The sequence below is a fragment of the Actinomyces sp. W5033 genome (assembly GCF_051303165.1).
In genome coordinates this window covers 1-57,671 of sequence record NZ_JBPPGD010000002.1, presented here as the reverse complement: position 1 = coordinate 57,671, position 57,671 = coordinate 1, and the positions used below count along the sequence as shown (strand labels likewise).

Here is a 57,671-nt window from a genome sequence, read left to right as displayed (position 1 = left end):
GCACCTCCTTGCGAGGCGCCAGCAGGACGAGGACCGCCACGAGCGCGACGCACAGGAGCACGTTGAGGACTCGCATGAGGACGGCAGAGAGCTCGACGTCGTGGCCGACGAGGAAGTGGTGCAGCCGGTAGTACCCCACCGGGTAGTCGCCGTCATCGAAGCGGGTCGACCACACGGTGTCGTCGTCGTCATAGCCGACGACGCAGCCGGCGGACTGCGCCGAGAAGACGAAGCAGTGCATGGACGTGTCGGACACGGCCCTCGGGACCCGGATCACCGGCACGCCGTTCAACTGTGAGGTCTCACAGGAACTCTGCGCGGGGCGCGGACACCAGATGCTGCCCAGGTGGTAGTCGTCGTCCGGGGAGGAGGACAACGGGGATGACAGCGACCAGCCGATGCCGACGAGAAGCGTCAGGACGATGACCAGGACAGGAACGGCGGCACGTCGAACCCGCTGAAGTCCAGGCGCACTCGCCGCGCTCACCGAACCAGGTCCGGGACGTTGGCTGGTCCGAGCCTCCATACCCATCGTCTCCTCTCTCTCACAGCGCGCCGGCGCTCGTCACTGTCCGTGGCTGCCGCCCAACGGCGCCACGCCCCTTAGTCCAGCACCGTGACGGTGACCTCGTGGCGCGGACGGCACTGCTGGACCTCGCGCTCAACGGACTCACGGTTGCGCTCAGAGGTGACCACGATGGCGTCCTTGTCCCACGCATCGATCAGGGGGCACAGGATCGTGTCGTAGTACTTCCCATCCCAGTTGGCGTAGGCGTTGATGCGCACGTCATAACTGGTCGGAGCGGAGAACTGGATGAGGAAACGGTTGCGGTCAGCGTCGATGCTCACGCGCTCGCTGTCGCGAATGAAGACGACGGCCCCGCCCTTGTGCTCGTCGAAGACCCGCACGAGGTCCGCGTAGGCCTCGTGGTCGATCTGCGAGGCGGCGGCGATCCACTCGTCGGGCTCGTGGAGGGGCGCGAGAACGTGCCGCCATCCCGCGTAGGCACCCGGTGCGATAACGGAGACGGCGAGCGAGGCAACCGCGAGCGCGTAGGACGCCCCCCGCAGAGCAGCGGCTCGCGGCCCGTAGGCGACAGCGGCCCCCATCGCCTCGATGGCGAGTAGCAGGCCGATGACCGCGACGGAGATCACGATGAGCTTCATCGGGTAGTAGCCCCAGCGATAGTCGCCCGGCGCACGCAGCAGCAGGAGGTACACCACTGCCGCCCACGCGCCGACCGCCAAGAGCGCCAGCCCTCCAACCGGCGCCATGTCGGCCCCGAATCTCGAGAGGGCTCCGTACAGCCCGATGAGAAGCAGGAGCGCGGTCGCGGCGAAGACCAGGCTGTCGGTGACGACGGGGATGAAGGCACCGGGCCCGGCCGACAGGTAGTCGCCGTCCCGTCGCAGTGCGGGCAGGGCGATCCCGAAGGTGTAGCCGCCAGCGGCCAGCCAGGTCGCACCCATGGCGATGACCTCAGCGCGTGTGGGCAGGACCTTCGGCGTGGCGCCCCGCAGACCGACGGCTGCCCTGACAACACGTGCGAGAAGCAGGAGTGCGGGGAGGAGAGCGGCTGGAGACCAGGCCGCGAGACTCACCACGACAACCAGCGGGAGCCAGACCATCGCCTGCCACGGAGTGAGGTACCGGTAGAGGATCCACGCGATAACCACGATGAGCACGATGACCGGGATGTTCATGTAGCCAGCCTGGGAGACCTGCCCCAGGACCAGGCCGGTGTACGGTACCCAACCGACCGCCAGCACGCCAACGACCCTGACCGGCCGGGCCGCAGCGCGCAGCAAGGAGTATGCGAAGGCCCCGACGAACACGCTGATGAGCGCGCACACCACCGTCATCGCAGCGACGTTGCCGACCAGCATCGTTCGCAGCGACGGGTACTCGGTGCCCGGGCCGTAGAACACGGAGGCGATCGCGGCCGTGAGGAAGACCGGCTTGACCTCGGCACCACTTCCCAGCGACCCGTTGTTGTGGATCGTCATGGCCTCGATGGTGTTCATCACCATGTCGTTGCGCATGAAGGGCAGGACGACGCCCCGGTAGAGGACGACGATCCGCGCGACGTCGATCGTCCCGATGACGACCGGGACCAGAACCAGGGCGGCGGCCGACCACCGGGGCCATGCCTGGCGCTCGCGCACCCTCAGCATCAGCCACGCCACGCCGAGCGCGGCCGCGAGGACGCTGAGCCAGAAGACGTAGGCGTGCGTACCCGGCAGGATGACCCCGAGCAGCGGCGCGGCAACGATGACGGTGAGAACGGCCGTCATCGCCTTCGCAGAGTCAGTGAGCATGGTGGGACGCATTCGTCATCCTTCAGGCAGCCGGGACCTACGGGAGCTGTCATCGCCGTGAGCCCGGCCGACTATACCTGCCCCTGTGGCGTCACCCTCGGCAGGCTGCGCCACAGAGTGGCACACCTCATGACACCCATTCGTTCATCTGACGGTCACCTTGAGATACATTTGAACACACATTACCCGGACACGAGATGAACGAGCCTCCATGCCACTGACTTTGACCGAGCCCCAGTTCCAGGTCCTCAACGCCCTGCGCACCGCGACCGGGCCGCTCACCCAGCGCGGCCTCGCCCACACGACCGGATTGTCCCTGGGCACGGTCAACACCCACGTGCGCAAGCTCGAGGCCCTCGGGCTCGTCACGGGCCGATCGCTCACCCCCGCCGGGCTCGAGGCGCTGGCCCCGTACAAGGTTGACAACGCGGTCATCATGGCTGCCGGCCTGTCCAGCCGCTTCGCCCCCATCTCCTACGAGCGCCCTAAGGGGACCCTGCGTGTGCGCGGCGAGGTCCTCATCGAGCGGCAGATCTCACAGCTGCATGCCGCCGGCATCACCGACATCACCGTCGTCGTCGGCTACAAGAAGGAGTACTTCCTCTACCTCTGCGACGCCTACGGGGTGGACCTCGTCGTCAACCGTGAGTACGCGTCCCGCAACAACAACGGCTCCCTGTGGCTCGTGCGCGACCGGCTCGCGAACACCTACGTGTGCTCCTCGGACGACTACTTCACCACCAACCCCTTCGAGCCCTACGTGTACCAGGCCTACTACTCGGCGCAGCACGTGGACGGCCCCACCGAGGAGTGGTGCATCCAGACCGGGCCCGGAGGCCGCATCACCGGTGCCACCGTCGGCGGCGCGGACGCCTGGGTCATGCTGGGGCACGTCTACTTCGACCGCACCTTCTCCTCGCGCTTCCGCAACGTCCTCGAGAAGGTGTACCACCGCCCCGAGACCGCTCCCCTGCTGTGGGAGTCGATCTACCTCGACCACGTCAAGGAGCTCGACATGGTGGTGCGCCCCTACCCCGAGGGCATCATCAACGAGTTCGACTCGCTCGACGAGCTCCGGGCCTTCGACCCTGGGTTCATGGAGAACCTCGACTCCGAGGTCTTCACGCACATCGCCACGACCCTCGGCTGCGAGCCGGGCGAGGTCACCGACTTCTACCCGCTCAAGCAGGGCATCACCAACCTGTCCTGCCACTTCAGCGTCGGCGACGACGAGTACGTCTACCGGCACCCGGGAGCCGGGACGGAGAAGATGGTGGACCGCCGTGCCGAGCTCGAGGCGCTGACCCTGGCCCGCCAGGCCGGCGTGGACCAGACCTTTGTCGCCGGCGACGTCGACAAGGGGTGGAAGATCTCCCGTTTCGTGCCGGGTGCGCGCAACCTCGACGTCACCAACCCCGACGAGCTGCGCAAGGCGATGAGCCTGAGCCGGCACCTGCACGACGCGGGCGCGCGCATGAGCCGGTCCTTCGACTTCGTTGAGGAGGGGCTGCGCTACGAGGCCCTGCTCGCCGCCCACGGCCCGATCCAGGTGCCCGGCTACCACGAGCTGCGGGACAAGGTCCTGCGTCTCAAGGCTCACGCCGACGCCGACGGGTTCCCCCAGGTGCCGAGCCACAACGACTTCTTCCCCCCGAACTTCCTCGTCGCCGAGGACGGTCATATCGACCTCATCGACTGGGAGTACGCCGGCATGTCCGACGTGGCCGCCGACTTCGGCACGATGGTCGTGTGCACCGAGCAGATGGACGAGGAGCTCGCCGGGACCGCGCTCGCCTACTACTTCAAGCGGCCCCCCACCGCTGCCGAGCAGCGTCACTTCTGGGCCTACGTCGTCCTCGCCGGCTGGTGCTGGTACGTGTGGGCCCTGCTCAAGGAGGCCGAGGGCGACGACGTCGGCGAGTGGCTGCTCATCTACTACCGCTACGCCGTCAACTACGTCGATGACCTGCTGACCCAGTACGAGAGCGAGAACTGACCCATGCGCTACGGCATCTTCTCCGGGGCCCTGTGGGGCCTGGACACCGTTATCCTCGGCATCGCCGTCCTCCTGGCGCCCTTCCTGGGGGCCGCACAGGCCCCGCTGGCCTCCGCCCTCCTCCACGACCTCGGGTGCGCACTCATCCTGCTCGTGTACATGGCTGCCCGCCGCCGCCTGGGCGACACGCTGGCGGCGCTGCGCACCCGCTCGGGCCGGGCGGTCATGGGGGCGGCGCTCCTCGGCGGCCCCGTGGGGATGACCGGCTACCTCATCGCCATCAACAACATCGGCCCGGGCTACACGGCGATCATCTCCACCTTCTACCCGGCGGTCGGCACGCTCCTGGCCTTCCTGCTCCTGGGCGAGCGCATGCGCCCGCGCCAGGTCCTGGCTCTGCTCGTGGCGCTGGGGGCCATCATCATGATCGGCTGGGGCTCAACCGGTGCCGTCGAGGGCGGCTCCGCGGTGGTCGGCGTCCTCGCAGCACTGGCCTGCGTCGTCGGATGGGGCTCGGAGGCAGTCATCCTCGCCTGGGGCATGCGCGAGGACACGGTGGACAACGAGACCGCCCTGCAGATCAGGCAGACGACCTCCGCGCTGACCTACCTGCTCGTCGTCGCGCCACTGGCCGGGGTCCTCGGTTTCACCACACGGGCAGCGCTGACACCCGCCACCGGGCTCGTGGTGCTGGCCGCCCTGGCGGGCACCGCCTCCTACCTCTTTTACTACAAGGCGATCAGCACCATCGGCGCCTCTCGCGGCATGGCGCTCAACATCTCCTACTCGGCCTGGGCAGTGCTCTTCGCCCTCCTGCTGCAGGGAACGGTCCCCACCCCCATGCAGGTGGTGTGCTGCCTCGTGGTCCTTATCGGCACCGTACTGGCGGCGACCGCCGACTGGAGCGACCTCGGACTGCGTCGCACGGTGGCGCACTGACCGGGGCGCGAGGCCGAGGACGCCGCGTATATTGCTCAGCAGACCACCCCCTTGAGAAGGATCCTGAGATGCCTGCAGACGCCGTTGACGACCCCGAGCTCCTCGCTCGTGTTCACGTGCTGCTGCTCAAGATGCTCAAGGACCTCGACAGCACCTGCCGCACCCTGGGTATCTCGTACTCCGTGTACGGGGGGACGATGATCGGGGCCGTGCGGCACCAGGGCTTCATCCCGTGGGACGACGACGTCGACGTCCTCATGACCCGTAGCGACTACGAGCGCTTCCTGAACGAGGCCCCTGCGGTCATGGGTGATGAGTACCGGTTCGACAACACCCGGTCCCTCGCCGAGTACCCCTACATGTTCACCAAGCTCGGGCTGGCCGGCACCCTGTTCGTCCCGGAGTTCGCCAAGGACGCGGCGTACCGGATGCCGATCTGCCTGGACGTCCTGCCTCTGGACACGGTCCCTGACGACGAGCGCGCCTTCCGCGCGCAGAGCCGCGCGACCTGGCTGTGGGGCAGGCTGCTGTACCTCACCGGCACGCCCACGCCGATGCTCATCAACACGCACGGGCTCAAGCGCCTCATGATCCACACCGCGACCGGTCTGGCCTACTGGACCCTCAGGCTCCTGCGGGTAACGCCCAGGCGCCTGCAGGAGCGCTTCGACGCTGCGGCGCGACGGCATGAGGGCACCCCGACCGACCGGTTCACCGACTTCTCGATGCGTGACCCGCAGCGCTGGGTCGTCACCATGTCAGAGATCCAGCCGACGATCGACACCAGTTTCGAGGACGCGGTGGTCCAGATGGCGCCCGGTTATGACGCGATGATGCGTCGCACCTACGGCGACTACATGCAGCTGCCTCCCAAGGACGAGCGCCGTAACCACAAACCTCTTGAGATCGACTTCGGATCCTATGACGTCTGACACCCGCGCCCCTGCCGACGGGCACCGGGCAGGCAGAGACTACCTGTGGAACACCGCCTCCTCCCTCATGGTGTCGCTGTCAACCGTCATCCTGCTCCTCGTCGTCACACGCCTGGCGGGCCTGGAGGCGGCGGGCACCTTCTCCCTCGCCTTCGCCGTCGGCCAGCAGTTCCAGACGCTGGGGATGTACGAGGTCCGCACCTACCACGTCACTGATGTCAGGCACGACATCGCGTTCGGCTCGTACCTGTCCACGCGCGTCGTGACGGTGGCACTCATGCTCCTGGGCATCGCCGGCTACGCAGTGGCCACCGCCACGGTCGGTGCCACGGCCCTGGCCGTCTTCCTCGTCGCCGCGCTGCGGGCGCTGGACGCCTTTGAGGACGTCTTCGTCTGCGAGTTCCAGCGCAACGGCCGTCTCGACCTGGGGGCCCGGGCCTGCTTCGTCAGGTCGCTGGGCACGACGGTCGTCTTCAGTGTCGCGCTCGCGCTCACCGGCGGTCTGGCCGTCTCGGCCGCCTCGGCCCTCATGTGCTCCGTCCTCGCCACGGTGGTGCTCTACCTGCCGCCGGCGCGCGGCCTGTTCAGCGTGCGCCCGAAGTGGTCGGCCCGGGGCATCGGCCGTCTCCTGGTGTCGTGCTTGCCGCTCTTCCTGTCCGCGTTCATCTCGATGTACCTCGCCAACGCCCCGCGTTTTGCCATCGACCACTACCTTGACGCGACGGCGCAGGGCTACTTCGCGATCATCTTCATGCCCGCGATGGTCATCAACCTGCTCTCGCTCATGGTCTTCCGCCCGCTGCTGACGACGATGGCCACGAGCTGGGCCTCCGGTGACCGGCACGGGTTCCGCGCGATCATCCGGCGGGGAGTGGTGGTCTGCGGGCTCGCCTTCATCGTCGTCGCGATCGTCTCGGCCGTCGCGGGACCGCAAGTCCTCCAGCTCGTCTACGGCAAGGATGTCTCCCACCTCCTGACCGAGCTGCTGGTGCTCGTCGCAGGCGGCGCGATGAACGCCATGTCGGTCATCCTGTACTACGCCATGACGACGATGCGTCGCCAGGGCCTCGTCCTCGTCGGGTACGTCGGCGCAGCCGTCGTCATGTCCGTGTGCGTCGTCATCCTCGTGCCCCACTGGGGACTGCTGGGGGCCTCGTGGTCCTACCTCATCGCGATGAGCGCGGCCACGGCGCTGTTCCTGGTCTTCCTCGTGCTGACCGGGCGTCAGCGGGTGAGCGGGAAGAGGATCGCGTAGGTCACGCTCGCCACCGCCAGCAGCACGAGTGTCCTCCTCGCGGCCACGCCCTGGCAGCGCTCCACGGTGGGGATGAGCATCATGGGGATGAGCACCATGATGTAGCGGGGAAGCACGATGACGGCGGCGTTGAAGACGACCGCGAACATGATCTGCATCGCCGGGCCGATGCAGACGAAGGACACGAGCACAGCCCACGCCTGGCAGCGGCGAAGCGTCGTCGTGGTGACGTCGAACATCGCCGTCGCGATGATGGCGGCGAGCACGCCCCACAGGAGGAACGAGGGGAACACCGACCACGGCGCGGCCGCCCCGGTACCACCGTCGATCCCTGCGAACACTCCCAACAAGGCGTCGTCCAAGGAGTACAGGTACTGCGTGAGCGAGCCCGTGGGCTCCGGGTCGAGGGTCGGGCGTGAGGGGTCGTCATGGCCGAGGTAAGGCCGTGCCGCCAGCCAGGCGACGGAGAAGACCAGGGGGACGATGAGGACGCTGACGAGCCGCAGCACGGCCGCAGGCCCGGAGCGTCCCGCCAGATCGGGCACGCCTCGCAGCCCGGGTCCTGCTGGCGAACGGGTGGCGACAACGTGGTAAAGGGCGAGGAACAGTGCCGCTGCGGCAACAGCGAAGACGTTCTGGAGCTTGACCGTGCCCAGGACACTGCCGAGGATGACCAAGGGCAGCGGCCCGACCTCGCCACGGGCGTACAGGTACGCCGCCAGGGCGATGAGGGAGCCTCCCAGGAGGTTGAGGGCATCGGGGGTGATGTACGCGTTCGTCCCTCGGAACACGGGCATGGCGGCCACTAGGCAGGGCAGCGCCGCAACCAGGGACCACTGCGCCCCCACGCGACGCACAAGCACTCCGCAGGCGACCATCCCGGCCCACAGCCACAGCAGGCTGGTGAGCCTGCCCGATGTGAGGAGCTCAACGCCGAGCGCCTTCTCAATCGGCCACGACATCCACGAGGTGAGGAAGTAATAGACCGGTGAGTGCACATCACCAGGGGTGAAGCCGTTGACGAAGGTCTGCGCGTCGGAGATGTGCGTGCCGCAGGTCCCTTGGAAGATAACCGTCTCGGGCGCCGTCCCGACGCCTCGGCAGGCGGCGAGCTGGCGCGCGTACTGGTCGGTCTTGAGCCCGTTGACGACGATGACGCCCCGACGTGCCTTGTCAACGGCGTCTACGTAAGTGAACTCGTCGATGGGCGACAGGGCGGAGTGAACGGCCATAAACCGGATCGTCAGCCACGAGGCGACGAACGCGTAAAGCACCGCCAAGGCACCCCAGCGCGCCCGTGCCCCGCTGCGCAGCGCACCCGGTGCTCGAGCACCGACGACTCTCGTTGCAGCTCCCACCGTCACTTACCCATCCCTTCCGAAGCAGCGGCCTGTCCGTCCCGGTCGAGACGTCGTGGCCACACCACCGGCCAGGACGGGCCGTGACCAGTGCTGCCACCCGCGCCGTGCATGATCCTCACGGGATCCTACCGGGGCGATCCCCCGGTCCTGGCGTGGAGCGCCTCACGGCGCTCAGGACCGGCGTGCAGCCAGGGCAGCCTCATACGCCTCGACGTGCGAGCGGGCCGAGGCCCGCCAGGTGAACTGCTCGCTCACGGCACGCGCCTGGGCCGCGTCGCCGAGGGCCGCGCGGCGGGCCGGGTCGGCGTCGAGCTCGACGAGGGCGCGAGCAATGGCCTGGGCGTCCAGCCCGCAGTAGGCGACCGCATCACCGCCGACCTCGGGCAGGCTCGTCTCACGGGTGGTTAGCACCGCCGCGCCGCAGGCCATCGCCTCCAGCACGGGCAGGCCGAAGCCCTCCGCGACCGAGGGGTAGGCCAGGACCTCGCAGCCGGACAGGAAGCCCGGCAGGTCCTCCAGGGGCAGGTAACCGGGGCGAAGCACCGTCATGTGGGACGGCACCGCCGCCAGCGCGGGCTCGATGCCCTCGTCCCAGCCCTTGCCCCCGGCAAGGACGAGAGCAGGTGGCTCGTCATCGTCATGGAAGGCCCGCACCCAGCCCTCGATGAGGTTCGGGACGTTCTTGCGCGGCTCCAGGGTGCCCAGGAAACCGATGTAGCGCCGTCCCGCCAGTCCCAGGCTGGCGGCGACGCGCTCGCGCTCGGCGTCGTCCACGGGGTGGAAGACCCGCGTGTCAACCCCGTGGTAGGCGACGTGGAACCTCGAGGCGTCACCACCAACGAAGCGAAGGGTCTCGTCCCGGGTGGCGGCCGAGGGTACGACGAGGGCGTCCGCGCCGCGCACCGCACGCCGGATCGCCGTCGTGAAGAAGACCCGCTTGAGGCGGGTGTGCGCCTGGGGGTGGGAGAAGAAGGTGGCGTCGTGCAGCGTGACGACGACGGGCACCCGGTGCGCCGCAGGGTAGGTGTAGTGCGGTGAGTGCAGGACGTCCGGACGGATCCGGTCGATGAGCGCCGGCAGGCCGGTCTGCTCCCACACCAGGCGCGCGCCGCGGTTGGTCAGGCGAGGCGGTACCGGCAGGAGCAGAGCACGGGGGACCTTGGCCTGGAAGTGCTCGACGTCGCGCTCCTGGACGGCCATGGCCAGCCTCACCCCGGCGTCGATCAGCTCGGGCACGAGGTCGTCAACGTAGCGGCCCACACCGCCCAGGTTGGCGGGGATGGCGGTGGCGTCGAGCAGGACCTTCATGCTTCTCAGGTTACCGGCAGCGCGGCACACCCGCGGTCTCGGCCGGCCCCGTATCCTCGCCCCATGACCAGTGACACGAGGACGGCGCACGGCCCGAGGGTCGCCATGGTCGTCGAGCAGCTGTGGCAGCCGGTTCCAGGCGGGTCAGGCACCTACGTCATCGAGCTCGCCCGTGCCCTGCGTGAGCGCGGGTGCCGTGTGGCCGGTCTGACGGCCGCCCACGCCTCGTCCCCGTCCCCCGCTGAGGTCGGGCTACCGACGTCCGTGCGGGTGCGCGGCGCGCGCCTGCCACGCACGGCCCTGTACGAGTCATGGAACCGTCTGCGCCTGCCGCGGGCGGAGTCCGTCCTCCCGGGCGCAGAGGTCGTCCACGCCACCACCTGGGCGATCCCAGGCACACGCCTGCCGCTGGCCGTCACCGTCCACGACCTCGCCTTCCTGCGCTCCCCGGAGCACTTCACCCGGCGGGGCACCTCCTTCTTCCTGCGTTGCCTGGAACGCGCCACGGCCGAGGCCGACGTCATCATCACTCCTTCCCAGGCGACGGCGGACGACTGTGTGGCCGCCGGCATCGAGGCCGGCCGGATCGAGGTCATCCCCCACGGCGTGCGGACCCTGGCCGTCACCGAGGAGCAGGTGGCGGCTTTCCGCGCCGACCACGGCATTGATGGCGAGTACGTCCTGTGGACGGGCACGCGCGAGCCGCGCAAGAACCTCGTGGCGCTGCTGCGAGCCTTCCGCACCCTTGCCGCCGACTACCCGGGGCTGGAGCTCGTCCTGGTCGGGCCGGAGGGCTGGGGGGACGACGCCGAGGAGCGCGGCGCCGCGGAGGAGCTCGCCGGGCGCGTCCACGTCACCGGCCGCTTGTCCGACGCGGACCTCGCCGCCGCCTACACGGGTGCTCGGGCCTTCTGCTTCCCCTCTCACTGGGAGGGCTTCGGGCTGCCTGTGCTCGAGGCGATGGCCTACGGCGCCCCGGTGGTCACGAGCCGGGGCACGTGCATGGAGGAGGTCTGCGCTGACGCGGGGCTCCTGGCCCACTCGACCTCCCCTGAGGAGATCGCCCGTCAGCTGGCACGTGCCATCGGACCCGCACACGACGAGCTGCGTGCCGCTGGCCTGGAGCGGGCAGCGGCCTTCACGTGGCAGGCCTCGGCATCGGCCCATGAGGCGGTCTACACGTCCCTGGCCAAGGGCACACGGTGAGCCGCCCGACGGCGCGGGTCGTCCTGGTCAACTGGCGCCGAGCAGACCTGACCCTACGGGCGGCTGGCTCCGTCCTGCCCCAGCTCGGGGCCGGCGACCAGCTCATCGTCGTGGACAACGCCTCCGGTGACGGCTCGGCCGAGGTCCTGCGGGAGGCGGGGCTCGAGGTCGTCGAGACGTCGGAGAACCTCGGTTTCGGGGCGGGGGTCAATGCGGGCGCAGCAGGGATGAGCGAGGACGTCCTCGTCCTGCTCAACAACGACGCCGTGGCCGAGGAGGGGTTCCTCGACGCCCTCACGAGCCCCTTGGACGGCTCACGTCCTGACCTGGGGGCGACAACGGCGCTCATGCTGCTGGCGGGCCGGTGGCGCCCGGCCTCCGCGCAGGAGGAGGCTCTGACCCGTGCCGACGGCACCCGCTGGGCACGGGTGGAGCAGGCCGCCGCTGCGGCCGGCGAGGGGGTCCTGCTCGTCAACTCCACGGGCAACGTCGTCGATGCCTCAGGTAACGGGCAGGACCGGGACTGGCTCGTGCCGCTGGACGAGCTCGACTCCCCTGAGGAGGTCTTCGGGGTGTGCGGGGGTGCCTGCGCGGTGCGCGCTGACCTGTGGCGGCGGCTGGGAGGGCTGCGCGAGGACCTGTTCATGTACTACGAGGACACGGACCTGTCCTGGCGCCTGCACGAGGCCGGCTACCGGGTGGCCTTCGTGCGCGACGCCGTCGTCCACCACGAGCACGCGGCATCCTCGGGGACCGGATCGGAGATGTTCGTGCGGGTCAATGCCCGTAACCGGGTACTCGTGGCAGTCGAGCACGCGCCTGCTCGCGTAGCCGTTGCGGCACTCGTACGCACGGGCGCACGGGCCCTGCGCTCGGGTCTGCGCGGCCCCGGCGCCTCCGGCGCTGGCCAGGCGCTGCGGGCGCTTCCCTCCGCGCTGGCACGCCGGGCGCGCCGGCACCGTGCAGGCGGAAGGCGCTGGCCGTCGTCAGTGCGTGCGCGCTGATGCGGCGCGGCTGGGGACCTCCACCATAGGCTGCTCGGGAAGGAGCCTCTCGAAGGACGCGCCGAGCGCCAGGACGCCTCCGGACTCCTGATCGGGACCGGGGACCACGTCGAAGGCGACCGACTTCTGAAGGGCGTCAATGATCCCGCCCAGGTGAGGCGGCTGGATCGATGCCGACACCACGTAGGTCTCCGGCCGCAACATGAGGCGCGGGATGTACACGTCGACACTGCCCTTGCCAGGTTCGATGCGCTCAGGCTGGAAACCTGCGTCCAGGCCGTGCAGACCCCACACGACAAGACCCTCCTGCGTGTCCACGGACACCCCGAAGACGGGCCTGTTGACCCTCTGGTCGGCGTGGTAGTGCAGGCGGATGATCATCTCGTCACCGGTGAGGAAGCGCCCACAAGGTCTTCCGTCGCCCCGGAGGATCTCGACACGGTCGATCTGGGCTTCACCGGAGCCGAACCGTGTGCCGCCGCCAGCGACCAGCGCCGCCCCGTTTGCCTTCTCCGCGTATGCGTCGATGAGCCCGGCCGCCGCCCCGACTCCCTGGAGGCGGCCGTGGTCGAGCCATGCGGCCTCGTCGCAGAAGGTGCGCATCTGCTCCAGCCCGTGGGAGACGACGACGACGGTGCGCCCGTCGGCGCGGAACTCGGCGAACTTGCTCATGCAGCGGTTCTGGAACTGCATGTCGCCCACGGCGAGAACCTCGTCGACGAGGAGGATCTCGGGCTCGACGTGGATCGACACGGAGAAGCCCAGGCGCACGTACATGCCCGAGGAGTAGTTCTTGACGGGCTGGTCAATGAACTCGCCGACTCCGGAGAAGTCGACGATGTCATCGAACTTCGCGTCGATCTCCTTGCGCCTCATGCCAAGGATCTCGCCGTTGAGGTAGATGTTCTCCCGCCCGGACAGCTCAGGGTGGAAACCGGATCCGACCTCGAGCATGGCCGCCATCCGTCCGCGGGCGGTGATGGTGCCGCCGTCGGGGGTGAGGATCTTCGCGATGCACTTCAGCAGCGTTGACTTGCCCGAGCCGTTGTGCCCCAGCAGGCCGAAGGTCTTTCCTTCGGAGATCTCGAAATCGATGTCCCTCAGCGCCCAGAAGTCCTCGTAGGTTCCGCGGCCGCGCTGCAGGAAGGCCCCCTTGAGGGACTGGTTGCGGTTCTTGTAGATGCGAAAGCGCTTGGAGACGTCCGAGACGGTGATCGCTGCCGGTGACATGGTCAGAGCTCCTCGACGATGCGGGTGGAGTACCGCCGGAAGATGAGGCGGCCGACAAGCAGCATCCCGACGCCCCAGGCGACGCAGGCAAGACTCACACCCAAGGAGGGCACTGCGAAGTCGTAGAGGCATGAGCGGAATGCCTCGAGGAAGGTCTCCGCAGGGTTGAGGCGGAAGAGCATGGTGATGGGGATCGGCCTGCCGTTGAATGCCCATCCCCTGTCGAAGAGCTGGTTCTGCACCTGGTCCAGCATGGACAGGGAGAAGACGACTCCTGAGGCGTACATCCACACCTGGTTGAAGATCTGCCACAGGTGGCTGATGTCGCGGAAGTAGACGGTCGCGATGGCCAGCACCATCCCCAGCCCGGTGGCGAACATGGCCGTGAGCACGGTGACGACGAGCAGCACGGGCAGCATGAGCAGCACCCTAGCCCCTCCGGCGATGAGTGAGATCCCCACGAGGACGACCAGCTCGAAGAGGAAGTCGACGACAAGAGCACCCACCGCCGAGTACACGAGCACCTGCCGGGGGAAGTAGACCTTCGTGAGCAGCCCGGCGTTGCTCACCAAGGCGTTCATGCCGTTGATGACACCCGCGGACAGGAAGTTCCAGCAGATGACGCCGATCCCGATCCACAGCGCGAAGGAGTCGATACCGGAGTACCGTCCTGGCTCAACGCTGCCGCGGAAGATGACGCCGAAGATGAGGGCGAAGACGGCGACGGTCGCGAGCGGGTTGATGAAGGACCACAGACGTCCCAGGGCGGTGCCTTTGAACTCCGAGGACACCGAGCGCTGAGTCAGTCTGAGGGTGAGGTCGAGGACGCGGCGGGGGCTCTCCTCCGCGTCGAAGCGCCTACCTAGCAGCATCACGACTCCGTTCCCTCGTCTGATCAACCTGGTGGACACGTGCCGCAGGACGCCACCACTGCCCTTCAAAGGCGTGGGTGGTCAGGGCGACGACCCGGGACGTCACCCTGTCGAGAGCGACGGCAAGGCCGAGGGTGAGGACGCACACCGCGCCGAACATGGCGACCAGTTGGACGGGAGCGTAACTGCCGTAGTCCAGTCCGGAGTAGAAGAACAGCTTGTAGATGATGACGTGGTGCACGAGGAACACCGGGTAGGAGTACTTCGCCACGAGTGCGACCGCCTCGCGCACAGGGCCGATCTCCACCCACGGGGCGATGGCCACGAGGATGAGGAAGCAGGCGATGCCGACCAGGGTCGTGGCCAGGTCCTCAGGAATCTGTGTCGGCAGCAGCCCGGTGACCACGAGCACGGCGGCGGCCACGGGCACGACGAGTGCCGGAACGCGCTTGATGTAGCGGATGAAGTAGATGCCGAAGGCGAGCTCGGGCAGGCGGACGGTCAGCACCACCGAGGACGGGAACACCATCTGCCCGTCGCGCAGGAGCCACAGACTCACCGCGTAGAGGGTGAGGACCCCAGCGGCCGTCGCCTTGGGGAAGCGCTCAATGAGCCGCAGCAGAACCGGGAAGATGACGTAGAAGAGGATGATGAAACCGAGGAACCACTCGCCCAGGAGATAAGCCGTGCGGACGCCGAAGTTCGCGACGAGGCCATCGATCCCCAGGACGGTCCAGATGACCGACCGCGCGGGTGCCGCGTTGAGCGGGCTTCCGTTCATGTCGATGAAGAAGTACAGGGTTCCCAGGACCCATGCGGTCCAGAACATCGGGTAGATGCCCTTGAACCGCTTCCAGTAGAACGTCTTGAGGCTGAAGTCCCCCTGGTACACCACGGACAGGGAGGCGCCCGAGACGATGAGGAAGAGGGACACGCCGACGGCACCGACGTAGACGCCGAAGGGCTGGTTGGTCAGCAGGTAGCGTCCATCGGTGAGGAACGGGTTGTTGAAGTGCGTGAGGACGATGAGCGCCGTGGCGAGAGCACGGACGAGATCGAGGGAGAAGATGCGGCGTCGACGTACCGGTGTGGTGCGGACCGCGGCAGGCTGACTCATCGGACCATCCTTCGCGCGAGTCGGACGGAGCGCCAGGCCAGGCGCGCAGCGGGCCTGATGACACTGGGGACCGCTTCAACGATCTTCGCCTTGATGGCCTGGCGCATAGTCCCGGCGCTGCGCGCGGTGCGGACCATCTCGCGCTCACGGTCGGCCTTCCAGTGCGCAGCCATCGCGGTGGTGAGCTCACGGGTGTAGAAGCTGAGATTCGTCAGCTCGATGCGGGCGAACCGGTCCGAGTAGAGCCAGCCACTGAAATAGCCGGCGTCCTGGGCGACGTAGCAGTAGGCGCGCTCGATGGCGTGGGAGATTGTGCCGTCCTCGGCGAGGGGCTCGGGTGGGAAGTCCTCCCAGTCCCAGCCAAAGTCAAGCATCTTGCGCACGGCGGCGGGACGGAACCAGAAGGTGGAGCCGAGGGGGGCGATGACCTCCCTCTCCCCCGACACCGGGACCTGGGCACCGACCTCCCTCAGGAGCCGCTGCGTACGTTCCAGGTTGGGCCCCCAGGCGTAGGAGTAGATCGGAAAGTAGTCCGCATGGTTGGGCGGGGCGGGGGTAAGCAGTCCGAGCCGGGGCTCACGCTCGAAGGTCGCGATGACGTTGGTGACGAAGTCCTTGGTCGGCAGGACGTTCTCATAGCACTTGAGGGCAAAGCCCTCCCCTACGGTGCCCGGCTGGATCTGGGTGACCTTCTTGTCGTGGATAAAGCACACGAGGTCGTAGCCGACGACGAGGTCTCGTGCGCCGACGAGGAGCGCGGCGACGTCACGGCCGCGGTTCTCGACGATCCGGACGATGACCTTGCGGTCGAGGCTGGCGGTGGCCTCCTCAACGTAGCGCTTCTTGTCCGCCGAGCCGACGGTGATGATGAGGTCGGCGTCCGCAGGCATGGAGGCGGCGTAGCCGAGGAGCTGGTCGAGCAGCTCCATGTAGTGCACGTGCATGACCAGGGCGATCCGCTCAGCCGCGACGGGCTCGACCTCAACGGAGTGCGTGGGCAGCACGTAGGTGAGCTGGAGGTTCCTCACGAGATCCGCGAGCTCAACCGTGCGCAGGAGGTTCTCCCAGATGAGGTCGGTGTCGTAGCCCGTCTCGTCGCGCAGGTACTCGTAGAGGTCGAGGGCGGCGTTGCCGACCGTCTGGGCGAGGACATCTTCGTAGTCGTGGAAGAAGGAACGCCGTTTGAAGATCGGGCAGCGCTTGTCCGCGATGAGCCGCTTGGGGCTGAAGATGATGGGCTGGCAGGTGATCCCCTCAAGGTCCTCGGTATCGACGTAAGCCCCGGAGACGAAGCCGAGGTCATCGAAACGCTTGGTGAAGGCGATCTCGTGGTACCCGACAGAGGTGGCGTAGTCGTCGATCTCCGGCATCTGGTCCCAGTAGGCCTGGAACGCCTCGCTGGTCACGAGGGAGCGTCGATAGACGTGGAAGTGCGACTGGAGATGACGCGGGATGTATCCATATGAGCTGGCGCCGTAGTTGCTGTCCCGGTTCTCGTGGAACCAGGTCGGCCCCCAGAAGTCGAGATCCCGCCGGGCCATGTCGTCGAACATCTCGGCGAAGGGGTAGACCGGCCCCATGATCGTCGAGTTGAGCAGGACGATCTCGTCGTACTCAGCCAGGCGGTCCCACCCATAGGAGTCCATGGCGGTCTTGTAGGCCCACACGTCCAGCCCAGTGTTCTCCCTGACGATGACGTGAGGGGTGAGGCCCTTGAGGCGGACATGGCTCTTGGCGGTCAGGTGACCGTTGACGACGACGACGAGCTCGTTGAGGTTGTCGAGCAGGTCCTCGAGCAGCACCTCGACGTACCTGTCTACGACGCCGTCGGCGTCGTAGAAGAAGAAGATGCCGAGTCGCGTCGGCGAGTCACCGAGGATCATGAGGCAGGTCCCTTCGCGCTCGCCCGGCGAGCGTCAGACAGTGCAGTTGCGTGGGCGCCCGGTCAGTGGGCGTCGGCCTCGAGGACGGCGCGCACCTTCGTGGGGTCGCCCCACACACCTGGGGAGTCGTACGGACGGTCCGGGAAGGCCCCGTACTCGAGAGAGATGTCAAGACCATTGTCACGGATGTAGGCCTCGACACGCTCAGCCAGGGTCATCGGCGTTCCGGTGCACGCGTTGATGACCCCGGTGACGCTCGTCTGATCAACGATCGCGGCGATTTGCGCGGACAGGCCGTCAACGGAGATGAAGTCGTACTTGTTCTGGCCGGTGGTGAAGGGGAAGGTCCTCTTGCCTTCCTCAGCGGCGGCGAGGAGCTTGGAGAAGACCGAGCTGCCGAACTTGTCGTCACCGACGATGTAGTAGGCGCGGATCCACTGCAGGACGGCGCCGTGCTGCCTCGCCGACAACGTGGCCAGCTCGCGCAGCGCGTTCTTGGCGATGCCGTACAGGGAGGCGGGAGCACAGGGGGTGTCCTCCGTGATGGGACCCTCCCAGTATCCGACCTCGTGCATCGTGCCCATGACGGCGAGCTGCTCCAGGCCCCCCGCGTAGAGGTTCTCAATGAGGTGGTGGTGCTTGGCAAGGTCGTCGATGTGGGCGGGCGAGTTGTGCTTGAAACCGTCTCGCCATGCCATGTGAATGACGACGTCGGGCCGGCCCATCTGGTCGTAGATGTCCTCATCACCGCTGAACAGGTCGAGCTGGAGCCTGCCGGCGCGCTCGTCAACCCCGTCAAGACGCAGATCGACAGCCGTGACGTCGAGGCCACGATCAAGAAGGGCGCGCACGACGTGCCGCCCGATGTAGCCACCAGCACCAGTGACGAGAACCGTCTTACCCATATCCCGGGATCGTAGCAGCCACGATCAACGACCGCGGCCAAGGGCTGCGCCCAGGCGGCCGACGCCGACCCCTAGGGCACGGTAGACGGGCTTGAGACGGTCCGCGAGACCAGGTGCACGTTGCTCAAGGTCCCTGCGGAGGACCGCGCTGAGCGAGGCGCGGGGCCCTGAGCGGGCGGCGAGGTAGGGCACCTGCTCGAAGGGGGAGGCGGGCAGCAGGGCGGCGAGCTCCTGGTAACGGTGCTCGAGCAGGCCGTAGGCACGCGAGTCCGCGGGGCCCAGCACCTGACGGCAGTGCATGCCGGTGCTGAGGCAGGCGGGAGCGACGAGGGCCTCGACCACCTCGCCCGTGAGGGTGTCGTTCTCGCTCCCGCCCAGCTCCTCGGCGAGGGAGGCCAGGGGCGCGAGGGCACTGGGGCGCAGAAGGAAGGAGCGCCCGCGAGGGGCGAGCGGCGTGTGGGCATCAAGCGGGACGCGGACGCCCGCGCGCTCGGCGAGCGCACGAGCCCTCGGCTCACCACCTGCCCAGCCGTGCCCGTGTGCGCACGAGCCGACCACGGGCAGCACAGGCAGGAGGAGACCGAGCGAGGCATGGGCCTCGAAGACGGCTGCCGCCTGGGCCAGGCGGGCGGCGCTGCCGGCAACGGCGTCGTCGTCGGGCCTGCGCACAGCCTCGCCGACGGCGAGGCACAGGAGCAGCCCGTGGTGCTCCAGGAGGTCTGGGGCATCGAGGAGGAGGGAGGCGAGCGCGCCGAGCCGCGGGCTGGAGGCGTCCACCACCTGTGTACGAGCAGCGACACCGGGTGCCGCGAGAAGCGCCCGGTCAAGAGCGGCACGGGCCGGTCCTGGGACACAGGCGATGACGGCACGCTCAACGTCAGCCAGGGCGTCCAGGCGGCATACGGCGCGAGCGGCCTCGTCGGCGCGGGTGACGAGCACGTGAGCGGCAACCGGGTCGGCAGCACATGGACACGACACCGCAGCGTCGGGCAGCGTCTGCGTGAGGCCGGCATTGACCACGAGCGTGCGTGGCGGGCTCGTCCGCACGAGCCCGCCGAGGAGGGTGTCCTCGGGGTACCCGGCGCCGACGGCGTCCGCAAGGACGTCCGCGGGGGCCAGTCCCCGGTGGTCGAGGTAGAGCGGGTCGTGGAAGAACAGCCGCCGTTTGAGGGCCGGGCACCCGTCAGCCAGGAGGGAGGCGGCGTCGTCGAGCGAGGGGTTGGCGCCCCGGTACCGCTCGAGGGGGAAGACGGCGAAGGAGGAGTGTCCCAGGGCGTTGAAGTGCCCGGTGAAGCGCGACTCGTGGTGGGAGACGGAGTCGTTGTAGGTCTCGACCGCAGGCATCGTCTCCCAGTACTCGCGGAAGGCGGGGTCTGACAGGAGCCTCGGCCTCACCACGAGGAAGTGGGACTGCAGGTGCCGGGGCATGACCTTCCTGGGCAGGAAGGGGTGTGGACGCAGCTCCGCGTGCTCGCTCAGTCCCCAGAAGGAGGCCTCAGGCCGGGTGGCGGCTGCCTCGAGGACGGGTTGCCAGGGGGCCACTGGCGCGAAGAACGTGTTGTTGGCCAGCACCAGGCCGTCGAGGGAGGCGACCGTCTCCCACCCGAGACGGCGAAGCCCGGCGTGGTACCCGCCGACGTCAAGTCCCTGGTTCTCGCGCACGAGGACGTCGTCGGCGACACCGTTGAGCCTGTCCCGGGCCTCGTCGGACAGGGGACCGTTGACGACGACGAGCACGCGCTCGACGAAGGACCGGATGGATCCGATGGCGAGGAGAACATAGTCCTCGACGCGCCCAGCCGGGTCGTGGTGGAGGTAGATCAGCGTGCGCGTGCCGGCCATGACGCCCTTCGGTGCTCGTCGGCTGCGACGGTGGTCCGCCGCGCGGTAGGGATGAGGATATCCCCGGCACGACGGTTGCCGAGGGACGCCCAACGGCGGCCGTCCAGGCCGTCACCGCTCGGTTGCGGACGCACCCGGGTCACCTGCCAGGGCACGGCACGGAGCACGCGAGGACCGGCGCGCCCACTGCCTGGTCAGCCCAGCGACTGCATGAGCGAGGCCAGGGCGAGGCCGTAACCCCTCGACGCTGCCCAGCCGGTCCCAGCAGGGTTCTCCTGGATGCCCAGGTGCTCGACGTAGGGCGCCGAGCCCTTGCGCACGTAGCCGAAGCGCGGGTCGACAACGGGGTGTGCGAGGCTTGCCGTGGTCACGGAGGGGTCCGCGTAGGCGCGCAGGTGCTGCACCTGGGCTCGCAGGCCGGTGCGCACGTCGGGGAAACTCAGTCCCCGGTTGCCGTTGCCCGTGGCTCCCAGCCCACCGAAGTTGAACTGGCTGATGCTCACGTCACCGCCGAACTGGAGCCAGGCGGTCTCGGTCATGACCTGGGCGAAGAGCAGCTCGGGGCTCACTCCCTCCGCGGTGGCCTCGTCGTAGACGAGCGTGGCGAAGGCCCACAGGGTGCCGGCACCTCCTGCACTGAGCGCCTGGCTCGGGAAGCGGTGGCCGGTGGCCTGGTAGGCGGTGACCATCCTGTGGAGGACCGTCCCCCGCGAAGCGCTGGGGGCCGCCATGACCGGGGTGAGGGTCGTGTACCCCTGCCAGGCGCCGCTGGCGGAGAACAGGTTCCAGGTGCCGTCGATCTGCCGCGCCCCGGTGACCATCGCGCCGCTGGAGTCGAGGTAGTACCAGACGCCGCCCACCTGCTGCCAGCCGGTGCGCATCGCACCGCTGGAGTCGAGGTAGTACCAGGAGCCGCCCTGCTGGAGCCAGCCGGTGACCATCGCCCCCGAGGCCGACAGGTAGTACCAGGAGCCGCCCTGCTGGAGCCAGCCGGTGACCATCGCCCCCGAGGCCGACAGGTAGTACCAGGAGCCGCCCTGCTGGAGCCAGCCGGTGACCATCGCCCCCGAGGCCGACAGGTAGTACCAGGAGCCGCCCTGCTGGAGCCAGCCGGTGACCATCGCCCCCGAGGCCGACAGGTAGTACCAGGAGCCGCCCTGCTGGAGCCAGCCGGTGACCATCGCCCCCGAGGCCGACAGGTAGTACCAGGAGCCGCCCTGCTGGAGCCAGCCGGTGACCATCGCGCCGGAGCTGCTCAGGTAGTACCAGCTGCCATCGACCGGCTGCCAGCCGGTGCGCATGAGACCGTCGGCACCCAGGTAGTACCAGGCGCCGTCCACCCGTTGCCAACCGGTCAGCGCCTTGCCCGCCTCGATAAGCTTCCAGCTGGAGCCGGAGCGCTGCCAGGTCCGCGTCAAGGCGCTGGAGCCGTTCGTGACCTGCGTCTGCGCGATCGCACGGATCGTGCCCATGAGGGAGTAACCGACGTCGCCCGGGCAGGTCGTGTAGCCGACGTCGCGGTGGGCGAGGACTCGTGGCAGGGTGACAACCTGTCCCGCCCGGTACTTCTCGGTCGCCTTGATGGTGAAAGGCGCGGAGGCGGTCGCATCTGCGACCCCAGCGCGGGCGAGGAACCAGCCAGCGATCTTGCCGACCGACTGCAACTGGGCCTCGGAAGGACTGACGGAGGTGTACGTGCCCATCATGGAGATGCCCATGGTGCCGGTGTTGGCGCCGTAGGCGTGTCCCGCCACGACCATCGTGCCGGGGGCGGAGCTGAGCGTGCCGTAGCGTCCCTCGTAGACGTTGCCGTACTTGTCAACGAGGAAGTTGTAGCCAATGTCCCCCCAGTCCCGGGTCCTGGCGTGGTAGTAGTAGATGCCCCGCACGATGCCGGGGGCCTGGGCCTCGGTGTAGTCGTTGGTCCCTGCGGTGTGGTGGACGACGACGTGGCTTGCGGCGGCATATTCAGGGTCCCAGTCGAGGTAGGCAGGGTTGGCGCCCCACTCGGCGCGGGTGGTGACGGCAACGGGAAGGCCGTTGGCGGTGGTGGCCGCGGCCAGGAGCGCGGGCAGCGAGGGGCTCACACCCGTTCCGGCCGAGGTTCCCGCCGGGACGGCGCTGCGGTGGGGGACGGTCACGGAGGGCGAGGTGTCCACCGGAGCCGCGCCTTCCGGCTGCACGGGCTCGGCGGCCGGAGAGGGCACGCCCGAGGCCTGGGCCTGCTCCTCGGCGACACCGGTCCTCTCGGCGTCAACGACCGTCATCTCCTCACGCTGAAGGACCTCCTCCCCCGCCGGCTCGCCCGGCACCAGGGACAGGGCGAGGTCGGCCGGCAGGCCGGAGGGACCGGCGATGACAGCCACCTGGATGGCGTCGGCACCACCGGTGACGAACTCGTCGGTGCCCGAGACCGCAGTCGCGGGGTCGCGGTCGTCACGCCCGGCGTCGGAGGGCTCATTGAGGTACCAGTCGGTCCACACGCCGTTCTCACGCACCCGCAGGTAGATCTGCGTGCCCTCAGGCAGGGTCGCGGCACCGGTCCAGGTGAACCCCGCGACGAGGAATCCGGCAACCTCGAGCGGCTCGGTGAGCAGGGTGGCGTCAGCCTCGGGATCGATGGTGCCGGCGAGCACAGCGAGGGCGTCGGCCAGGGCGACGTCGAGGCCGGGGACGACGCCGGTTCCGCCGCTCGTGCCTGCCGGGGCACGCGAGTCCCCTTGTGCCTGCTCGTCGAGGCCGGCCTCGGCGAGCTCGGTGGCCTGGCCGGAGGCTGTCGTGAGCTCGATGACCTGGACCGGGCCGGCAGAGGCGGCCTCAGCCTGGACGGCCGTCATCCGGCTTGAGGCTCCTGCCGCCAAGGCCGGGCCACTGACAAACGACGCGGGTACCAGGCCCACGGCCATGAGGCAGACGGCTGCGATGAGGCGGAGGACTCGGGATGACGGCATGGGCGTCCTTCCAGTGGGGTCCGGAAACACGTCACGCGTGACACGTGGTACTACTGTGACGAATGGGGTCTAAGTGGCAGGATAGACCTGCTGCGCCCTCGTCGGAAACCCCTGTCCGCACCACATGCCGCGCGGCACCGCACCGCTTCCACTGTGGAGACCGCGCGGCAGCGGCGAGGATGGCAGTCCCCTCCCTGCTGAGGCCTACGCCCTCTGTGGCATCATGACGATCGAGACCACCGGCGCTCTGCGCGCCAGAACCCAACTCACGGAGCCTGTCCATGCACGTCCTCATCACCGGCGGCGCCGGCTTCATTGGCGCCAACTTCGTCCACCAGACCCTCAACCGCTACCCGGACGCTCAGGTGACCGTGCTCGACAAGCTCACCTACGCCGGCAACCGGGCCTCCCTGGCCGATATCGCCGACCGCGTCACGCTCGTCGTCGGAGACGTTGCGGACATGGACGTGGTGGACCCGCTCGTGAAGGACGCGGACGTCGTCGTCCACTTCGCGGCCGAGTCCCACAACGACAACTCCCTGCTGGACCCCTCCCCCTTCATCCAGACCAACCTCGTGGGCACCTTCACCCTCCTCGAGGCCGTGCGCCGTCACAAGGTCCGTTACCACCACATCTCCACGGACGAGGTCTACGGCGACCTCAAGCTCGACGACCCCGCCAAGTTCACGCCGACGACGCCCTACAACCCGTCCTCCCCCTACTCCTCCTCGAAGGCTGGCTCAGACCTGCTCGTGCGCGCCTGGGTGCGTTCCTTCGGCGTCGAGGCGACGATCTCCAACTGCTCGAACAACTACGGCCCTTACCAGCACATCGAGAAGTTCATCCCCCGCCAGGTCACCAACCTCATTGACGGGGTCAAGCCGCGCCTGTACGGCGCCGGCGAGAACGTGCGCGACTGGATCCACGTCCTGGACCACAACGATGCCGTGTGGGACATCATCGACAAGGGCCGGATCGGTGAGACCTACCTCATCGGTGCCGACGGTGAGAAGAGCAACAAGGAGGTCGTCGAGCTCATCCTCGAGCTCATGGGCCACGACAAGGACGACTACGTCCACGTCAACGACCGCCCCGGCCACGACATGCGCTACGCCATCGACAACACCAGGCTCGTCGAGGAGCTGGGCTGGAGCCCCCGTTTCACCGACTTCCGTTCCGGCCTGCAGGCCACCATCGACTGGTACCGCGAGAACGAGGCCTGGTGGCGCCCGCTCAAGGCCGAGGTCGAGGCCAAGTACGCCGCCCAGGGTCAGTGAGCTGACCCAGCCCCACACTGTCACGTTGGCCCGGCCCCGGCACCCGCGGGGCCGGGCCTCGCTCGTGCCGGCCGAGGACCGGGCTGTCGCGCCGCCGCACTGGGCTGCCATCGCCATGGCTAGTCTGGGTCTATGACCCTGCCTGACCGCCGGAGGCGTGCAGCCGCGCTGCTCGCCGTGCTAGCCCTGGCCTTGCCCACCACGGCGGCGGCCGCCGATGAGACGGCGCCAGCCCCGAGCACCTCCGCCACGGCGACGGCAGACGCCGAGGCCTCCACACCCGATGACACCGAGCCTGACAGCACCTCAGCCGCCCCGGCCCTCGCGGTGGCACCTCCCGCTGGCGCGAGCGCACCGGACCCGTTGGACGGCGAGGACCTCAGCGGGGCTGGCGCTTGGCAGCACGACTCCAGGGGATGGTGGTACCGCCTGACTGACGGCGCGTACCCGGCCTCCGCGTGGGCGCGGATCAACGGCAACGTCTACCGCTTCGACTCCGTCGGCTACATGCGCACCGGCTGGGTCCAGGAGGACGGCTCCTGGTACTACCTCCAACCCTCCACCGGCGCACGAGCCCACGGCTGGACCGCCGTCGCAGGAACCTGGTACTACCTCACCGCCGACCACGGACGCATGACCACCGGCTGGCTCCAGGACGGCACCTCCTGGTACTACCTCCAGCCCACAGGCGCGATGGCCACCGGCTGGCTCCAACAAGACGGCTCCTGGTACTACCTCCAACCCTCCACCGGCGCACGAGCCCACGGCTGGACCGCCGTCGCAGGAACCTGGTACTACCTCACCGCCGACCACGGACGCATGACCACCGGCTGGCTCCAGGACGGCACCTCCTGGTACTACCTCCAGCCCACAGGCGCGATGGCCACCGGCTGGCTCCAACAAGACGGCTTCTGGTACTACCTCCAACCCTCCACCGGCGCACGAGCCCACGGCTGGGTCAAGGACGGCACCTCCTGGTACTACCTGGACTCCTCCGGGGTCATGGTCTCTGGCCAGCAGATCATCAACGGCAAGACGGAGCGGTTCTCAGCCAGCGGGGTCTGGTACGGCTACAGTGCCCCCGAGGGCTATCTCCAGCCCACGGACCGCATCACCTCACCCGGATGGTCCACCAATGACCTCACCTGGGGCATGAACGGGGTCAAGGTGCGTATCGTCCAGCAAAGGCTCGGGATCTGGAGCTCGGGCACCCTCGCCTCGGTCGACGGCACTTTCCAAACCGCGGTCCGCAACTTCCAGGCGCGTGCAGGGCTTCCCCGCACCGGCGTGGTGGACAGGACAACCTGGGACGCCATGGGCACCGGTTACTCGTGGTGGGTGGACCAGTACCAGGCAACACCCGTCTCGCTGAGCGCGACCCGATCCGAGCGCATCGAAGCCATGATCGGCTACGCCTGGAACCAGATCGGCTCGAGCTACACCTGGGGCGGCGCCGGATCGTACTCACTGGGATTCGATTGCTCCGGCCTGGTCCTGCAGTCGCTGTACGCCGCTGGCATGGACCCTCAGCCCATCGACGTCATCAAGCACGCCTGGCCCGCCTACCGGACCTCACAGGAGCTCTACGCCTACTCCGGCTTCCAGCACGTCCCCTTCAACCAGCGCCAGCGCGGCGACCTCATCTTCTACACGACCCACGGCGTCGTCACCCACGTAGGCATCTACATCGGCGACGACCGCGTCATCCACACCGACTGGATGGGAAACCCCGCACGTGTGGGCCATGTGACAGCGGGCTACTCCTGGGCCACGATCGCTCCCACTGTGGTGCGTCCCTTCCCGTGACCTGCTGCTGAGGCTCCGGCCAGTGTGCCGGTCACCTTCCGCTGGCAGGGCCAGGCCCGCGTCAGAAGACAACCGGCCAGTCCGCAAGGCACTGGGTGAGGGTCACGTGAGCGCTCGTCATCGTCTCTACCGTGCGGGTGTAGTCCGGGTCCGGGGTCGGCGCACGTCCCTCGGCCATCGCTTCCTGAACGGACTGGCGGTCCGAGAACTCGACCACCTCGCCACTGGACAGACGCTCGAAGGCCTGGATGTACTCGCGCAAGGCCTCGCGAGCACCTGTCGCGATGGCCTCACCACCCGCCGCCTCGTCGAGCTGGGCGCCATAGCCGTCCTCGAGTGCCTGGGCGAAGGCGCCCCAGAGGACCGGCTTGTCGGCGGCACCGTCGGGGGCCGCCGTGAAGGCCTGCCCCTGGGGCGTCTCGGCCAGGGCGGTGAGCAGCACGCCGTTCATGGCGGCGCACCGCGGCGAAGGAGCCTCGAAAGGCGCCAGCGCGGCGGCCGTGGAGAGGGTCTCCTCGGCCGGGCGGTCCGTGCCAACGGAGGCCGCCGTCGGTCTGGGCGAGGCGGAGCCCCCGTCACCGCCCGAACCGGAGGCGCAGCCCCCCGCAGTTGCGAGGGCGAGAAGGGCGGCGGTGACGGACAGCAAGGCGGAGCAACGTCTCATCCCCTGAGGCTAGTACGTCACCACCGCAGGCCGACGTCTCAAGAGCGGTAGCCGAGCCAGGCGCCGCTGGCGGAGAACTCCGATAAACGACCTGCGATCCACACACGCCCTGTCGCCATGGCACCGGAGGAGGTCAGGAAGTACCAGACACCTCGGTCGTGGACCCAGCCCGTGGCCATGGCGCCGGAGGCCGTGAGGTAGTACCAGGAGCCGTTGTCCTGCACCCAGCCGGTCGCCATAGCACCGGACGGCCGCATGTAGTACCAAGAGCCACCGCTGAGGACCCAGCCGGTCGCCATGGCACCTGAGGCCGTGAGGTAGTACCAAGCGCCGTTTTCCTGCACCCAGCCGGTCGCCATGGCACCGGAGGGATGCATGTAGTACCAGACGCCGTTGTCCTGCACCCAGCCGACGGACATCGTGCCAAGAGCACTGAAGTGGTACCAGGAGCCCTTCTCCTGCAACCAGCCCGTGGCCATGACCCCCGAACCGTGGAAGTAGTACCAGTAGCCCCCCACACGGTTCCAACCGGTGGCCATCGCACCTGAGGAGGTCAGGTAGTACCAGGTGCCGTTCCGGTCCAACCACGTGTCCTCAGCAGCCTCAGCGCTGGCACTGAACCAGTAGTACGTGCCTGCCACCTGCCTCCAACCATCCTGGGGCGCGGGCACCCCACCCTGGTAGGCCACGACGTGCGGACTGGAGCTGCCGCGTCGGTAGACGACCGCCTCTGGGACACCGTCGAGGGACACACCGGACTCGTCCATGGTGAACACGACGGCTGTGTTCCCGGTGGCCCGGACCTCCTCGGCCGTGTACCACTGGGTGCCCAGACGGTTGAGGACCGCGACGGTGTCCGAGAAGAGGTAGTGGTAGGCGCCAGTCTGGAAGGCGAGCTCAGGCTTGAGGACCTCGAGGAAGTGCTCCGAGTTCGAGGTGTAGGTCCCATGGTGGCCAAGCTTGAGGAAGTCAACGTCGCCGATCTGATCTGCGATGCGGTCCTCCGCACCAGCGGTGTTCTCGATGTCCCCCGCGAGGAAGGCTGTCTTCCCGTGGGCCGTGACCTTGACGCCCCAGCACATGTGGTTGGCGTCCGGCACCGGGTTCGTCTTGTAGTCCTCGCCGTAGTTGACAATCTCGATGTGCATGTCACCGAAGTCGAAGTCCGGGGAGGCGGCCTGTCCCTCGGCTGCCGGCACCACGGGCGCCCCGGGGCTCAGGTGCTGGATGAGCGCCGCACCATACTCGTCATGAGCCTGGTGTGCCGCCGAGATCATCTGGTCGTAGACGTACTGGTTGTCCCACAGGCGCCCAGGATTCGAGATCCATGCGTCCGAGTACTCGGGGGTGTAGACCCTCCTCGGCTTGTACCTGGAGATGACCGTGTCCGCGGTACCGATGTGGTCCGAGTGCGCGTGCGTACCCAGATAGAACTCGACATTCGTCTCGTTCACCCCAAGCTGGTCGAGGTAGCTCCACAGAATGTCCTCATAGTCCAACGCCGGGACGATCCCGGGCCGCCACGGGTACCGGGGGTCGCTGCCGTCAGGGAAGTCCCGGTCCTCACCAGAGTCGACGAAGGCAAAACGCCCGTTGCTCTCGAGGATGATCGCGTCCGAGGCGGGAAAAGCCATGATGTGGATGGCCTCAACTCCGTCCTCCTCGGCATGTGCCGGCGTCACCGGGACCACGCACACGAGCACTGCCGAGACCAGCACCAGGACCCACAACGTCGGTTGCAAGCCCCGCCTCCTACCCTCCCCGTGGAACCGAGCAGTCGCCGACATCACAGATTGAAGAATCACCACAGCACCTCGTGCACACAGGTGGAGCCAGCACCGGCTCCGAATTCCAGGATGGAGGATACCCCTCAGGTGTCACAGGTATAGGCAGGTCAGCGAGTCGGTCGGGCCCTCAGCACACGGCCCCACCACGGGGTAATCCCTGACGGAAGCGCGCAGCGATGACGTTGTCGAAGACACTCAGTGCCGAGCCGATCGCCATATGCATGTCGAGGTACTGGTAGGTGCCCAGGCGCCCGCCAAAGACCACGTCCGGCTCCTTGGCAGCCAGGGCCCGGTAGGCCAGCAGCCGCTCACGGTCCTCAGGCGTGTTGACCGGGTAGTAGGGCTCGTCACCCTCCTGGGCAAAGCGGGAGTACTCCTTCATGATGACGGTCTTGTCCGAGGGGTAGTCGCGCTCGGGGTGGAAGTGGCGCGGCTCGATGATGCGCGTGTAGTCCTGCTCGACGTCGGGGTAGTTCATCACCGAGGTGCCCTGGAAGTCACCTGTCTCGGGGTACTCGGTGGTGAAGTCGATGGTGCGCCATGACAGGGCTCCCTCGCTGTAGCCGAAGTAGCGGTCCACGGGCCCCGTGTAGACAACCGGGACCTTTCCGACGAGGGCCTTCTTGTTCCAAGGCTGTGACTCGTCGAAGAAGTCCGTCGACAGCAGCACGTCAATGTTCGCGCTGTCCACCATCTTCTCCAGCCAGGCCGTGTAACCGCCGGTGGGCAGGCCCTCGTAGGTGTCGTTGAAGTAGCGGTTGTCGTAGGTGTAGCGCACGGGCAGGCGGGAGATGATCGAGGCGGGCAGGTCCTTGGGGTCCGTCTGCCACTGCTTGCCGGTGTAGTCCTTGATGAAGGCCTCGTACAGGGGCCGGCCGATGAGGCTGATGCCCTTGTCGTTGAGGTTCTCGGGGTCCTTGCCGGCGAGCTCGCCGGCCTGCTCGGCGATGAGCGCGCGGGCCTCATCCGGTGTGTAGGAGGCGTGGAAGAACTGGTTGATCGTGCCCAGGTTGATGGGCATGGGGTACACGACGCCGTCATGGGTGGTGTAGACGTGGTGCACGTAGGACGTGAAGCTGGTGAAGCGGTTGACGTACTGCCACACACGCTCGTTGGAGGTGTGGAACAGGTGCGCCCCGTACTTGTGTACCTCGATGCCCGTGACCGGGTCCGCCTCGGAGTAGGCGTTGCCGCCGATGTGGTCCCGTTGGTCCATGACGAGGACCTTCAGCCCCAGCCCATTGGCGCAGCGCTCGGCAACGGTCAGGCCGAACAGGCCCGAGCCGACGACGACGATATCGTGGTTCACGCGCAGGCCTCCTGTGACTGTCCCAGTGGTCAGTCCAGGCTACCCGCACGCTCAGCCGCACCCAACGACCCGGTAGAGCGTGAGGGCTCCGGTCGGTGTCGCCACCGCCCCCACCGCCTCCATCCCCTCGGTCGGCCAGTCGGCCAGGCTCGCGTCCCAGCGCAGCGGCGCCCAGCTGCGGCCCCGGGCCTCCTCACTGCCGTCGCGCTCGACGTCGAGGTAGTAGCCGGCCCCGAGCTCCTCCAGGGCCGTACAGGCCTCGCTGCCCGGCTCGAGGACGGCGGGGGCGTCGGCGAGCCTCTGCTCGGCGCTGCCGGTGGCGGGCGCGACCCGCGTCGGGTAGACCGAGCCGACCCCGTGCTCGCTCCACAGGTACGTGCCCCCGAGCGAGGGCGCGGCGACGACGACGGCGCCGGGGGGCAGGAGGGCGGCCAGCTCGCCCTGGGCGGCGAGCTCGGCCCCGGTGGCCAGGGCGCCGTAGGCGATGCGCTCGTCGTCGTGGGTGCTGGCGGCCAGCTGCGCGTGCAGGGGCACGGCCAGCACGGCGGCTGCGGCCGTCGCCCCGACGAGGGCCGTGGCACGACGACGGCCGCGCGGGCCGTCCTGGGAGCACCAGCGTGTGAGGAGCAGGTGCAGGCCGCAGCCGGCGAGGACGAGCAGGGCGATGACGGCCAGAGGCTGCACCCGGGCCTTCTGGAGGTACCACAGGGCCCCCAGGGCCCTGCCGGTCCACTGCGGCCCGCCGGTGAGCACCACGAGCCCCAGCGTCAGCACCCAGGTGAGCAGGTGGAGGCGCAGGCCGCGCCCCCCGTGCCTGACGGCGACCGCGGCCAGGGCGAGCAGGCCGAGGCCGACGGGGAGCCCGTGCCAGGTCAGCGGCCCGTACTGGGGCGTGTCCATGAGTGACTGAGCGAGTGCTGCCAGGGCGCTGCCGCCGTCGCGCCCGTAGCCCAGGACGGAGGCCAGGGAGGCGCGCATGGCCCAGGCGCCGGCGGCTGCGGCCGCGAGCGCGAGGACGAGGACGGCCAGGACCCCACGGCGTCTCGCGCCGCCGGCCCGCAGGAGGCGGGCGAGCGAGGCGACCCCGAGGGGGGCCAGGAGTACCAGCAGGTTGAAGACGGCGCTGCCGTGCGCGAGCACCGCTCCCCCGGCAGCAGCGAGGGCCAGCAGGGCGGTGAGCAGCCGGGGGCGTCCCCACCCGGTGCGGGTGAGCGTGTGGGCCAGGGCGAGGACACCGGGCAGGCAGACGAGGGACAGGGCGTAGGGCCACACGGCGAGCGTCGTGAGGGTGACGGCCAGGGCGCTCGTCGCGGTGGCGGCCAGGGCGCTGGCCGCCAGGGTCAGGGCCCGTACCCGGCCACCGTGTGCGTCACCCTCGGGGGCGGCGCAGGCGGTGGCGTCGATGAGCCCCACGACCCCCAGCGGCCAGCACACGGCGCCGACGACGATGACGAGCACGTTGCTGGCCAGTGAGGCGGTGCCCGGCAGCAACGCGGCAACGCCGTGCCAGACCGTCGGGTAGTAGACGCGGCTGCCCTGGTAGAGCCTGGCGAGGCCGCCGAGGCTGGAGGCGTCGCCGTCCACGCGGACCGTCTGGAGCGCGGCGAGGTGGAAGACGGCGTCGAAGGCCTGGACGGGGGTGGCGAGCCCACCGGTGCCCCACCACAGCCCTGCTGCCCCGAGGACGACGGCGAGCGCCAGCCCGATGAGGAGGACAGTCCGGTCCGGACCGAGTCGGCTCTCTCCGCCCGTGGGCCGTGCGCCGTCGTCGGGCCCGATACCCACTGGGCCCGTACCCAGCAGCCGCCTGGCGGCCAGCACGAGGGCCGCGCAGCCACCGGCGAGGGCGGTGATGACCGCCCAACCGCCGCGTCCCCAGGCCAGGTGCGCGGCGGAGGCCAGGGGCTCGGCCACGCCGATGACGGCGCAGGACAGGCCCGTCGCCACCGATGCGGCGGCGACGCCGCGCAGACCGGCGGCACGGGCGATGAGCCAGCCGGGGGCGAGCAGCAGCAGGAGGCCTCCGATGAGGGCGCCGAGCGCCGTCGCCGCTGTCACGGCCTCAGGACCCCAGGACCGGGCGGGCTCATACGCACCCCGCCCAGGCCACGGACCTGCCTGCCGGTCTCACTCACCGCCGCCGATGACCAGGCGCGGGGTGCCCGCCCACAGGGTGGGGTCGGTGACGCGCCGGCCGTCGAGCAGCAGGCGCACGCCCGGAAGGTCCGCGGGGGTGAGCGTGGCGTACTCGGGGTGGTCGGCCTGGACGATGGCGACGTCCACCTCCTGCCCCAGGTGGTAGGGCGTCCACCCGAAGGCGGCGAGCTCGTCGTCGCGGTACATGGGGTCCTGGACCAGGACGGTGGCGCCCTTGTGACGCAGGGCCTCGACGGTGGGGAAGACGCCGGAGAAGGCGGTCTCCTTGACCCGGCCGCGGTAGGAGGCGCCCAGGACCACCACGCGCAGCCCTGCCAGGCCCCCCAGGACCTCCTCGGCGCGGGAGACGACGTAGCCCGGCATGGTGGCGTTGAACTGGCGGGCGGCGCGCACCACGGTGGCGTCCGGGTCCGTGGACAGGTACAGGCGCGGGTAGACGGGGATGCAGTGCCCGCCCACCGCGATGCCGGGGCGGTGGATATGCGAGTAGGGCTGGGAGTTGCAGGCCTCGATGACGCGCTCGATGTCGAAGCCGGCCTTGTCCGCGTAGACGGCGAACTGGTTGGCCAGGCCGATGTTGACGTCACGGTAGGTGGTCTCGGCGAGCTTGGCCATCTCGGCGGCCTCGGCGGTGCCCATGTCCCACACGCCGTTGGGGCGCGCCAGGTCGGGGCGCTCATCGAAGTCGAGGACGCTGTCGTAGAAGGCGACACCCCGGGCGGTGCCCTGCTCGCTCAGCCCGCCGACGAGCTTGGGGTAGCGGCGCAGGTCCTCGAAGACCCGGCCGGTCAGCACCCGCTCGGGGGAGAAGACGAGGTGGAAGTCACGACCCTCGACCAGGCCGCTGACCTGCTCGATCAGGGGCTTCCAGCGTCCTCGGGTGGTGCCCACGGGCAAGGTGGTCTCGTAGGACACGAGGGTGCCGGGGCTCAGGTGGGCGGCCAGCGAGCGGGTGGCGTCGTCCATCCAGGTGAAGTCCGGCTGCCAGGTGGCGTCGTCAACGAAGAGGGGCACGACGAGCACCACGGCGTCGGCACCAGGGATGGCCTCGGCGTAGTCGGTGGTGGCGCGCAGCGCCCCGGCGGGCACGAGGCGGGCGAGCTTGTCGGCGAGGTGGGCCTCACCGGGGAAGGGCTCCTGGCCTCGGTTGACGGCCTCGACGGTGGTGGCGTTGACATCGACGCCGATGACCTCGTGCCCCTTCTCGGCGTACTGGACGGCCAGCGGCAGCCCGATCTTTCCCAGGGCGACGACGGCGATGCGCATACGGGCTCTCCTCACGCCGGACGGCTCCGGCTCAGTGGGCCCAGGATAGCGAGGATCAGCGCGGGGCCTCGTCGCAGGCGGTGATCTCCCACACGCGGGCGGTGCCACCGACGTCCAGCAGGCGGAAGCCCTTGGAGGTGTCCACGTAGTACAGGCCCGGGCGCAGGCTCGCCAGCCACACGCCGTTGAAGAACTGGCTCGAGTCCTCGTAGAAGTACCTGATGGAGTGCGCGCGCAGCACCTCGCACACGTGCGGGTCCCTGTGCAGGGCGTTGAGGTGCTGGCGCAGGTAGAACCCGTCCTCGTCCGACTCCGCCTGCCCGGCGAACATCCACACCGGCTGCACACCCGCCATGAAGGGCAGCATCGCGGTGCCGGCCACCGGGTCCCCGACGACGTAGGCGTCGTCGGGCAGCAACAGGGGCAGCCGCGTCATCATGGCGAGCTCCTCGGCGGAGGCCACGCGCCTCTGGTGCCCGATGTAGGGGGAGAAGGCCCCGACGACGTCGTGGCGCAGCGCCGGCGCCGTCGCGAGCGTGCCGACCAGGAGCAGCACCAGCGCCGCCCGCGCCTGCACCGGCAGCAGAGCGCGCCAGCGCTGGAGGAGGCCGCGCAGCCTCCAGGGCACCAGCCGGTGCAGCCCCAGCCCCGCCACCCGGCTGCGCACCACCCGGACGATGACCGGGGCCACGGCCGTCAGCCCCAGCGTCACAAGCAGGATGGCCGGCGCGGCCGTCATCGCCTTGATCCGGTGAGGGTTGTTGTAGAACACGCCTGTCATCGCGGACAGGACGGGAACCGGAGCCATCGCGGAGACGATGAGCGGCAGGCACGCGACCCAGGCAACCACCACCCCACGGTGTCGCCGGCGGTACAGCGCCGTCGCCGCGCCGGTGAGGCAGGCCAGGCCCATGGCGACCTGGGTGGCACGCATCGTCCAGCCGCCACCCCCGTAGAACAGGACGAGGGCGGAGACGACCTTCTTCCACGCGTGCGTCCACGTGCGCAGCGGACGGCGCCCGAAGTGCGCCTGCAACGGGCCGGGGAGCATGACAAGCGCCACGACGACGAGGACGACGGCCACCGCGAGGGCGGCCAGCCAGGCCCCCACGAGGCGGTTGTGCCGGTCCTCGGAGCGCAGCAGCCTCCAGGAGGCCAGCACCAGGCCCGTCCAGGCCAGGGCCGCCAGGGGCCAGCCGACGATGACAAGGGTCGCCGGGTGGGTGAGCATGAGGCCGGCTGCGGCCGGCACGATCGCCAGGACGGAGGTCAGCGCCCGCAGCCACCGCCGCTGGGACCACAGCCACCGGCAGCGACGGACCTGCGCCACGGCCCACGCCGCCACCGCGGGGCACGCCGCCAGCGCCAGGGCGTAGGGCCACACGGCCGTGTCCATGAGCAGACGCATGGGGAAGATCGGGATGAAGGCGCAGGCCCCCAGGGCCACCCAGGCGGCCCCGCGCACCTCGGGCAGGACGACTCGCACGAGGTAGAGCAGGCCGACGAGGTAGACGAGCGGAACCAGCAGGATCATGGTGTTGGTGGCGGGCACGACGCCCTCCCACCCCAGGGACACGAGCGTCGTGATCTCGTGCCACACCATCGGGTAGAAGCTCGATGTGCCGTCCATGCCGAACATGCCGGCGTTGCCGTTGAGCATGGAGGCGTTGCCCGTGTGCTCGATGAGCCACGCCTGGTTGTAGTGGTAGATGGAGTCCGCTGACTGGATCGGCACGCGGGGCCCACTGCCGGGCAGGACCGGTGCCAGCATGACCAGCCAGGTCGTGAGCACCGACGCCGCCGGCAGCCACCGGGGGCCGGCCAGCGCGGGCACCTGGCCGGTTGGCTCCCCAGGGGCGCCTCCTGCCGACCCGGCCTCGGCCACCCCCGCGGCGTCCACGGGCACGCGCGTCCAGCTGCGCAGTGTCAGACGCCGTCCCCGCAGCGCCAGGACGCACCAGCGCCCGACGGCGACGAGCAGCGCCCAGCCCAGCACCCAGGCGGTGACCGTCGGCAGGTGCCAGCGCAGCCCCACGGCGTTGAGGACGACGCCGGCGGTGCCCATCAGCGCGAAGGTGAGCGCGGGGGCGCAGGCGAGGGCCGCCAGGCGGCTGCGTGCGCCCGCGGCCAGCAGGACGAGCAGGCCGGGACCGAAGGTCACGACCACGAGCGCGGCCAGAAGGGGCAGGGCAGGGACCCAGGCGGTCACCGAGCCTCCCCCGCCGCCAGCCCTGGCCGGCGCTCGAGGACGACCTCCCGCAGGAGCCGGGCGACGCGCTGCCCCGTCGCCTCGAGGGAGCGGTGCTCACTGACCCAGGCGTGCAGGCGCTCACTGCGCTGCCGGCGCCCTTGGGGCGTGAGCGCGTCATCGGCGTCGAAGGCGGCCACGAGGGCGTCGGCGACGGAGCCGGGGCTGTGGTCGCTCACCCACCCCAGGTCGTGGCGCGCGACGTCCTCGACCACGGGCCCGCGGCCGGCGTAGAGCACCGGGGTCCCGCAGCCCAGGGCCGCCAGCACCTTCGTCGGGTAGGCGAAGTCGTAGCCCTGCCCCGGCTTGATGGACACCAGGGCGCAGACGGCTCCCCGCTGCCAGGCGGCCGCCTCGGCGGGCGGCACGGGTGGGTGCATGACGACGGCGGGGGCGCTGTCGTCACCGGGCTCAAGGGCGGCGGCCGCCTCACGGACCGCCTCCCAGTCCGAGCCCTGCCCGAGGAAGAGGACCTGAGCCCCGGGGCGGGCGGCGCGGAGCTGGGCGAGCGCGCGCACGAAGACACCCGCGTCCTGCCACTCAGAGACGGTACCCGCGTACACCGCGTACGGTCCCGTGAGCCCGAGCGCGCGCCGGCGCTCCTCGTCGGGAACCGGGCCGTCCGGGTCGAAGACGGAGGTGTCGATCCCGTTGGGAACAACCCGCACGTCCCTGCCGCCCAGGGCCCGCACGTGCTCGGCGACCTCCTCGTTGACGGCCACGACACGGGCGGCGCCGCGCACCGCGAAGGACTCCATGCGGCGCACTGCTGCCAGGACGAGCCGGGGCGCGCCGGTGGACTCGGCGGCGGCGGACCACACGTCCGGGGCGTACCACACGTAGGGCACGCGCCGCAGGGCACAGGCCAGGCGCATGACGACGCCCGTGGTCGGCGGGGGCTCGACGAGGACGGCGTCGGGGCGCGGCTGGGCGAGGAAACGTCCTATGAGGGGCACGTCGAAGGACAGGTAGGGCAGGTAGCCCCGCAGGTAGCCGCTGGCGTCGCGCAGCGCCGGCCAGCGCGAGACGCTCACCCCCTGAGGGTCCGCAGCGGGCGCCGTACCCGGCGGCGGGGCGGTGGTCAGCACCCGCACCGGGACGTGGTGGGCGGCGAGGGCGCGCTCGACCCCGTCCAGTCTCAGGGCGGCGGCGGCGGCCTCGGGCAGGTGGATGCGGGTGGCCAGGAGAGCGCCACCGCGTACGGGTCGGGACGGGGTCACGGCTGACTGCCTTCCTGGCTCTGGGATGTGGTGGGGTGCTCGGCGGGCGGGGCCCAGCCGGACAGGTCGAGGGCGACGCGCCGGGCACGGGCCTGCCAGGTCTGGCCCGGCAGGGCGCTGCGCAGGCGCTCCTGGACCGCCCTCAGACGCTCGGGGTGGGCGCCCAGCTCGCGCAGGAGGTCGGCCAGTGCGGCCTCGTCATAGGGAAGAACCCACCCGGCACCGAGGTCCTCGACGATCCGTGCGGCCTCGGTCCCGGCCGTCACCACCACCGGCAGCTCGTGGGCGAGGTACTCGTAGAGCTTGTAGGGCACGGCGAAGTCCCAGTACTCGTGCGGCTCGACGAGCAGCACGCCCAGGGCGCCGCGCCTGTACAGCGGCTCCAGGCCCTCGCCGGAGGCGTGGACGACCTCGTGGCGCCCGGGCACGAGCAGAGGCTCGTAGCCGCCGCGCACCTGCGCCCACTCCTCCTGGCGTGTGCACAGCGTCAGGTGGGTGCCCTCCACGGCCGCCACCGCACGGCACACGGCCTCGATGCGGTAGTTGCCGCCCAGGACGCCGACGAAGAGCAGGTCGAGGGGCCCGCCCTCCAGGTCCGGGCGCGAGGGGCTGCGCACGGCGTCGGGGTCCGCGCCCGGGGGCAGCGCGCTCGTGCGCGCCGGGTCGATGGTGGGCAGGTGCACGCTCATCGCCTCGCTGGGCAGGTACACGTGCAGGCCGGCACGGCGCCACTGGGCCAGCTCGGTGAGGTACATGGCGCGCAGCGCCAGGTCCACAGCCGGGTTGATGGACTGGCGGAAGCGCGGGAAGCGCCAGTACAGGTCCCGGTAGAAGACCCCCACCTCAAGGCCTCGCCGACGCGCGCGGGCGAAGAAGGCGGCGTCCAGGCGCGGGTGCAGCGGCAGGTGGCGCGGCTCGGTGAGCGCGTTGGGGATCGTCGCGTTCTCCGAGTAGACGAAGGCCGGCGGCAGCGAGGGCTGCGCACGGCGCTGGCGCTCGTAGGCCTCCAGGCGCCGCTCGGCGCGGGCCATGGCCCGCCGCCTGGCCGAGGCGTAGCCGGTGACCTCGACGACGTCGTAGCCCAGCTCCACGAAGGCCCGGCGCATGCGCAGGGGGCGCAGCCGGGAGGCTGCCGTCCTCTCGGTCAAGGGGTAGGGGGCGTGGAAGACCATGAGCGGGCGGCTGCGCCCGGCTGACGCACCAGGACGGTCGGTCACGAGCTCACTCCCTCCTGCGGCCGGCGCACGCCAGGGACCGCGGCCGGGCGCGGCGCGCGGGCCGGCGTCCCCGTGCGCACCAGGACGGCGTGTCACGGTGTGCCACACTAGCAGCCAGGCTTCACCGACGGACGAGGACACCGTGGACACCGACCTCTCGCTCACCTCCCCGGCGTGGACGCAGGCCGGGGACGGCCTGCACGTGCGCAGCGACCACCCCTGCGCCGGCCCGACCAGCCCCGAGGTCCTGCGCGACCACCCGGGCCGCCTGGCCGCCGTCGAGGTCACCGAGGACCACGTCACGCTCGCGGTGGACCGGCTGCGCTCGTGGCCGCTGTTCTGGGCCGTGGAGAGCTCGGGCTCACGCCTGCTCGTCAGTGACGACCCGGCCGCCCTGCTGTCCGGGCTCTCGGACCCTGCGCTCCTGCGGCCCGCCCTCGCCGAGCTGGAGGACGCCGGCTTCGTCACGGGCGCACGCACCCTGCTGCGCGGGGTCCACCAGGTCCCGCAGGGTGCTGTCGTCACCATCGACCGGCGCACCGGCCAGGCCCACCAGACCGACTACGCCTTCGCCGTCTACAGCGCCGAGGAGATCACCGACCCGCAGGACTTCGCCGACGCCTTCCTCGCCGCCCTCGACACGACGATGACGCGTCTGCTCGAGCGCACCGATGGCCGTCGCCTGCTGCTGCCGCTGTCGGGCGGGCTCGACTCGCGTCTCCTGCTGGCCTGGCTCCTGGCGCACGGCGAGGCCGGCCGCGTGGCGACCTTCACCTACGGGGTCGCAGGGGCGCGCGAGGTCGAGGTCTCCCGGGCCGTCGCCCAGGAGGCCGGCGTCGCGTGGACCACCGTGCCCTACGAGCGTGGCCCCCTGCTGGAGCACTGGCACTCGCCCGCCACCGCGGCCTTCCTCGCCGCCTGCCACGCCTGGTCCGCCCTGCCGCACGTGCAGGACTGGTACGCCCTGTCCGTCATGCGCGAGCGTGGCGACGCCACCGAGGGCGACGTCGTCGTGCCGGGCCACACGATCGTGGGCAACATGCATGACGAGCAGCTCCTGGACGAGCTGCCTGTGAGCCGGGCGACGGCAGCGCGCGCCATCGTCCGCCACCACCACGACCTTCAGGGTCGCCCGCAGCGGGCCGCGGGCGACCCGTGGGTGGCTGCTCCGGTGCGTGAGGCCATGTCCCTGGCGGGCTTCGACGGCTCGGGCCGCAGCCTGCGCTCGCTGCTGGAGGGCTACAACCTGCGCGAGCGCCAGACGAAGTACATCAACAACTCCGTGCGCGCCTACGAGCACCTGGGCATGGACTGGGCGCTGCCCATGCTCGACACCGAGGTGTGGCGCACCTGGCTGCGCGGCACCGCCAGCGCCACCGCCACCCGCGACCTGTACCGCCAGGTCGTCAACCACCTGTGGGCCAGGGCCACCGGCGCCTCGGGGCCGCAGTCCGCCTACTACGAGGTCACCCGCGTGGACCCGCGCACGAGGGCCGGTCTCAAACGCGCGCTGACCGCCACGCACCTGCTGCCCGTGGCCGAGAGGGTCTTCTCCACATGGTCCTCCCTGCACTCCGAGACGGCCTTCGACGCGCTGTTCACGGACGTCTCCCGCCCACGTGCGGCGGCGGCCCTGCTGTCGGGGCGCAAGACCCTGGGGTTGTGGACGCGGTCCTTCCTGCGCGACACGTGGTGCGACAGCGCCACGATCTTCCGCGACCTGCCCGTGGTGGACGCCTAGCGCGGCCGGACGGCGGGCCGGACGGTTCCGCGCCCGGCGGCCGCCGGGGCTCAGCCGCCCAGGCCGGCCGCTTGCTCGTGGACCCGGCGGTAGGCCACCCCGACCTGCCGGTAGGCGAAGCGCTGCCCGATGGTCGCGGCCACGTCCTGGGCGCTGACGCCCTCCAGGCGTCTGAGGGTGGAGGTGACGGCGTCGGCCCACACGGGCGCGGCGGATCCCGCCGGGACGACGCTGCCATTGCCGGCCTCGACGTACTCGACCTGGCCTCCGGCGTCGGAGACGACGACGGGCCGCCCGGCCACGATCGCCTCCGCGGCGGAGACGAAGAAGTTGTCGCCGCGGGTCGGTCCGAGGAACAGGTCGGCCCCCGCCAGCTCGCGCTGGACGCCGGCTGCGTCCAGGGTGCCCGTCAGACGCAGCCGGTCGGCGACGCCCAGCTGCGCCGCGCGGTCCTCGACCTGCTCGCGCAGGGGCCCGTCCCCGACGAGGGCCAGGCTCGCCCGCTGCCCCCGGTCGACGAGCTCGGCGAGGATGTCGACGCACATAAGGGGGTCCTTGCGCTCAATGAGGCCACCGACGCTCACGAGCCGCGGGCCCGGGCCACTGGGCCGGGCGGTGACCTCAGCGGGCGGCTCGACGACGCAGGGCACGACGACGGTCGGTGCCTCCGCCCGGGCCCGGCGCACGGGCGCAGCCAGGTACTCGCACACGGCGGTGACGACGTCGGGGCGGGTCAGCTCGTGGGTGACGAGCACCCGTCCCGCCCGCAGCGCGGCCGACAGCGTACCCGGGTTCGTCAGCCCCGACCAGTGCTCGGTGTGCACCCACGGCAGGTCCAGGGCGCGGGCCGTGTCCAGCAGCCCAAGGGGCAGCAGGGAGCTCATGGCCATGGAGTGCAGGACGTCGGCACCCTGAAGCAGGGCCGGCAGGCGCCGGGCCGCCCGGGCCACCGACAGCGGGTCGGCGGGGCGCATGGGCACGCGCAGCACCTGCAGCCCCTCGATGGTGGTGCACCGGGTGCCGTCGTCCTGGTGGGGCGGCACGAGGTGGATGATGCGCAGGTCCTGGCCCGCCTGGGCCATGGCCAGGCAGTCGCGCACGACGAAGCTGCCGGAGGAGGGGGCGACGGCGGTGGGGAGCCACGTGGTGACGACGGTGACGCGCATGCGTGGAGACTACAGGCGCCACCGACGGCGGGCCTCGGTAGGGTGAGCGGCATGCGCGTCCTCTCCGTCGTCGGGGCCCGGCCCCAGTTCGTCAAGCTCGCCCCCGTCGACGCCGCTCTCAGGGCCGCGGGTATCGACCACCGCATCGTCCACACGGGTCAGCACTACGACCCGATGCTCTCCGATGTCTTCTTCACCGACCTGGGCATCTCCTCGCCCGATGTGCACCTGGGTGTCGGCTCCGGCAGCCACGGTGTGCAGACGGGGGCGATGCTCGCCGCCATGGACGGGGTGCTCGACGAGCTGAGCCCGGACTGGGTGCTCGTCTACGGGGACACGAACTCCACGCTCGCGGGGGCGCTGAGCGCCGTCAAGAAGCACGTGCCGGTGGCGCACCTGGAGGCGGGGCTGCGCTCCTTCGACCGGGCCATGCCCGAGGAGGTCAACCGGGTCCTGACGGACCACGCGGCCGACCTGCTCCTGGCGCCCACGGCCGTCGGCGCCGCCCACCTGGCCGACGAGGGCCTGGCCGAGCGCACGGTCGTCGTCGGCGACGTCATGACGGACGTGCTCCTGACCCAGCGTGACGCCCTGGAGGGGACGCCCTCACCGGTGGCCACTGAGCTGGGGCTGACGGAGGGCTCCTACACCCTGGCGACGATCCACCGCCCTCAGAACACCGACGACGCCGGGCGCCTGGCCCTGGTGCTCGACAGCCTGGCCGGGGTGGACCACCCGGTGGTGCTGCTGGCCCACCCGCGGCTGGTGGCGGCCTGCGCCGCCCACGGGCTGGAGCTGGCCGACCGCGGCAGCCTGCGGGTGCACGCCCCCCTGGCCTACCCGGAGCTCGTCGCCTCGATGCTGGCGGCGCGGGGCGTGGTGACGGACTCCGGTGGCCTGCAGAAGGAGGCCTTCCTGCTGCGGGTGCCGTGCACGACGGTGCGGCCCGTGACGGAGTGGGTGGAGACGGTCGAGCTGGGATGGAACGTGCTCGCGGAGCCGGGTCCGGCCCTGGTGGTGGCGGCCTCACGCCCGCGCCCGGCGGAGCCCGCGGAGCGCGACGCCCACCCCTACGGCGACGGCCGGGCCGCCGAGCGCGTCGCAGCCGAGCTGCTGGCCCGGGCCTGAGGGGCGCGCAGCGGCGTCCGCCGGTGTGCGTCTACTCCAGGCCCAGATTCTGCCTCGCCCAGACGGCGAATCCGCCCGGCGGGAACGGCAGGCGATACTTCACGGCAATGAGGTGGTCAGCCACGTCGCTGGCCGCCTCAAGCGTCAGGTACCCGGCACGGATCGTCTCCACCAACAGGGCAAGAGTCCCTCGGTAGCTGATCCTCTCCGTTTCCGCGAGCCTGCGGGCGACAGTGTCGTCAACGACGGCGATGCTCCCGCAGGCCTTGGCCCGGGCGAGGACGGAGCACTCTCCGACGTTGTGACGCCCCGACACGAGCCGTGCCGCATACTTCTCGAAGAGTCGGCGCTCACACTCAAGCTCCTCGTCTACGACGACGATCCAGTCCGCGTTCAGGACAAGCTGGTTGGCCGGGTGACTGGGCAACCCTGCCCTCAGCTCCGCGCGCACCTGCGCGGTGACCTCCAGCCTGTAGGGCACCCGCTCGGCCATCCCCCTGAGCGCACCGAGCCACCCGGCCTGTGCGAAGGCGCTGAGCGGACCGGTGTCCAGCACCAGCGTCTGTCGCTCCCCCATCAGACGAACTGCCAGATCCGGTCAGCGGCCAGCGGAGGCGGCTCCGGAAGATCTCCCTCCGTGCAGGTCCGACGCAAGAGCTCCACGGTCCTCTCCGGACTCAGCCGCTCATCGAGGTACAGGTCGAGCACGGCCTCCCGATAGGTCGCGGGCAGGAAACCGACACGCAGCTCGTCCGCCGGGACCAGACTCCACTCGACGATGTCCTCCCGGGTGGTCACCGTCCGCCTGATCTCCGCCGTCTGGGAGCAACTGATCGCCGACAGCTCCCTGAGGCGCCGCGCCAGGGTCGCCATGTCCACCCGGTACTCGCTGGCGACGATCACGGCGGCCTCACGTAATACGTGAGTGTCGCGGAGAGCCTTCCACCGGGAGGCCGTCGAGTCGGCGGGCAGCAGCAGCGCCCGCCCGAACTGGTCCAGCTGCGACTCGGTGCGCCCGGTGTGGTCCCCCAGCGCATAGTCCACCGTGTAGTCGTCCGCGAGGAGGGCGTGCCCCAGCTCGTGCGCAGCCGACAGGCGCCGCCGCCCGGTGCGAAGGTGAGCGTTGACCACGCTGACCGCACCGTGCTCCAGCAGGACGGTGGCTGCGTCCGCCTCCTCGGGTCCGAGGTCGACGGAGAAGAGAATGACACCGAGCCGTCCCATGAGCTCACCGAGGTCGTGCAGCGGTCCTTGACGTGGAGCACCGAGGAGGTCTCGGGCCCGGCCTGCCATCTCCTCGACGGCACGCGCATCCTGCGGACGATCGAGAACGGGAAGCCGACCGAGCACGGAGGCGAAGCTGTGGGACTCCGAGGCCACGAGCTCCACCTCCCGGGCCATGCGCTCGACCTCAAGGTCGATGCTGGCCAACCGTGACCGGCTGCTCCCACGGTGGGAGACGATCGCGGCAGGAGGGTCGGACAGCAGCCACTCCACACGCATGTCGAGCGCCTCGGCGAGATCCACCAGGTGGGAGATGCTGATGCTCTGCTGGCCGTTCTCCAGCTTGGAGAGGGTGGGGCGCCCGATGCCGCTGCGGGACGCGACATCCGCCTGGGTGAGGCCGCGCCTTTCGCGCGCCTCAGCGACCCGTCGACCGACTTCGTCGTTCACCTGCGTCATGTGTTCCAATTTAGAACACTGACGGTGCGTCCCGCCAGGGACCCCCACGGGTCGAACAGCAGCGACGCGCGGACCTCCCCAGACGCGCGCCCCGGGGCTCAGGGCCGCGGCATGAGCGCGCGCAGGCCCGCCACGAAGCGCCGGTACTGGGCGGAGGCGTCGCTCATCGACGCCCAGGTGGCCCGGGCCGCCCGGCTCATCTGCTCGTAGTCCTCAGCCGACAGGTCCATGACGGACTCGACCGCGTCCGCTACCTGGGCCACACTGACCTCGACGGGCACGAGACGGCCGTTGACGCCGTCGTGGACGATCTCCCCGGTGCCGCCGGCCGCCGTCGCCACCACCGGCAGGGCGGCCGCCTGCGCCTCCATGACGGAGACCGGCACCCCCTCGCCGTCGGAGCAGTTGAGGAAACAGGACAGGGTGCTCGTCGCGTACAGGCGGCGCACCTGCTCGTTGGGCATGTGCCCGGTCAAGGTGATGTCCACCCCCGGGGCGAGCTCGGCCGCCCGGCGCCGCAGCTCCTCCACGCGCTGGGGGTCCGACTCCCCCACATGCGTCCAGGTCACCGCGTGGCCGCGCCGGGCGAGCTCGGCCACCGTCTCCAGGACGAGGCCGACGCGCTTGTAGGGCGCCATGTGCGAGCATGAGACGAGGGCGAAGGGCTCGCCGTCGGGCGGCAGGCTCCGCAGCGGCGCCGACGACGCCGGCACGCCCAGCCGCGCCACCTGAACGCGGCCACCCGCCTGTGGGAAGCGGCGCCGCAGGAAACCGGCGGCGTACTCGGAGATGGGGTAGACGCGGTCAACGGCCTCCATGACGTAGCGCCGTGAGGGCACGTAGCCACGCGGCGCGTCGGCCTCGTCGACGTCGTAGGCGTGGGCGCGCGCCACCACCCGCACCTCGTGGTAGGCGAGCTCGCGGCGCCTGAGCATCCCGCCCAGGGCCGCGCCGGTGAAGAACCAGTACGAGTAGATGGTCACCCGGTCCCCCGGCCTGAGGCCCAGCCAGGGCACCAGGCGGCGCAGCCGTGCACGTGCGCCGAGGGCGATGGCGGCGAAGCGCACATCCATCCCGAAGCGGCCCGGGCTGCGCCACGGCGGCGTCTCGACCATCCGCTCACGCCCCAGGAGGATCTGGGCGGCCCGCACGAGCGCCTGCGAGCGCCAGCCGCCGGGCAGCCGGGAGGCGGGCATGAGCGCGCTGCGGGCGTTGGCCGGAAGCGGCCGGGTGCGGCGGGCCCCCTGGGACAGGCGCACGGGCACGACGAGGACCTCGTCGTAGGCCTCGCACAGGGTCTCGATCTCCTGCTCAAGGAACTCCTCACCGACCTCGTAGGGGTAGAAGTCGGTGAGCAGCAGCAGGACGTCACGGTTACCGTGACCGGCGTCGTCCCGCCCCCCGGCGGGCCGGGCGGGCGGTGTCGTGGCGGTGCTCATGCGTCCTCCTCGGTGGTCGGTGCCTGCGGGCCGGGCCGCAGAGCCCCCTCATTGTGCTCCGCGGGCTCCTCGTCCCCTGCGGCTTCCCCCGTGGCGCCCGGGTCCCCCGCCGGCTCCGGTGCCGCCCCGGAAGCGGGCCCGCGCGCGTCGAAGCGGCGGGCGGCCTCGTAGGCCATGAGCGTCATGAGCACCAGCAGCAGGGCCATGAGGGCCCCAAGCACATAGGTGGTGGCCAGCAGCTCCAGGGGCGACAGCGCCAGCCAGGCCAGGGGGACGGCAGCGTAGACGACGGCGAAGGCGAGCATCCAGCCCTGGTTGCCGGTGACGACGAAGAGGTTCGACACCGGTGAGGTGATGAGCAGCATCAACAGCCAGGGCGTCAGCGCCCGCGCGAAGCCACCCGCACCCTGCCACTGCTCGCCGAACAGGAAGGGGAAGAGCCACGGGGAGATGAGGTACACGGTCCCGAAGGGCACGACGCCAACCATGAGGGCGCGTTTGACCAGGGCGTTGACGAGCGGGCGCATCTGCCCGGGCTCGACGACGGACAGCCGTTGGAAGAAGACGCGCGAGACCGCGCCGTTGACGAGGATGAGGGGGGCGTCCAGAACCCTCCAGGCCATCTGGAACTGGCCCAGTGCGGCGGCCGAGTAGCCCGCGATGAGCAGCTGGATGCCGGACAGCCTCACGGCGTCAACAAGCGCGTTAGGGGCGTTGAGCAGGGGCATGCGCCGGTGGCGGCGTGCGACCTGGCGCAGGCTCGGGGCGTCGTCGGGCAGCGGCCTGGCGACCTCCGGGGCCTGCCTGCCCAGGTTGAGGAAGGCGAAGAGCTGGCCGAGGGTGTGCCCCAGGACGAGGCCGGGCAGCCCGCCGAGCCCGGCGAGGGCCAGGACGAGCTGGCCCCCGGTGAGCCCGATCTGCTGCTCGGCCTGGTTGACGGCGATGACCCGGTAGCGGCTGTGGCGGTTGAACCAGTACTTGAGGACCTCGATGCCGCTCATGAGGAAGGTGGTCAGACCCACCAGCGGCATCCACAGCGCCACCTCCGGGCCCCACAGCCGGGCGACGGTGCCGCGCAGCGGCACGGCGAGGACGGTGATGAGCGCACTGGCCACCAGCACGCACCACATGGCCAGGCGGGTCAGTGCCAGGGCCTCGGCGTCGCGGCGCGGCAGCATGACGGCCATGTCGTAGCGCAGGGCCGCGACGGCCACGACGACGCCCGCCACGGAGGTGTAGGTAGCCAGCTGGCCGAGGTCCTCAGGCGTGTACAGGCGCGCCAGGACCAGGGTCATGAGCAGGGACACGGCCTGCGCGACGGCCGTGCCCGTCACGAGGGTCAGGACGTGCCCCAGGACCGGGGAGGAGCCGGTCAGGGCCTGCAAGCGGCGGCGCCAGCGCGCCAGCAGCCCGGTCAGAGCGTGACCGTCCGGTTCTCGGCCGCCGCCGTCAGCACGGCCTCGACGACGCGCAGCGTCTGCACGCCCTCCTCCATGGACACGGTCTCAGCGCCCGCACCGGGGCCGGCGAGCACGGCGTCACGGAAGTGCTCCTGCTCCAGGGCGAGGGGCTCGCGCTTGGCGATGGCGTAGCGGATGACGTCGCCCTCGCTCACACCCCGGAAGTTGGCCACCTGGTCCCAGGTGGACTCCACGGTGCCGTTGGCGTGGAAGGTGAGGTCGCCGGTGAGGGTGTCCGCCACGAAGGATCCCTTCTCCCCGGTGACGACCGTGACCCGCTCCTTGAAGGGGGTGAGCCAGTTGACGACGTGGGAGACGATGACACCGTTGGCCAGGACACCGCTGGCGACGACCATGTCCTCGTTGTCCCGGCCGGAGCGGTGGGCGACCTGCGCGCTGATCGCGGCGTAGGGCGAGCCGGCCACCCAGGCGGTGAGGTCAACGTCGTGGGTGGCGAGGTCCTTGACGACACCGACGTCACTGATGCGGGCGGGGAAGGGCCCCTGGCGGCGGGTGAGGACCTGGTACACCTGGCCGAGCTCGCCGGCGTCGAGCCGCTCGCGCAGCGCCCTCAGGGCGGGGTTGCAGCGCTCGACGTAGCCGACGGCGCCGACGAGGCCGCGCCCGGCGAAGGCGTCGCGCACCCGCCGGCCCGCCTCGACGCTGTGGGCGATGGGCTTCTCCACCATCGTGTGCACGCCGGCCTCGGCCAGGGCCAGGGCGACCTCCTCGTGGTAGACCGTCGGGACGGCCACCATGGCTGCATCGATCCCGGCGTCGATAAGAGCGGCGACGTCGGGCAGGACCGGCAGGTGACCGGCGACTGCGAAGCGGTCACCCCCCGGGTCCGCGACGGCGACCAGCTCCATGCCCCGGGTGGCACGGATGACGCGGGCGTGGTGGCGGCCCATCGACCCCAGGCCGATGAGCCCGACGCGCAGGTTCTCCCCCATGCTCACGCACCCGCCTTCGCGACGGCGGTGACGGCCTCGATGACGCGCTCGAGGTCGGCCTGGCTCAGTGAGGGGTGCACGGGCAGGGACAGGCACTCTCGCGCCGCCTTCTCCGTGCCCGGCAGCTCGAGGCCCGGGGCGTAGGGCGCCAGGGAGGCGAGCCTGTGGTTGGGGATCGGGTAGTAGACGCCGGAGCCGACGCCCCACTCCTCCTTGAGAGCCCTCTGGGCGTCGGCGCGGTCCTCAGCACCGGCCCCCTCGAAGCGGATCGTGTACTGGTGGTAGACGTGGCGGTAGCCCTCAGGGACCGCGGGGGTGACGACGCCGGGCACCCCGGCGAGCCCGGCGTCGAGCACGGCGGCGTTGGCCTGCCGCTGCGCGGTCCAGCCCTCCAGCCTGGTGAGCTGGACGCGGCCGACGGCGGCCCCCACGTCCGTCATGCGGTTGTTGAACCCGACGAGCTCGTTGGCGTACTGGCGCTCCATCCCCTGGTTGCGCAGGAGCCGCACGCGGCGGGCCAGCCCGGGGTCGGCGGTGGAGACCATGCCGCCCTCGAGGGAGGTCATGTTCTTCGTCGGGTAGAAGGAGAAGGAGCCCCACTCGCCGAAGGTGCCCACGGGGGTGGCGTCGATGGCGGCGGCGTGGGCCTGGGCGCAGTCCTCCCAGACCTTGAGGCCGTGGCGCTCGGCGATGGCGAGGATCTCGGGCATGTTGGCGGGCAGGCCGTAGAGGTGGACGACCTCGATGGCCACCGTCCGCTCCGTGACGGCGGCCTCGACGCTGGCCGGGTCGAGGGTGAAGGTCGTGGGGTCGATGTCGGCAAAGACGGGGCGGGCGCCCGTGGCGGCCACGGAGTTGCCGGTGGCCGCGAAGGTGAAGGAGGGGACGATGACCTCGGCACCGGCCAGGGCCGCCGGGTCCGTCTCCCCCAGGCAGGCCAGGGTGGCCAGGTGCTGGGCGGAGGTGCCGGAGTTGACCGCGACGCAGTGGGCGCCGGCGACCACCTGGGCGCTGAACTCCTCCTCGAAGGCGGCCACCTGCGGGCCCTGGACCACCATGCCGGAGGCGATGACGGCGTCGACCGCGGCACGCTCCTCGTCCCCGATGATTGGCTTGGCGGGCGGGATGAAGTCGAATGCCATCAGATGGACACCTCTCGGATCGTGTTCTCGAGCTCTTCGAAGACAGTGGACGTCACGGGGCAGCGCCAGCGCACCGTGCCCTGGCGGTAGGCGGGGTCGGCGCCGGTGACGGCGACGAGGGGCTGTCCCGCCCGGCCCACCCAGCCGATGCGGCGGGCGGGGACCCCGGCGACGAGGGCGTGCGGGGGCACGTCCCGGGTGACGACGGCGCCGGCCGCGACGCTCGCCCAGGCGCCGATGGTCACCGGGGCGACGCAGACGGCGCGGGCGCCGATAGCGGCACCCTCCTGGACCGTGACCCCCACGGGCTGCCAGTCCGAGGCGGACTTGAGGGTGCCGTCGGGGTTGACGGCGCGGGGGAAGTGGTCATTGGTCAGGGTCACGGCCGGGCCGATGAAGACGCCGTCGGCCAGACGTGCCGGCTCGTAGACAAGCGCGTAGTTCTGTACCTTGCAGCGGTCGCCCATGACGACGCCCTCGCCGATGTAGGCGCCGCGCCCGACGACGCAGTCACGGCCGAGCACCGCGTGCTCACGTACCTGGGCCAGGTGCCAGATGCTTGATCCGTCACCGATGACGGCCTCCTGCGACACATCGGCCGAGTCGGCGATCCTGACGCTCACGGTTGCTCCTCGTCTGTGCGCGGTCTCGCGGCGGAGTCAGCCGCCGTCGTCCTGCGGCGCCATCGTAAGCCCCCTCGTCCCGGGCGGCGACGACCGTGAGACACTACGGGGATGACCGACACCGGCAGGAACGACGTGGGTGCGAGCCCCTCCCCCTCGGGCGGGCCGCAGTCCCTTGACGACGCCTGGCTCGTCATCCCCCTGTACAACGAGGCCCCGGTGGTGCGCGGCGTCATCGAGCAGGCGCGTCGCGTCTTCCCCCACGTCGTCGTCGTGGACGACGGCTCGAGGGACGCCTCCGCCTGCGAGGCCGCCGCGGCGGGCGCCGTCGTGATCCAGCACCCGGTCAACCTCGGGCAGGGGGCGGCTCTGCAGACGGGTTTCGCCTACGTCCTGGAGCGCACCGGTGCCCGCTGGGTGGTGACCTTCGACGCCGACGGCCAGCACTCGGTCGAGGACGCCGCCGCCATGGTGGAGCGCTCGCGCCGCGAGGACCTGGGCTTCGTGCTGGGCTCACGCTTCCTCGACGGCTCGACGCAGGTCGGCTGGGTCAAACGGCTGGTGCTGCGCACCGCGGCGGCCGTGTCCTCACGCAGCTCGGGCATGCACCTGACCGACGCCCACAACGGGCTGCGGGTCATCCGGCGCGACGCCCTCGAACGCGTCCAGCTGCGCCAGAACCGGATGGCGCACGCCTCGGAGATCGTGCGTCAGCTGGGGGCGACGGGCCTGGCCTGGGCCGAGCACCCGGTGCACATCACCTACACCGACTACTCCCGCGCTAAGGGCCAGTCCCTGTGGAACTCCGTCAACATCCTCGTCGACCTGGTCTTCTCCTGAGGGCCCGGGCAGGAGCGTAGCCATGAGCTCACAGATCGTCATCCAGGTCGTCCTCATCGCCGCCGTCGCGGTCATCGGCTGGCTCATCTACCGCGTGCCGGGCGGCTCGCGCCACCAGGCCGCCAGGCGCCTGGTGACACTCGCCTTCGTCTGCTTCGCCGTCGTGTCGATCGCCACCCCCAGCATCACAACCCGCCTGGCGCACCTGCTGGGGGTCGGCCGTGGGGCCGACCTGCTGCTGTACGCGCTGGCGGTGGCCTTCCTGGCCCAGATGCTCTCCTCCTTCAGGCGCAACGCGGCCCTCGAGCGCCAGGTGACGCGGCTGGCGCGCCGGATCGCCCTCATGGAGGCGGCCGACGGCGACCACGCGCCCTCACGAGACTCCCACCAGGACTGAGCCGGCACGAGAGCCCGGGGCAGGCCCGAGGCCGTCAGCGCGCTCGGCTCGCCCTGCGGGCGGCGCGCACCTGCACTTCCTCACGTAGCCGCAGGCCGCCGATGACCGCCCAGCGCACGGGAGCCTGCCACGGGGCGTCGTACACGCCGCACATGTAGCGCCTGGCCGAGGCGTGGTGCGCCCGGATCATCCTCTCGGGACGGGCCTTCCAGGAGGCGCCCTGCTCGTGGACGACCACCGCTCCCGGAACCTGGATATTGCGCCAGCCCGCACGGCTCACACGGGCTCCCAGGTCAACGTCCTCGAAGAACATGAAGTAGCCGTCATCAAAGCCTCCCAGGGCCTGCCACACGTGCCGGGGCAGGACGAGGCAGGCTCCCGAGAGCCAGCCGACCTCGCGGACCGCGTCGTTGCCGTCCTGGGCGTGGTAGGCGGCGGAGAAGGGGTTGGACGGCCACACCCTGGTGAGCAGCGCGTGCCCCGCCCCGCTCACCAGGGTCGGCAGGGCACGGCCGGAGGGGTAGACGGTGCCGTCGGAGTTGAGCAGGCGCGGGCCCAGGCATCCGGCCGTCGGGTCCGCCTGCCCCGCCTCCACCAGGAGGTCAAGGCTGCCCGGGCGCCAGACGATGTCGGGGTTGGCGATGACGACCCAGTCCTCCGTCAGCCCAGCGGCGGCCTGGTTGGCGCCTCCGCCGTAGCCGAGGTTGGCTCCGCTGCGCACGACCCGGGCGCCGTGGCGGGCGGCGAGCTCGTCAACGAGGTGGTGCTCGGTGCCGTTGTCGGCGATGACGACCGTGACCTTCCTCGCAGTGGCCGCCGGGACGGAGGAGAGGAAGCGGTCGAGCTCATCGCCTGGGTTGTAGGCGACGGTCACGACCCGGATCGTCCCGGTGGGTGGTGTGGTCACAGGCAGAGACTAGCCGAAACGGCCACGACGGCGGGCGCCCGGACGGGGGCGACGTCCACCGGGCGGCACGGGCCCGCGCGGACGCCACGCCGCTGTCCGGGCCGCCTGCCGCGGCGGTGACGGGCACGACATCCACTGATTTCCCAGCGGCGTTCCCTATGATCACCCTCGTGCCCTCTTCGCCCCGTCCGCTCGCACGGCATGCCGCGAAGGACCTCGCCCGCCGCACCGGACGCAGGATCCTGCTCGTCCTGCTGTCCGTCGTGCTGTTCGCGGCCTCTTTCGCGGCAATCAGCTACCACGACCTGCAGAGCCAGGTGCAACGCATCGACGTCAACGACCTCCTCGGCTCAGACCGCCCCACCCGCGCGGACGCCACGCAGGAGGCGGTCGAGGACAGCTACGCGGGCCGGGCCGTCAACATCCTCGTCATGGGCTCGGACACGCGCGCGGGTGCCAACAACGTCGATGGGGCTGATGGCAGCGACGACGTCGCCGTCGCCCGCTCGGACACCGCGATGATCCTGCACATCTCCGCGGACCGCACCCGCATCGAGGTCGTCTCCATCCCCCGGGACACGCTGCTGGACATCCCCACGTGCACGCAGGCCGACGGCAACGAGACCTACGCCCAGTACGACGCCATGTTCAACTCGGCCTTCTCCAACGGCGCCGGTAAGAGCGCCTCGCCCGAGGCCGTTGCCGCCGGTGCCGCCTGCACGATCAGGACGGTTGAGCACCTGACGGGCATCTACATCGACGAGTACATGGTCGTGGACTTCTCGGGGCTGTCCGCCATGGTCAACGCCCTGGGCGGTGTGCAGGTCTACGTTGACGAGGAGATCTACGACGTCGACCACACGGGGCTGGTGCTCGACGTCGGCTGCTACCACATGGACGGGATGACGGCCGTGCAGTACGCGCGTGTGCGCTACGGCGTCGGATACGACGGCTCGGACATCAACCGCATCGGACGCCAGCAGAACCTCATGGCGGCGATGCTGCGCACGGCCCAGCAGAAGAACCTGCTGACCTCGGCAACCGACCTGTACTCCTTCGCCCGCAGCGCGCTGGCGACGCTCACCACCTCGCCGGGCGTCGGGTCCCTCACCACCTTGGCGGGTCTTGCCCAGTCGATCGCCTCCATCGGGATGGACAACGTGAGGTTCGTGACCATGCCCTTCGCGCCGGCACCCTCAGACCCCCAGAACCGAGTGGTGCCCTCCTGGCAGGCCGAGGCCGTGTGGGAGGCGCTCATCAACGACACCCCGGTGCCCAGCGAGTCCGTCACCGTCCAGGCCGACGGCACCGCGCCCTCACAGGCCGGGGGGACCGAGGACCTCGGCCCGAGCGACGCCGTGGAGGAGACCACCACCTCACAGGGGGAGGCGGCCCCTACCCCCGCCGAGGACCCCGCCGCCGCCTGCTACAACCTCAAGCAGTAGGCCTGGTCCTGGTCCCCGTCATGTCCCCGATCCCCCACCGAGCGAGGTCCTCCTGCCATGAGCTCGACTGACTCGGGCGACCTGCCCCCCTCCTTCGCACCCGGCTCCGGCTCCTCAGGCCGGCGCCGTGCGCGCCGTGAGCCGCCCGCGACGCCGCCCCACGCCCAGCGCCAGACAGGCTCGGCCGTCGCGGGCCAACCCGCGACGCCGTCCCGGCCCGCAACAGGCTCCGCCGCACCGGGCCCCGCCCCCACCGCCCGTCGCCGCCACAGCCCGCCTCCTCCCGCCGCCCACAGCCGCCAGAGCCGCTCCCTGCCCTCCTCACTGCCGCCCCGGACCACTGCGCTGCCACCACGCGACGCGGGCGCCCCTCGGCGTCCTCACGTCTCCCGCGCGCGCGAAGGCTCCCGCGCGGTCCCGCTGGCACCGGGCGCGCCCGAGGGCGTCGAGCGGACCCGGGCCCTGCCGGCGGCCGGAGCGGCCCGTTCCGGCGCCCTGCCCCCGCGCACGGCCACGTCGCCCGCAGGACCTGCGGCTTACCCGGTGCGCCGCTCCGTGCAGCACCCCGGTGCACAGCGTCCGCCGCAGCCGCCACCCGGGTGGGGCGCCCAGCAAGGGCCCTGGGCACAGGCTCCGCTCCCCCCGGCCGCCCCACCCGCACCGAGGCCTCAGCCGGTCCGGCCACGACGGCGGCGGCGTCCGCACCCTCTGCGCTGGGTCGCGGCCGTCCTCGTCCTCGTCATCGCCCTGGCCGCAGGACGCGTGCTGTGGCTCGCCCACCGCGTTGAGGAGTCCATCGGGCGCGTGGACGCTCTCTCCGGGGCCGCAGACACGAGCGGGCAGACGTGGCTCATCGTCGGCTCGGACTCGCGTGCCGACGGCACCGTGCAGGACGAGACCGAGGGTGCTCGGGCGGACTCGATCATGCTGCTGCACCGCGCGCCCAACGGCACCGCGGCGCTCATCTCGCTGCCGCGCGACACCTACGTCGAGGTCCCCGGCTACGGCGGTGACAAGATCAACGCCTCCTACGCCTACGGCGGGGCCCCTCTCCTGGTCGCGACGGTTGAGGACCTCACCGGCCTGACGGTGGACCACTACGTCGAGGTCGGTATGGGGGGCGTCACCTCGCTCGTTGACGCCGTAGGAGGCGTCGAGGTGTGCCTGGACTACGACGTCGAGGACCCCGACTCCGGGCTCGTGTGGCACACGGCGGACGGCGTGTGCCAGACGGTTGACGGCACCCGCGCCCTGGCCTACTCGCGCATGCGCAAGTCCGACCCGCTGGGGGACATCGGCCGTGCACTGCGCCAGCGCGCCGTCGTCTCCGCGGTCATCTCCGAGGCGATGAGCAGGCAGACCCTCCTGTCCCTCACGCGCCAGGACGCGCTCGTCGAGGCCGGTGCCTCCACGCTCACGGTAGACGAGGGCACGCGCACGCTCGACCTGGCCAGGATGGTGCTGGCCTTCCGGGACGCCTCGGGAGCCGGGTTGGCGGGGGCGCCCCCGATCGAGTCCCTCGACTACGAGCCCGGGGGCATCGGCTCAGCCGTGCTCCTCCAGGACACGACGGCCCCGGACTTCTTCGCCTCCCTGAGGGACGGGACGCTGACCCCCACGGACCTCAACCAGATCTCCGGCTGAGGGCGGGCCACGACGACGGCGGCCGACCACCTGTGAGGGGTGGTCGGCCGCCGTCGCGGTGCTGCGTCAGCCGCGCGCTGCGAAGTGCTCGCGGCCCGGGTCAGCCTGCCAGGCTCTGAAGCTGGAGGTGACGATGTCGTCGAGGTCGTGCTCGGCGTGCCAGCCCAGGACCCGGGTGATGCGCGAGGCGTCGCCGATGAGCTGCGGGGGGTCGCCCGCGCGCCGGTCGAGCTCCTCAGGAGACAGGTCCAGCCCGGTGACGGCGATGCACTTGCCAACCACCTCGCGCACGCTCGCCCCCTCACCCGTGCCGACGTTGAAGACGTGCTCCTCCATGGGCTGGCCGGAGGCCAGGTAGTCCAGGGCGGCGATGTGGGCGGTGGCCAGGTCTCGCACGTGGATGTAGTCGCGGATGCAGGTGCCGTCGGGTGTCGGGTAGTCGGTGCCGAAGATCTTCGGGGTCTCGCCCCTCACGAGGCGGTCGAGGACCATGGGGATGAGGTTGAGGGTCGCCATGTCCCCCAGGTCGTCCCAGCCGGCGCCGGCGACGTTGAAGTAGCGCAGGCCCGCCCAGCGCAGGCCCCAGGCGCGCTCGGCGTCGGCCATCATCCACTCACCGATGAGCTTGGTCTCCCCGTAGGGGTTGATGGGGTGGCACTCGGTGTCCTCGCTGACCGTCTCCACCGGCGGCATTCCGTAGACGGCGGCGGAGGAGGAGAAGATCATCTGGTCCACACGCGCCTGCTCCATGGCGAGCAGCATGTTGGCAAGGCCGCCGACGTTCTGCTGGTAGTACCAGGCGGGGCGCGTGACCGACTCACCAACCTGCTTGCGGGCGGCGAAGTGGATGACGGCCGTGACACCACGACGCTCCATGAGGTCGGTGAGGACGGTCGGGGCCTCGCCGGAGGCGACGTCGAGCTCGACGACGGTGGCGCCCTCGACACGCTCGGGGCTGCCGTAGGACAGGTCGTCGACGACGATCACCTCCTCGCCGCGCTCGAGCAGAAGACGGACGACATGGGCGCCGATGTAGCCGGCGCCACCGGCAACGAGGATGCTCATGGTCCCAAGCGTAGACGTGTCGGCCACCGATCATCCCCGTCTCGATGTTCCTTGTTCCCTCGGCCGCACCAGGGCACACAGACGCACTGAGGATGCCGCCGAGATCATCCTGCTGATCCTGCCTGTACCTGCCCGTTCAGTCGCGCGCACACCCGCTGTCCGCACGGGGCCGATGAGAGCGTTACCGAGCCGCGTTGGAGCGCGCGGGAGCCACCCCGGGCTCCGCCTCAGCGTATGGGCGGGCGCTGCGTGTGCTTGCCCCGATGGTACTGACGGGCTGGGCCACGGTCTCCCTCCTGCCCGCCGGTCTGTTGTCGGCGCCGGGCGCCACCCATGGCGGGGCTCACCTCGGTGAGTGCGGCGCTCGCCGCCGTGCTCAGGGCCATTTCGGTCCCTGCGTCAGCCGGCGGGCACGCCCGACCGTCCCCGGCCCACGCTTCACCGGTGTGCTCTTGCTCACCGTGTCGCCCGCCGCAGCCGTGTACCACTGCACCCACCACACCCGTTACCTTGTTGGTGGTCCTGGGTGGTCCGGGGCCGGGCCAGTTGCTGTGGGCATGATGTCTTGCCCCTGTCCGTAGATGATCCGGGGGGTGTTGTCACCCGCAGCAGCCGGACGCTGGTGACCGCTGATAAGGGGAACGACCCACCGCGTGTGAGGTCTTTCGTAACGTGGGTGCGGAACCGGTCGTCCACCGGCTGGCCCCGTATCGACTTGACCGAGAGGCGGCAGGAGAGATGGATATCGAGGACATCGAGGTCTTCATCGGCATCGACGTCGGCAAGACGGACCACTGGGCCACGGCCCTGAGCCGGGACGGGCGGAAGGTCCTCGACAAGCCCCTTCCCAATGACGAGGCACGTCTGCGTTCCCTTTACGGCAAGCTGGCCGACCACGGGAGGCTGCTGGTGGTGGTCGACCAGCCCGCCACCATCGGGGCCCTGGCCGTGGCGGTGGCCCAGGACATGGGCATCACCGTGGGCTACCTGCCCGGACTGTCGATGCGACGCATCGCCGACCTGACGCCGGGCAGCGCCAAGACCGACGCGAAGGACGCGGCCGTCATCGCCGGCGCGGCCAGGAGCATGCCTCACACCCTGAGAGCCGTCAGCGCCTCGGACGAGGACGCGGCCGCCTTGTCGATGCTCACGGGATTCGACCTGGACCTGGCCCGCCAGGTCAACCAGAGCGCTAACCGGATCCGGGGCCTGTACACCCAGATCCACCCCGCCCTCGAGGCCGTGGTGGGGCCCTGGCTGGAGCACGACGCCGTCTTGGAGGTCATCGCCGCCTGGCCCACCCCAGCCGATCTGAAGCGAGCGGGCAAGGCAAGGATTGACGCCAGGCTCAAGAAGCACGGGTGCAGGCGGCACGCCACCTGGGCCGGCCAGATCGTCTCGGCCCTGGAGCACCAGACCGTGGTGGTCGCCGGCACCGACGCCGCCGCAACGGTGCTACCTCACCTGGCCAGGCAGCTCATCGCCCTGCACGCTCAGCGGGCCGATGTCGCCGCCCAGGTCGAGGCCCTGGTGGAGGCCCACCCTCTTTATGAGGTCCTGATCTCCATGCCCGGGATCGGGGTCAGGACCGCCGCCGTCTTCCTGGCCGAGACCCTGGGCAAGACCTTCGACACCGGCGCCCAGCTGGCCTCCTACGCCGGGCTCGCTCCCGTCACACGCCGCTCCGGCTCATCGATCCGTGGTGAGCACGTCTCCCACGGCGGCAACAAGAGGCTCAAGCGCGCCATGTTCCTGTCCGCCTTCGCCTCCCTGCGCTCCGACCCCGTCTCCCGGGCCTACTACCAGCGCAAACGAGACCAGGGCAAGCGTCATAACCAGGCCGTTCTCGCCCTGGCCCACCGCCGCATCCTGACCCTGCACGCCATGATCCGAGATGGAGCCCTCTACGACCCACAACCAGCCACGAAACTACCCGCCGCCGCTTGACACACCACATAGGGGCACCC

43 protein-coding genes and 2 pseudogenes (1 of these 45 running past the window's edge) are annotated in these 57,671 nt (G+C 70.4%); 15 read left to right on the top strand and 30 right to left on the bottom strand.

The window, feature by feature from the left end; translation table 11 throughout:
- Positions 1 to 526, bottom strand: partial view of a DUF2142 domain-containing protein gene (locus ACSJJR_RS01790; protein WP_435941812.1) — the 5' portion only. Its footprint begins 1,034 nt before the window's first position; 526 of the gene's 1,560 nt are visible here — the first part of the coding sequence; the start codon lies at positions 524 to 526; the stop codon falls past the left edge of the window.
- Between the two features lie 77 nt (positions 527 to 603).
- Complete coding sequence (locus ACSJJR_RS01785) at positions 604 to 2,319, bottom strand: hypothetical protein (protein ID WP_435941811.1); 1,716 nt, start codon at positions 2,317 to 2,319, stop codon at positions 604 to 606.
- 211 nt (positions 2,320 to 2,530) lie between these two features.
- Between ACSJJR_RS01785 and ACSJJR_RS01780 the strand changes: the two genes are divergently transcribed.
- The 4 genes from ACSJJR_RS01780 (at position 2,531) to ACSJJR_RS01765 (ending at position 7,441) form a co-directional block, all read left to right on the top strand.
- A complete protein-coding gene (locus tag ACSJJR_RS01780) occupies positions 2,531 to 4,315 on the top strand; it encodes a phosphotransferase (RefSeq protein ID WP_435941810.1) in 1,785 nt (594 codons plus the stop codon).
- Between the two features lie 3 nt (positions 4,316 to 4,318).
- Positions 4,319 to 5,254: a DMT family transporter gene (locus tag ACSJJR_RS01775; protein ID WP_435941809.1), complete on the top strand. Its 936-nt coding sequence runs from the start codon at positions 4,319 to 4,321 to the stop codon at positions 5,252 to 5,254.
- 68 nt (positions 5,255 to 5,322) lie between these two features.
- Positions 5,323 to 6,186 (top strand): LicD family protein, encoded by an 864-nt coding sequence (locus ACSJJR_RS01770; protein ID WP_435941808.1) that lies wholly within the window; start codon positions 5,323 to 5,325, stop codon positions 6,184 to 6,186.
- A complete protein-coding gene (locus ACSJJR_RS01765; protein WP_435941807.1) occupies positions 6,176 to 7,441 on the top strand; it encodes a lipopolysaccharide biosynthesis protein in 1,266 nt (421 codons plus the stop codon). Before ACSJJR_RS01770 ends, ACSJJR_RS01765 begins: the two co-directional genes overlap by 11 nt.
- Here the strand turns inward: ACSJJR_RS01765 and ACSJJR_RS01760 are convergent.
- Together ACSJJR_RS01760 and ACSJJR_RS01755 are read right to left on the bottom strand one after the other, a co-directional pair.
- Complete coding sequence (locus tag ACSJJR_RS01760) at positions 7,411 to 8,673, bottom strand: hypothetical protein (RefSeq protein WP_435941806.1); 1,263 nt, start codon at positions 8,671 to 8,673, stop codon at positions 7,411 to 7,413. The two genes, ACSJJR_RS01765 and ACSJJR_RS01760, sit on opposite strands and share 31 nt — an antisense overlap.
- 300 nt (positions 8,674 to 8,973) lie before the next feature.
- Positions 8,974 to 10,110 carry a glycosyltransferase family 4 protein gene (locus tag ACSJJR_RS01755; protein ID WP_435941805.1) on the bottom strand — a complete coding sequence of 379 codons (1,137 nt, stop codon included), beginning with the start codon at positions 10,108 to 10,110 and terminating at the stop codon, positions 8,974 to 8,976.
- A gap of 63 nt (positions 10,111 to 10,173) precedes the next feature.
- Between ACSJJR_RS01755 and ACSJJR_RS01750 the strand changes: the two genes are divergently transcribed.
- A complete protein-coding gene (locus tag ACSJJR_RS01750) occupies positions 10,174 to 11,316 on the top strand; it encodes a glycosyltransferase family 4 protein (RefSeq protein WP_435941804.1) in 1,143 nt (380 codons plus the stop codon).
- Complete coding sequence (locus ACSJJR_RS01745; RefSeq protein ID WP_435941803.1) at positions 11,313 to 12,320, top strand: glycosyltransferase family 2 protein; 1,008 nt, start codon at positions 11,313 to 11,315, stop codon at positions 12,318 to 12,320. Before ACSJJR_RS01750 ends, ACSJJR_RS01745 begins: the two co-directional genes overlap by 4 nt.
- Here ACSJJR_RS01745 and ACSJJR_RS01740 read toward each other — a convergent pair.
- The 7 genes from ACSJJR_RS01740 to ACSJJR_RS01710 all read right to left on the bottom strand — a co-directional run bounded on the left by ACSJJR_RS01740 (position 12,303) and on the right by ACSJJR_RS01710 (position 23,006).
- Complete coding sequence (locus ACSJJR_RS01740; protein ID WP_435941802.1) at positions 12,303 to 13,550, bottom strand: ABC transporter ATP-binding protein; 1,248 nt, start codon at positions 13,548 to 13,550, stop codon at positions 12,303 to 12,305. The two genes, ACSJJR_RS01745 and ACSJJR_RS01740, sit on opposite strands and share 18 nt — an antisense overlap.
- 2 nt (positions 13,551 to 13,552) lie before the next feature.
- Complete coding sequence (locus tag ACSJJR_RS01735; RefSeq protein WP_435941801.1) at positions 13,553 to 14,422, bottom strand: ABC transporter permease; 870 nt, start codon at positions 14,420 to 14,422, stop codon at positions 13,553 to 13,555.
- A complete protein-coding gene (locus ACSJJR_RS01730) occupies positions 14,409 to 15,539 on the bottom strand; it encodes an acyltransferase family protein (protein WP_435941800.1) in 1,131 nt (376 codons plus the stop codon). Before ACSJJR_RS01730 ends, ACSJJR_RS01735 begins: the two co-directional genes overlap by 14 nt.
- A complete protein-coding gene (locus ACSJJR_RS01725; RefSeq protein WP_435941799.1) occupies positions 15,536 to 17,422 on the bottom strand; it encodes a rhamnan synthesis F family protein in 1,887 nt (628 codons plus the stop codon). Before ACSJJR_RS01725 ends, ACSJJR_RS01730 begins: the two co-directional genes overlap by 4 nt.
- Before the next feature lie 62 nt (positions 17,423 to 17,484).
- A complete protein-coding gene (locus tag ACSJJR_RS01720; RefSeq protein ID WP_435941798.1) occupies positions 17,485 to 18,327 on the bottom strand; it encodes an NAD-dependent epimerase/dehydratase family protein in 843 nt (280 codons plus the stop codon).
- 24 nt (positions 18,328 to 18,351) lie between these two features.
- A complete protein-coding gene (locus ACSJJR_RS01715; protein ID WP_435941797.1) occupies positions 18,352 to 20,169 on the bottom strand; it encodes a rhamnan synthesis F family protein in 1,818 nt (605 codons plus the stop codon).
- Positions 20,170 to 20,363: 194 nt separating this feature from the next.
- Positions 20,364 to 23,006: an N-acetylmuramoyl-L-alanine amidase gene (locus tag ACSJJR_RS01710; protein ID WP_435941796.1), complete on the bottom strand. Its 2,643-nt coding sequence runs from the start codon at positions 23,004 to 23,006 to the stop codon at positions 20,364 to 20,366.
- A gap of 395 nt (positions 23,007 to 23,401) precedes the next feature.
- On the opposite strand from ACSJJR_RS01710, the gene rfbB reads away from it, so the two are divergent.
- Positions 23,402 to 24,397 carry a dTDP-glucose 4,6-dehydratase gene (rfbB, locus tag ACSJJR_RS01705; RefSeq protein WP_435941795.1) on the top strand — a complete coding sequence of 332 codons (996 nt, stop codon included), beginning with the start codon at positions 23,402 to 23,404 and terminating at the stop codon, positions 24,395 to 24,397.
- A gap of 132 nt (positions 24,398 to 24,529) precedes the next feature.
- Positions 24,530 to 26,203, top strand: a complete 1,674-nt coding sequence (locus ACSJJR_RS01700) for an NlpC/P60 family protein (protein WP_435941794.1) — start codon at positions 24,530 to 24,532, stop codon at positions 26,201 to 26,203.
- Positions 26,204 to 26,264: 61 nt separating this feature from the next.
- Here ACSJJR_RS01700 and ACSJJR_RS01695 read toward each other — a convergent pair whose 3' ends face one another.
- From ACSJJR_RS01695 to ACSJJR_RS01655, 9 genes and pseudogenes are all read right to left on the bottom strand, one after another.
- Positions 26,265 to 26,867, bottom strand: a complete 603-nt coding sequence (locus tag ACSJJR_RS01695) for a hypothetical protein (RefSeq protein ID WP_435941793.1) — start codon at positions 26,865 to 26,867, stop codon at positions 26,265 to 26,267.
- A 38-nt stretch (positions 26,868 to 26,905) separates the two neighbouring features.
- Positions 26,906 to 27,277 (bottom strand): annotated as a pseudogene (locus ACSJJR_RS01690) (alpha-L-fucosidase); the annotation flags it as partial.
- 6 nt (positions 27,278 to 27,283) lie between these two features.
- Positions 27,284 to 28,501, bottom strand: a pseudogene (locus ACSJJR_RS01685) (MBL fold metallo-hydrolase); the annotation flags it as partial.
- Positions 28,502 to 28,781: 280 nt separating this feature from the next.
- Positions 28,782 to 29,963: a UDP-galactopyranose mutase gene (gene glf / locus ACSJJR_RS01680; RefSeq protein ID WP_435941792.1), complete on the bottom strand. Its 1,182-nt coding sequence runs from the start codon at positions 29,961 to 29,963 to the stop codon at positions 28,782 to 28,784.
- A 51-nt stretch (positions 29,964 to 30,014) separates the two neighbouring features.
- On the bottom strand, positions 30,015 to 32,021 hold the full coding sequence (locus tag ACSJJR_RS01675) for a DUF6541 family protein (protein ID WP_435941791.1): 2,007 nt from the start codon (positions 32,019 to 32,021) through the stop codon (positions 30,015 to 30,017).
- A gap of 69 nt (positions 32,022 to 32,090) precedes the next feature.
- Positions 32,091 to 33,386 (bottom strand): nucleotide sugar dehydrogenase, encoded by a 1,296-nt coding sequence (locus ACSJJR_RS01670; RefSeq protein WP_435941790.1) that lies wholly within the window; start codon positions 33,384 to 33,386, stop codon positions 32,091 to 32,093.
- A 55-nt stretch (positions 33,387 to 33,441) separates the two neighbouring features.
- Positions 33,442 to 35,595 carry a DUF6541 family protein gene (locus ACSJJR_RS01665; RefSeq protein ID WP_435941789.1) on the bottom strand — a complete coding sequence of 718 codons (2,154 nt, stop codon included), beginning with the start codon at positions 35,593 to 35,595 and terminating at the stop codon, positions 33,442 to 33,444.
- Positions 35,592 to 36,854, bottom strand: coding sequence for a glycosyltransferase (locus ACSJJR_RS01660; RefSeq protein ID WP_435941788.1), 1,263 nt, complete (start codon positions 36,852 to 36,854; stop codon positions 35,592 to 35,594). Before ACSJJR_RS01660 ends, ACSJJR_RS01665 begins: the two co-directional genes overlap by 4 nt.
- Entirely contained in the window at positions 36,851 to 38,071 is a 1,221-nt protein-coding gene (locus ACSJJR_RS01655; protein WP_435941787.1) for a glycosyltransferase, read from the bottom strand. The genes ACSJJR_RS01660 and ACSJJR_RS01655 overlap by 4 nt, the downstream gene beginning before the upstream one ends.
- 142 nt (positions 38,072 to 38,213) lie before the next feature.
- On the opposite strand from ACSJJR_RS01655, the gene ACSJJR_RS01650 reads away from it, so the two are divergent.
- Positions 38,214 to 39,812, top strand: coding sequence for an asparagine synthase-related protein (locus tag ACSJJR_RS01650; RefSeq protein ID WP_435941786.1), 1,599 nt, complete (start codon positions 38,214 to 38,216; stop codon positions 39,810 to 39,812).
- Between the two features lie 50 nt (positions 39,813 to 39,862).
- Here ACSJJR_RS01650 and ACSJJR_RS01645 read toward each other — a convergent pair whose 3' ends face one another.
- Positions 39,863 to 40,978: a glycosyltransferase gene (locus ACSJJR_RS01645; RefSeq protein WP_435941785.1), complete on the bottom strand. Its 1,116-nt coding sequence runs from the start codon at positions 40,976 to 40,978 to the stop codon at positions 39,863 to 39,865.
- Positions 40,979 to 41,029: 51 nt separating this feature from the next.
- On the opposite strand from ACSJJR_RS01645, the gene wecB reads away from it, so the two are divergent.
- Positions 41,030 to 42,106, top strand: a complete 1,077-nt coding sequence (wecB, locus tag ACSJJR_RS01640) for a non-hydrolyzing UDP-N-acetylglucosamine 2-epimerase (protein ID WP_435941784.1) — start codon at positions 41,030 to 41,032, stop codon at positions 42,104 to 42,106.
- A gap of 31 nt (positions 42,107 to 42,137) precedes the next feature.
- On the opposite strand, the gene ACSJJR_RS01635 is transcribed toward wecB, so the two are convergent.
- The 7 genes from ACSJJR_RS01635 to ACSJJR_RS01605 all read right to left on the bottom strand — a co-directional run bounded on the left by ACSJJR_RS01635 (position 42,138) and on the right by ACSJJR_RS01605 (position 49,406).
- Positions 42,138 to 42,683 carry a hypothetical protein gene (locus ACSJJR_RS01635; protein WP_435941783.1) on the bottom strand — a complete coding sequence of 182 codons (546 nt, stop codon included), beginning with the start codon at positions 42,681 to 42,683 and terminating at the stop codon, positions 42,138 to 42,140.
- Positions 42,683 to 43,789 (bottom strand): helix-turn-helix domain-containing protein, encoded by a 1,107-nt coding sequence (locus ACSJJR_RS01630; RefSeq protein WP_435941782.1) that lies wholly within the window; start codon positions 43,787 to 43,789, stop codon positions 42,683 to 42,685. Before ACSJJR_RS01630 ends, ACSJJR_RS01635 begins: the two co-directional genes overlap by 1 nt.
- A 98-nt stretch (positions 43,790 to 43,887) precedes the next feature.
- Complete coding sequence (locus ACSJJR_RS01625; protein WP_435941781.1) at positions 43,888 to 45,228, bottom strand: glycosyltransferase; 1,341 nt, start codon at positions 45,226 to 45,228, stop codon at positions 43,888 to 43,890.
- Positions 45,225 to 46,613, bottom strand: coding sequence for a lipopolysaccharide biosynthesis protein (locus tag ACSJJR_RS01620; RefSeq protein WP_435941780.1), 1,389 nt, complete (start codon positions 46,611 to 46,613; stop codon positions 45,225 to 45,227). Before ACSJJR_RS01620 ends, ACSJJR_RS01625 begins: the two co-directional genes overlap by 4 nt.
- 29 nt (positions 46,614 to 46,642) lie before the next feature.
- A complete protein-coding gene (locus ACSJJR_RS01615) occupies positions 46,643 to 47,641 on the bottom strand; it encodes a Gfo/Idh/MocA family protein (RefSeq protein ID WP_435941963.1) in 999 nt (332 codons plus the stop codon).
- A gap of 2 nt (positions 47,642 to 47,643) precedes the next feature.
- Complete coding sequence (locus tag ACSJJR_RS01610) at positions 47,644 to 48,783, bottom strand: DegT/DnrJ/EryC1/StrS family aminotransferase (protein WP_435941779.1); 1,140 nt, start codon at positions 48,781 to 48,783, stop codon at positions 47,644 to 47,646.
- Positions 48,783 to 49,406: a DapH/DapD/GlmU-related protein gene (locus ACSJJR_RS01605; protein ID WP_435941778.1), complete on the bottom strand. Its 624-nt coding sequence runs from the start codon at positions 49,404 to 49,406 to the stop codon at positions 48,783 to 48,785. The genes ACSJJR_RS01610 and ACSJJR_RS01605 overlap by 1 nt, the downstream gene beginning before the upstream one ends.
- Before the next feature lie 111 nt (positions 49,407 to 49,517).
- Here ACSJJR_RS01605 and ACSJJR_RS01600 point away from each other — a divergent pair, with 111 nt between their 5' ends.
- Both ACSJJR_RS01600 and ACSJJR_RS01595 read left to right on the top strand, forming a co-directional pair.
- The gene (locus tag ACSJJR_RS01600) at positions 49,518 to 50,246 is read left to right on the top strand and encodes a glycosyltransferase family 2 protein (RefSeq protein ID WP_435941777.1); all 729 of its coding nucleotides are present in this window, start codon (positions 49,518 to 49,520) and stop codon (positions 50,244 to 50,246) included.
- A gap of 22 nt (positions 50,247 to 50,268) precedes the next feature.
- Positions 50,269 to 50,643: a DUF2304 domain-containing protein gene (locus ACSJJR_RS01595; protein WP_435941776.1), complete on the top strand. Its 375-nt coding sequence runs from the start codon at positions 50,269 to 50,271 to the stop codon at positions 50,641 to 50,643.
- Between the two features lie 34 nt (positions 50,644 to 50,677).
- On the opposite strand, the gene ACSJJR_RS01590 is transcribed toward ACSJJR_RS01595, so the two are convergent.
- Complete coding sequence (locus ACSJJR_RS01590) at positions 50,678 to 51,550, bottom strand: glycosyltransferase (protein ID WP_435941775.1); 873 nt, start codon at positions 51,548 to 51,550, stop codon at positions 50,678 to 50,680.
- A gap of 170 nt (positions 51,551 to 51,720) precedes the next feature.
- On the opposite strand from ACSJJR_RS01590, the gene ACSJJR_RS01585 reads away from it, so the two are divergent.
- Positions 51,721 to 52,995 carry an LCP family protein gene (locus ACSJJR_RS01585; protein ID WP_435941774.1) on the top strand — a complete coding sequence of 425 codons (1,275 nt, stop codon included), beginning with the start codon at positions 51,721 to 51,723 and terminating at the stop codon, positions 52,993 to 52,995.
- A gap of 762 nt (positions 52,996 to 53,757) precedes the next feature.
- Positions 53,758 to 54,639: an LCP family protein gene (locus tag ACSJJR_RS01580; protein WP_435941773.1), complete on the top strand. Its 882-nt coding sequence runs from the start codon at positions 53,758 to 53,760 to the stop codon at positions 54,637 to 54,639.
- Between the two features lie 66 nt (positions 54,640 to 54,705).
- Here the strand turns inward: ACSJJR_RS01580 and galE are convergent, their stop codons facing one another.
- Complete coding sequence (gene galE, locus ACSJJR_RS01575; protein WP_435941772.1) at positions 54,706 to 55,704, bottom strand: UDP-glucose 4-epimerase GalE; 999 nt, start codon at positions 55,702 to 55,704, stop codon at positions 54,706 to 54,708.
- Positions 55,705 to 56,442: 738 nt separating this feature from the next.
- Here galE and ACSJJR_RS01570 point away from each other — a divergent pair.
- Positions 56,443 to 57,651, top strand: a complete 1,209-nt coding sequence (locus ACSJJR_RS01570) for an IS110 family transposase (RefSeq protein ID WP_435941460.1) — start codon at positions 56,443 to 56,445, stop codon at positions 57,649 to 57,651.
- The last annotated feature ends 20 nt before the right edge of the window (positions 57,652 to 57,671 follow it).

Coding starts and splice junctions, on each gene's coding strand:
- ACSJJR_RS01785 (WP_435941811.1), bottom strand. CDS start 2,319: ATGCTCACTGACTCTGCGAAGGCGATGACGGCCGTTCTCACCGTCATC.
- ACSJJR_RS01780 (WP_435941810.1), top strand. CDS start 2,531: ATGCCACTGACTTTGACCGAGCCCCAGTTCCAGGTCCTCAACGCCCTG.
- ACSJJR_RS01775 (WP_435941809.1), top strand. CDS start 4,319: ATGCGCTACGGCATCTTCTCCGGGGCCCTGTGGGGCCTGGACACCGTT.
- ACSJJR_RS01770 (WP_435941808.1), top strand. CDS start 5,323: ATGCCTGCAGACGCCGTTGACGACCCCGAGCTCCTCGCTCGTGTTCAC.
- ACSJJR_RS01765 (WP_435941807.1), top strand. CDS start 6,176: ATGACGTCTGACACCCGCGCCCCTGCCGACGGGCACCGGGCAGGCAGA.
- ACSJJR_RS01760 (WP_435941806.1), bottom strand. CDS start 8,673: ATGGCCGTTCACTCCGCCCTGTCGCCCATCGACGAGTTCACTTACGTA.
- ACSJJR_RS01755 (WP_435941805.1), bottom strand. CDS start 10,110: ATGAAGGTCCTGCTCGACGCCACCGCCATCCCCGCCAACCTGGGCGGT.
- ACSJJR_RS01750 (WP_435941804.1), top strand. CDS start 10,174: ATGACCAGTGACACGAGGACGGCGCACGGCCCGAGGGTCGCCATGGTC.
- ACSJJR_RS01740 (WP_435941802.1), bottom strand. CDS start 13,550: ATGTCACCGGCAGCGATCACCGTCTCGGACGTCTCCAAGCGCTTTCGC.
- ACSJJR_RS01735 (WP_435941801.1), bottom strand. CDS start 14,422: ATGCTGCTAGGTAGGCGCTTCGACGCGGAGGAGAGCCCCCGCCGCGTC.
- ACSJJR_RS01730 (WP_435941800.1), bottom strand. CDS start 15,539: ATGAGTCAGCCTGCCGCGGTCCGCACCACACCGGTACGTCGACGCCGC.
- ACSJJR_RS01725 (WP_435941799.1), bottom strand. CDS start 17,422: ATGATCCTCGGTGACTCGCCGACGCGACTCGGCATCTTCTTCTTCTAC.
- ACSJJR_RS01720 (WP_435941798.1), bottom strand. CDS start 18,327: ATGGGTAAGACGGTTCTCGTCACTGGTGCTGGTGGCTACATCGGGCGG.
- ACSJJR_RS01715 (WP_435941797.1), bottom strand. CDS start 20,169: ATGGCCGGCACGCGCACGCTGATCTACCTCCACCACGACCCGGCTGGG.
- ACSJJR_RS01710 (WP_435941796.1), bottom strand. CDS start 23,006: ATGACGGCCGTCCAGGCTGAGGCCGCCTCTGCCGGCCCGGTCCAGGTC.
- rfbB (WP_435941795.1), top strand. CDS start 23,402: ATGCACGTCCTCATCACCGGCGGCGCCGGCTTCATTGGCGCCAACTTC.
- ACSJJR_RS01700 (WP_435941794.1), top strand. CDS start 24,530: ATGACCCTGCCTGACCGCCGGAGGCGTGCAGCCGCGCTGCTCGCCGTG.
- ACSJJR_RS01695 (WP_435941793.1), bottom strand. CDS start 26,867: ATGAGACGTTGCTCCGCCTTGCTGTCCGTCACCGCCGCCCTTCTCGCC.
- ACSJJR_RS01670 (WP_435941790.1), bottom strand. CDS start 33,386: ATGCGCATCGCCGTCGTCGCCCTGGGAAAGATCGGGCTGCCGCTGGCC.
- ACSJJR_RS01645 (WP_435941785.1), bottom strand. CDS start 40,978: ATGCGCGTCACCGTCGTCACCACGTGGCTCCCCACCGCCGTCGCCCCC.
- wecB (WP_435941784.1), top strand. CDS start 41,030: ATGCGCGTCCTCTCCGTCGTCGGGGCCCGGCCCCAGTTCGTCAAGCTC.
- ACSJJR_RS01635 (WP_435941783.1), bottom strand. CDS start 42,683: ATGGGGGAGCGACAGACGCTGGTGCTGGACACCGGTCCGCTCAGCGCC.
- ACSJJR_RS01630 (WP_435941782.1), bottom strand. CDS start 43,789: ATGACGCAGGTGAACGACGAAGTCGGTCGACGGGTCGCTGAGGCGCGC.
- ACSJJR_RS01625 (WP_435941781.1), bottom strand. CDS start 45,228: ATGAGCACCGCCACGACACCGCCCGCCCGGCCCGCCGGGGGGCGGGAC.
- ACSJJR_RS01615 (WP_435941963.1), bottom strand. CDS start 47,641: ATGGGGGAGAACCTGCGCGTCGGGCTCATCGGCCTGGGGTCGATGGGC.
- ACSJJR_RS01610 (WP_435941779.1), bottom strand. CDS start 48,783: ATGGCATTCGACTTCATCCCGCCCGCCAAGCCAATCATCGGGGACGAG.
- ACSJJR_RS01600 (WP_435941777.1), top strand. CDS start 49,518: ATGACCGACACCGGCAGGAACGACGTGGGTGCGAGCCCCTCCCCCTCG.
- ACSJJR_RS01595 (WP_435941776.1), top strand. CDS start 50,269: ATGAGCTCACAGATCGTCATCCAGGTCGTCCTCATCGCCGCCGTCGCG.
- galE (WP_435941772.1), bottom strand. CDS start 55,704: ATGAGCATCCTCGTTGCCGGTGGCGCCGGCTACATCGGCGCCCATGTC.
- ACSJJR_RS01570 (WP_435941460.1), top strand. CDS start 56,443: ATGGATATCGAGGACATCGAGGTCTTCATCGGCATCGACGTCGGCAAG.